Here is a 57,671-nt window from a genome sequence, read left to right on the forward strand (position 1 = left end):
CTGTTCTTGAGAAATTATCGGAGTTTTACGGATCTAGCCCCGCAAAGGCATATGGCTGTAAGGTTTAAGTGCCCTGTTACTGATTAGAAAATGGGCAAAAAACGGGATGAAAGGGTCTGGTGTACGGGAAAAAGTACAATATTTAAGGGGCTAAGAAAAGGCTGTAATGGCTGATATGTGAGGATTTTGCCCAAAAGGTCTGTTTAAGAGCAAGTTCCATTAAAACAAGGATTGAAACTAAGCACCTGCCGGCTATAGATATTATTGATTGTCTTATGTTTAAGAGCAAGTTCCATTAAAACAAGGATTGAAACAGCTTGTGGTTTTTGACCCTCCGCACTTAACGTGGGCAGGTTTAAGAGCAAGTTCCATTAAAACAAGGATTGAAACTTACAATTGCTGCGAAGCCGAGAAACACCCATGCTTTGTTTAAGAGCAAGTTCCATTAAAACAAGGATTGAAACCCTGCACTCAATAGCTTTGTATTGTTAACTGCCCATCGTTTAAGAGCAAGTTCCATTAAAACAAGGATTGAAACACGGGTTTAGGGAGGGAAACAACCCCTCCCCCCGTTTGTTTAAGAGCAAGTTCCATTAAAACAAGGATTGAAACTTAGGATAGGATTAGTTTCTTTTTGCAGCATAAGTTTGTTTAAGAGCAAGTTCCATTAAAACAAGGATTGAAACAAGTTACTTATATTTACACCGAATCTACTGTTAAAGGGTTTAAGAGCAAGTTCCATTAAAACAAGGATTGAAACAGATAACAACAAATGGGCATGTGCGGGACGGAGTACTAGTTTAAGAGCAAGTTCCATTAAAACAAGGATTGAAACCAGCCTCCTCTATCATCTTAACAACATCATTCCGGGAGTTTAAGAGCAAGTTCCATTAAAACAAGGATTGAAACACCATTTAGGAATAATATTATCACCTGTATATTTTAAGTTTAAGAGCAAGTTCCATTAAAACAAGGATTGAAACCCAGATATAGTAATGCTAATAAAAATAGCAGACGTATTGTTTAAGAGCAAGTTCCATTAAAACAAGGATTGAAACAGCAGATCCCCAAACCCCAATAAGCCTTAACGGGCTTGTTTAAGAGCAAGTTCCATTAAAACAAGGATTGAAACAAGTTGTGTCATAAACTGACACTCCTACATCATATGAGTTTAAGAGCAAGTTCCATTAAAACAAGGATTGAAACTATTTTTTCTTTGATAATCTATATTTCATTCTCAAGTTTAAGAGCAAGTTCCATTAAAACAAGGATTGAAACATATTTGTAAATCGTTTTCATCCTCAATCAAATGTTGTTTAAGAGCAAGTTCCATTAAAACAAGGATTGAAACAAGAAGAAGGACAGGAATAAATCCGTTAAATCTGTGTTTAAGAGCAAGTTCCATTAAAACAAGGATTGAAACAGTATATCCGTGAGGCTCATCCATTGCTTAGTGCTAGTTTAAGAGCAAGTTCCATTAAAACAAGGATTGAAACATAAGTCTGTATTTTCGTATGAGGCGGCTACAACAAAGTTTAAGAGCAAGTTCCATTAAAACAAGGATTAAAACAAAATAATTTTCTTCTATACTCTGGTGTTATATCTCTAGTTTAAGAGCAAGTTCCATTAAAACAAGGATTGAAACTATCGTTTTCAGTTATTTCATGCATAGGCTTATAGCCTCGTTTAAGAGCAAGTTCCATTAAAACAAGGATTGAAACTTTATAGCCGATAACTGGCTTATCATTTTCCGCATTGGTTTAAGAGCAAGTTCCATTAAAACAAGGATTGAAACTAAAATTCATGTCGAATATATCTTTGGCCTCTACTATGTTTAAGAGCAAGTTCCATTAAAACAAGGATTGAAACAAAGGACCATAGTCACAGTATACCAGTGTCGATCCAAGTTTAAGAGCAAGTTCCATTAAAACAAGGATTGAAACATTATGACCGGCGCATAATGTCCGCATACTTTCGGGGTTTAAGAGTAAGTTCCATTAAAACAAGGATTGAAACGCAATAACATCCGCTACGCTGGACGGGTAAGCTCTTCGTTTAAATGCAAGTTCCATTAAAACAAGTGATAAAAACAGAAAAATTAACAATAAATTTTCCTGTAAATGGAGGAAAACATGAAATAATGTAGAATAGATCTGTTATAAACCTTAAAGCACGGGAGGTATCGCTTTTGAAGCTAATTCTTAATACTCCGGGTCTGTATCTGTGCAAAAGGGGAGAGTGCTTTCAGATACAGACGGATGGGGAGAAACAGGATATTTCTGCAAGAAAGGTCGATCAGATACTTATAACAACAAGGGCCGCTCTTTCTACTGATGCCATAGAGCTGGCTCTGGAAAATAACATAGACATTGTCTTTCTTAAAAATACTGGCAAGCCTTTGGGCCGAATCTGGCACTCCAAGCTGGGAAGCATAACAACAATAAGAAGAAAGCAGCTTTTTCTGCAGGATGAGCCTCTTGGCCTTTGTCTGGTTAAGGAGTGGATCGGGGAAAAGCTGGATAATCAGATGGAGCTTTTAAGTAAGCTGTCCTCAAACAGGAGGGACGAGCGCAGGAGCATGGCGAAAGAGTCTGCGGAGAGAATCAGGAACTGCAAGGACAGCATTATGGCAGTTTCTACCGATAAAAGCATAGATGATGTAAGAGAGTCTATTCAGGGCTACGAGGGCACTGCAAGCAGAATGTATTTTGAGGCACTTTCAATTCTTATACCTCCTAAGTATGAATTTAACGGACGGAGCAGGAGTCCGGCACTTGACCAATTTAATTGTGTGCTGAACTACTCTTATGGAATTCTGTATTCCAGCGTCGAAAAGGCCTGTATTATTGCAGGCCTAGATCCGTATATAGGCATTATGCATACCGACAATTACAATAAAAAGGCTCTGGTTTTTGATCTTGTTGAAATTTACAGGGGATATATGGACGAGATTGTATTCCGGCTTTTCAGCACGAAAAAGGTGGAGGACAGCTTCTTTGATGTTATTGAGTCAGGCTACTATTTAAATAAGGATGGTAAAAGGGCTGTAATAGGAGAGTATAACAAGGAATTGGAAAAAAAGATAAAGTACAGGGGAAGAAATATAGAATTTGCAAATATAATTCAATATGATTGCCATCAGCTTGCAAACAGGATATTAAAGGAGGCAGTGTCTTGCTGATATGGGTAATTTATGATATAGTATCAACCCGCACACGCAATAATATTATAAAAAAATGTAAAAATGCAGGGCTTTACAGGGTTCAGAAAAGTGTTTTTCTGGGGGAGCTGGAAGATAACCAGCTTGATGAACTGAAGCTTGTTTTGGGGGATATGATTAATAATGACAAGGATTCTGTATATATCTTCCCTATGAGCAGGGCTGAGTTAAACAAGGCCGGCTTACTTGGTCAGGCATTTGACAAGGAGCTGATCACCGATGAAATTATCTCAAGGTTTTTTTGATGAATACAGGAACTTTATAACGCCTTCTGAAATTATAGAATTTTCCTACTGCAAAAGGTTTATATACTTTATGAAGTGCCTTGGGATTGAGCAGCATGAGGAAAACAGATATAAGGTTCAGGTGGGCAGGGAAATTCATGAGAGGCGTCAGGATGAGAACAGCAGCTATTTGAGGAAGAAAATAGGAACTGTTGAAAGGATGAACGATGTAAGCCTTGTATCCCGAATATGGGGTATAAGAGGAAAGGTGGATGAGGTTCATACTCTGAATGACGGGACAATGGCTCCTCTGGATTATAAGTTTTCAAAGTTTGATGAAAAAATATATCAAACATATAAAAATCAGTTGATTCTGTATGCGCTTATGATTGAGGAGGTATTCAACAAAGCTGTTGAAAGGGGATTTCTTGTGTACTGCAGGGATGGAAGCAGGCTTGTAGAGGTGGGCATTTCTCAAAAGGACAAGCGTGAGATTTCGGAATGCGTTGCAGAGTATAAGGATGTATTAAACGGCTACTTTCCCAAAGGCACGCGCTATAAGGCAAGATGTACGGACTGCTGCTATAAAAACATTTGCATTGGGTAAATCAAACGAAGTACAGGTGTGGAGGTGAAAAATGCTTACGGGGGTATATCAGCTCGGAGAGTATCTAGGAGAGAATGCGGGAATACAGGGAGGGGAACTGGAGGGTGTGGTCGAAAACCCCAATGAGAAGGGAAGCTTAAAGCACGTAATTAAAATAATATTTGACGAGGACGGAAGGTTTCTTGAGGAAATAGCCTATGAGGAGTTTTCCGAAAGTCGCATAGAGAGATATGCATATAAAAAGGGGGTCGGAGCAAGGGGTGGAGACGTGACCCCCGTCTCAAAGCTTACTGAGCCGTCAAAAACAGTGACAAAAATAAAGGCGGCTTTAAAGGATCTGGTTGCCGGGGCTTCTAAGGGGAAGGAACGGGACATGTTCGCGGCAATATTAAGCTGCTTTGATGAAAATGCCCCACAGCTTGTAAAGCATGTTGAGGAGAAACTGGCAGGTATGGCCTTCGGGAAAAGGGATTCCTCGCTGCTGACAGTTGCCGTAAGGCAGAGGGACAGTGAAAAGTACATGGGTGACTATTCGGTTGTGAAAGAGCGTCTGCTTAAGATGTATGACGAGCAGTATTTTGACAGGTACGGCAAGGTATCCAGAGGACAGGGGATATGCTATTATTGCGGGCGGAGTACGGAGGTTTACGGGTTTGTAAATACCTACAATTCATATACTGTAGATAAAATAGGCTTTGTAAGCGGAGGCTTCAGACAGGAGCTGGCATGGAAGAATTATCCTGTTTGCTCGGGATGCTCACATACTCTTGAGCGGGGCAAAAGATATATTTCAGCCAATCTCACATCAAGGTTTTCAGGCTTCAATTATTCCGTTATACCCAAAATAACCTTTAAGGATAATGAGCAGCAGAATATTATAAGTGAAATAATTGAGGATTTTGAAAGGCATAAATTCTCTCTCTCCCAGAAGGAAAATCTTCTGGCCAGCGAGGATGAGTTTATTGAGGTCATGGCAAACAGCGGAAACAGCATGAATTATAACCTGCTAATCTTTAAGGAGGAACAGTCGGGAAAGGTTTTCAGGATATTGCTTTATATAGAGGATATAGTTCCCAGCAGGCTGAAAAGGATACTAAGGATAAAGGACAGGGTAGAAGAGATAGCATTGTTTAGAAATCTTCCGGGAAAGGATAAGACTGTCTATAACATGCCCTTCAGCTTTGAAAGAATAAGGAGGTTTCTGCCCAACACAAGGATTGAGGGCAGCTTTGACAAGAGCTTTTTGGAGGTGCTGGACAACATCTTCAGCCATAAAAAAATAAGCTATAAGTTTCTTTTAAGAAGGATGACGGAGAAAATACGGTCTGCATTTTTAAGCGGGCAGTATATTGATGTGCTGGTGCTTGAAGCACTTATAAGCATATTGTTTATACAAATGCTGGGGCTTTTCAGCGACAGGGAGGATGGGAGGAGCTGTGTAATGGCAGAAAAAAATGAAAAAAATGCAGAGTATCTGAATTTTTTTGAAACACATTCCGTGGTTTTCGACTCAGATTACAGGAAAGCGGTTTTCCTTACAGGAGTGCTGGCTGACAAGCTTATGTCAATTCAATATAAGGAAAGGAGCAGCAAGCCCTTTTACAGCAGGCTAAACGGTTTAAAGCTTAACACCGGGCTTGTAAAAAGAATTTACAGGGAGGCAGTAAACAAGCTGGAAGAGTATAAAAAGAACTATTACAGGGAGCTTGAGCTGCTTATATGCGAATTTATGCTGGAGCCTCAGTCAATATCTGATGATGATATAAGCTTTTATTTTACGATGGGAATGACGATGTCGAAAAAATTCCAAAAGGAAAAGAAGGAGGAAGGTAAGGATGATTAACAGCAGACAGGAAATTCTTTTTATATATGATGTGACGGACGCAAATCCTAACGGAGATCCTTTAGATGAAAATAAGCCAAGGATAGACGAGGAGACTGGCATTAATATTGTTACCGACGTAAGGCTGAAAAGGACAATAAGAGATTACCTTTATTCATACAAGGGTTTTGACGGAAAGAACGGAAAGGATATTTTTGTAAGAGAGGTGGAATCCGATAAGGGTGGGATTAAGGATGGAAAAGCAAGGGCCAGAGATTTTGGTGAAAAAGCAGGTGCTATTCTTGAAAATGCCATAGATATAAGACTGTTTGGAGGAGTAATACCTCTTCCCGAGGATTCAATAACCTTTACAGGCCCGGTTCAGTTTAATATGGGAAGGTCATTAAATAGAGTTACGCTTACCCATATGAAGGGAACCGGGGCATTTGCCTCTAAAGAAGGAGCCGGTAATAAAACCTTTAGGGATGAATACATTCTGCCGTATTCGTTAATAGCCTTCCACGGCATTGTAAACGAAAATGCCGCCAGAGAAACCCAACTGCAGGAGTCGGATGTGGAGCTTATGCAAGAGGCCCTGTGGATGGGGACCAAAAATCTAATAACGCGGTCTAAGATGGGACATATGCCCAGGATGATGATAAGGGTTGTGTATAAGAAGGATAACTTTTTTATAGGAGAGCTGCAGAAAAAGATAAAAATAAGCTCGTTAATAGAGGATGAGAAGATAAGAGGGCCCGAGGATTTTGTTCTGGATGTTGGAAAGCTTTTAGAGGAGCTGTCTCTACATTCTGAAAAGATAGAGAAGGTAATTTTTATTGCGGATAAAGCACTTAAGCTTGTGAGCAAAGGGGAAGAGGTGGATTTGAATAAAATAGAGAGTATCAGGCTTGAAGAGGCTGTCTATTAAATTAGGAGATGTTGAAAGTGAAAAATAATATTCTGGTATTTGATATATGGGCAGACTACGGACATTTTAAAAAGCCATATACCACAACCTCTCCCCTCACATACTCCATGCCTTCATGTACGGCTCTGGCTGGTATGGTATCTGCGATAATCGGTCTGGACAAAAGGGAGTATAGCAGTTTCTTCGGGAACGGAATGGCGGGCTTTGGAATTTCTCTGCTCAGGCCTGTAAAGAAGGTAAGAATAAGTGAAAACCTTATAAATACAAAAAAGTCTATGAACAGGATTTATGAGAGAACGCAGATAAAATTTGAATTCTTGAAGGATCCATGCTACAGGGTTTATTTCCGTCACTCGGATGAAGGTATATATTCTGCCCTAAAGGCAATGCTTGAAAAGCATAAATCCGTGTATACGCTCAGCATGGGCCTTAGCCAGCTTCTTGCAAACTATGGGTTTGTGGGAGAATATGAGTCTGTGGATATAGAAGGAGGTCATGAGTTCAAGGAGTTTGCATGTGCTTTGCCTGCAGGGCTTTTAGGCAAGGGTGATGTGAATTTTACAAATGATGGTGAGTATTTTACCGAAAGACTTCCTTTGGAGATGAATAATGACAGGATGGTAAAAAGCTATGGCGATGTGCTGTTTGAGAGGGGCTGCGGGAGAATTGCGGCAAGGCTTGAGAAATACATAGACATAAAAGGGCTTGAAGAAAGTATAAGCCTTATTCTGGACGGAGGGAAATAACTTTGCTTTCACATCCTAAAAAGAGGCTATGCAGCCATCTTAAAGACTCCATGCTTATAGGAATTAATGTTCTAAAGCAAATGAAGCTTGATTTTGAACTGTGTTCAAAAGCTGAAATTGAGCGAATTTGCGGTTTAAGCCTGCTTACACATGATATTGGCAAGGGTACGCTGTTTTTTCAGGAGTATATTAAGGATATTGAGGCGGGAATAGAGCCGCCGAGGCATAAAGGAAAAGAAGAAAAGGAGCACGGGCTTTTGTCGGGAGTGCTGTCCTTTGCAATATGCAGAAGGATAACAGGCAGTGATACAATGGCTTTTTTTGCTTATATGACTGTATCAAGGCATCACGGTGCCTTAATAAATTATTCGGATTATTTTAAAAAGCTTAAGCCGACAGCAAGCAGAGAGCTTCTTTTAAGGCAATTTGAAAGCATTGACAGAGCGAGCCTGCAGCAGGAGCTTGATATGGCTGGGATAGAATTTGACATAAAGGGCTATGATGCCTCTGCTTTCCGGCAGGAGCTGGATTTTATGTCCTCGCGTGCTTTTAATTCAAAGGTAAGAGGGATAATAAGAAATAAGGAAACCTTTATTTTAATAAATCTGTTGTTTTCAATATTGATTTTTTCAGACAAAATGGAGGCAATTTCACACAACGCGCATTACGACCTGAAAGAATATATTGAAGGAATTGTCCAATGGAGAGAGCTGCCCGCTTCACTGGTGGATGAATATATAAGGGGTCTGGATATAAAAAATGCGGATATGGCAGGGTGGAGAAATAGGATTTGCGATGATGCGACAGAAAGCGTGTCGGGTATTGATCTTAAAAAGCATAAGATATTGTCGCTGAATGTTCCCACAGGAGCGGGGAAAACACTAACCGCACTCAAGGCCGCATTGAAAATAAGGGAAAGGCTGAATAATGAGGAAAGCATAAAGGCAAGAATAGTATACATACTACCATATACCTCCATTATAGAGCAGAATTATGAGGTGCTTCAAAAGGTACTGGGGGCGCATGACAGCAGAGTATTGCTGAAGCACCACCATCTGGCGGAAAAATGCTACAATGTGGGAAGCACCGAGAGCTATGAAGGAGAGCTGGGCGAGCATCTGGTTGAGGCATGGGATTCACAGGTTGTTGTCAGCACCTTTGTACAGCTACTCCATTCCATATTTACTAATAGAAACAGGCAGCTTATAAAATTTCACAGCCTTTCAAATTCCATAATCATACTTGACGAGGTTCAGAGCATACCGTTTAAGTATTGGAGGCTTATTAAGGAGATATTTTCGGATATGGCCAAAACCTTGAATTGCTTTTTTTTGCTTATGACGGCAACAATGCCTCTTATATTTTCTGAGAAAAATGGGGAAATATATGAGCTGGCATCGGGCAAAGAGATCTACTTTAATGCATTTAACAGGATAGACATTGACGTCAGGCTTTTGGATAGGTTGATGTCTTTGCCGGAGTTCAAGTGCCGGCTGTGCATGGATATAAATAAGTATACTAAAGACAGCTTTCTAATAGTAATGAATACAATAAAAAGCTCAATAAAGGTGTTTCGGTTTCTTAAGGAGAAATTCGGACAGGAGGCTGAGGTTTGCTATCTTTCTACCAATATAATCCCTAAGCACAGAATAGAAAGGATTAACGAGATAAAAAGCAGCAGTGGGAGGAAGATAATTGTTTCAACTCAGCTCATAGAGGCGGGAGTTGACATTGATGTTGAGAGAGTGTACAGGGATTTTGCTCCTATGGATTGCATAACGCAGACAGCGGGAAGGTGCAATCGTGAGTGGGGGGGCAGCAGGGGAATTGTCACTGTGGTAAGGCTTGCAGAGGAGGATACCACCTGCTCAAAGGAGTATTGTGCATATATATACGATGAAGTTTTACGGGAAGCCACACACAAGGCTTTGGGGGGAAAAGATATTATAGAGGAAAGGGATATTTCCCAGCTTTCCCAGCTTTACTTCCGGCAGCTTAAGGACACTGGGAGCGATGATGCAAGCACTTTTTTGATAGAAAAAATTTCGGGGCTTGATTATGATGAGGCTTTTGAGCTTAAGGGCAGAAAGGAAAGCGGTTATGAGAAGGATGCTTTTCAGCTTATTGAGAATGAGTTTAAAACTATTGACATGTTTATAGAGACAGATCAAAGGGCAAAGGAATTATGGAGAGAATACCAAAAGATAAGGCACAGCAGTTGTGACGGCCTGCAGAGGAAAAGAGAATTCAATAAAATAAAAAAGGACTTCTATTCTTATGTTGTAAGCATACCTGAAAAGGCGGTAAAGCTGCATTACAGGGGAGTGACGGAAATGGATATGCTTTTAAGGGTTTCCTTTGAGGAGTTGAGAAACACGTATGATATGGATACAGGATTTTTAAGAGACGGAATTACGGACTATTTTATGTGAAGCGGGTGGGGAAATGAAAGTAAGGATGCTTTTGATAGAGCTTGGTGAGGACAGGATAAGCCCGAGGGATGTGCCAAAATTGAGGGGGTATATTGCGGGTAAATTCCCGGAATTTACCGAGCTTCATAACCATACTGAGAGCAATGGCTTCAAATACGGCTATCCCATGATTCAATACAAGACACTGCAGGGCGTGCCTGTGGTTATAGGCATAAACGAATATGCGGAAAGGCTTGTGGAAGCACTTTACAATATAGACGAGGTTGACGTAGGCGGGAGGCTTATAAAGGTTTTTGAAAAGGCATATAAAATTAAAAGCTATGACTTGGGAAGCAGAGAGGGCTTAGGTCTGTACCGTTTTATATCGCCGTGGATGGCGCTGAATCAGGAAAACCACCGCAGATATGCCGGAATGAGTGAGCAGGACAGGCAGGAGCTTCTTAAAAGGATTTTGACAGGCAATATTCTTTCTATGTCAAAATCCTTGTCTTACAGGGTAGACACGCCCATAAATGTATTGATTAAGCTTGAGCCTGTGAATGTAAATTTCAAAAGCAGGCAGATGCTGGCCTTCAAGGGTGAGTTCATGACTAATTTTCTGATACCCGACTATCTGGGCATAGGCAAATCGGTATCGAGAGGCTTTGGTACAGTGCTGAGAGCGGGAGAGCAGGAGTTTAAATGAAAAGGAAGCGGCAGCTTATATAAAATAAGCTTCAAAAAGCATAGAAGACTCGCATCACCGCCGTACTCCTACCCCTTAAAGAGATCGGAACACAAAGCACTGGTAAATGTCGTTGCTTTTTATTATAATGGGATTATAATAATGCTATTGCAAAATTAAAAAGGCTCGGGGAAAATTATTAAGGCTGGAGGCTATAGGGAAATGCTGACTGCATATGATGTCAAAAGTGAAATAAATTCCATCAAAGAGCAGATACTTTCCGATTATGCTCCTTCAAAAATACTGCTTTTTGGTTCATACGCAAAAGGGACAGCCACGTCAAAAAGCGATATAGATATCTGCGTGATAAAAAATACAGATAACAAAAGAGCATTGCTGAATGAAATGTATCTTAACATTGAAAGCAGCAGGCCGTTTGACCTTCTTTTATATACTGAGGAGGAATGGAATCGGTGTGTCATGGATAGCACAAGCTTTGCCTATCTTATAAATAGAAAGGGAATAGTGATTTATGGTTGACAGTATCAGGCATAATGAGTGGCTTGAAAAGGCACACAGGGACTTAAAGTCTGCAAAAGTACTCAAACAAAATGATTGTGGAAATGATATGGTGGCCTTTCATTGCCAGCAGGCCATTGAAAAATCATTTAAAGGATTTCTGCTCAAGCAAACGGGACAAATAACAGAGGGTCACAGCCTTGTTTATCTTTGCAAAGAAGCTTCACACTATAATATAGAATTTAAAAAAAATCTTAAGGATTGTGCATTTGTAAATCAGTATTACATTGAAACCCGTTATCCTGCTGATGTTCCGCTTGAAGTGTCTGACGAAGAGGCAGACGAATGCATTTTCATAACTGAAAGGCTTTATAATATGGTGCTTGAAAGCATAAGGAAGTGAATGTCCGGGAGATTTCTTACTAAAAACGGAATGCTTACTCTAAATAGCAAGGTTTTCATGCGTTTTCCTGCCGCTTCACAGCAAAAGCCTGCAGCATTTCTTATCAGGTATGCAGAAAGGCATAGAAGTGAGAAATATTCAGATAGTTAAAAATATGCGTGTTCTGGGAATGGCAGCTTCGGATATTGCAAAGGCCACAGGTCTTACAGTGGAAGAGATACAGAATATGAAATAAAGCAAAATGCCTCTGCAATGGGCTTGCAGAGGCATTTTTTAAAAGCTTAAGGCATATTTCGCCTAGAGAATTTGCTTTGCGGCAAGTCCGGCGGCTTAGCGTATAAAATTTGTACGAACACGCGTCTGGGGCTTGGGAAGATCAATGCTGCTTTTGCCGGCATCCACTATTTTTAAAAGCCATGCCATACTGCGTCCCAGATTCTGCATGATCTGCACGCCCTCCAAGTCCTGCATAACCTCCCCGGCATTTGAGCCGTGTATTACATTCCAATAATGTGACGGTGTTATAATAATGTTTGCCAGATTGAGATAATTGTTGAGCTGGTGAAAGGTATCCATCCCTCCCGAGCGTCTTAGGGCGGCTACCGCTGCTCCCGGCTTGTAGTGCAGGTACTGGCTGCCTGCATAGAAAAGCCTGTCAAGGAAGGACTTCATAGAGCCCGCTATACCCGAATAATATACCGGCGAACCTATAATAATGCCGTCGGCTGCTTTAGCCTTATTAATACATTCATTAACCGCATCATCACCAAAGACACATTTTTTATCCTCTAGCTTTTTACATGCCCCACATGCTATGCAGCCATGGATAGCACCCTTTCCTATATGTACAATCTCCGTCTCTATTCCCTCGCTTTCAAGCTCTGCCGTTACAAGGCTTATGGCAGTATAGGTGCTGCCGTTTTTATTGGGGCTCCCGTTTATGGCAAGTACCTTCATTACTAAACACTCCCTCCGAAATAAATTGTATCTGCTAAAAAATTACATCCTTATATAAGACGATATTATGGTTATGGACACCGATAAATAATTATATACCATATTTATATTCAATGTTTAAGGCGCGACGGCTTATTTAAAGGGAATACTCCGTCCTTTGCCGTTCTGGCATCCTCAATTGAGTAAAAGGCCTTTGAATTGCAGTGCCTGATAATGGAGATCACATTGTCGATATCCTTTCTGCGCACAACTGTATATATAAGCTTAACCTCGCCGGTTATTCCCTTTGCGTCCACCACTGTGACACCATAGCCCGAAGCGGCAAGCCTTTCCTTTAAATGGCATTCGTCCTTTACAAGAATTATTCTTACAACCAGAATCCCTATAGCAAGCTTTTCTTCTATAAGAATTCCTACAAAGGTGCCCATTGCAAAGCCTCCGGCATATGCTATATAGCAGAATATATTGCTTAGGTTTTGCATGGTCTGGCCTATTGCAATTAACCATATTAATACCTCGAAAAAGCCCAGAAGAGGTGCAATAAGCTTTTTACCTCTCGATACGAAAATAATACGCATTGTGCCTAGAGAAACATCAAAAATTCTTGAAATAAATATAAGCAAAGGCAAAATAAACCATAAAAATAAGTTTGAATCAAGAGAAGAAAAAAAACTCATAAAACCCTCCATTTGAATTTTGTTGTTTCAGCAGAAATCAAATATTGGCATATATTATTATAATAATTCTTTTTTTATATGAGATCAATCATGCTTTTATTACGGTATTTTGAGAATAACGGAATATAATGGAGCATATGCACCAAGCTTCTAAATACCCAGTGGCACAAAATTTTTTAAGTGTTTTATATTATATTAAAGAGATATCCCTAAAACTACTAATATTTTATATAATATATCTAAAATTAGGTTTATATTTTGAATAATGGTGGTAAAACCTGCTTAAAGAGTATAGAGGCATAAAATAAAGGGAGCTGTGAAAATATTCATGAAGAGTCTTAAAACTAAAATTATAATGCTCATGAGCTGTATATTAATTATAGTGTGTGCAGGGCTGGGCTCCGTATCATATTACAATGCGTCTGCCGTAGTTAAGAAAAATACTCAGGATATGCTTCAGAGGCTGGCTGTAGAAGCGTCAAGGACTGTTGAAGCAAGGATATCAAGCCAGTTTAATTCGTTGGAAATTCTTGCCGAATCCAATATATTGGATTCTATTATAAAGGATGATGCCGATAGAATACAGTCAAATTTAGTGCTGGCAGAGGAAGTAAAGAGGATGGGGCATATAAAAATGGGAGTTGCCGATACAGCAGGGAATGCAGTGTACAGTGACGGAAGCAGGGCTGATATCGGAGAGCAGGATTATTTCAAAAAGGCTGCCGGAGGAGAGCACGCCATGTCAAGCCCTTTTATAGATGCAGAAAGCAATGCTGTTGTTATGATGTATGCCGTTCCAATAACGGTAAACGGTGAGACTGTCGGAGTGCTTGCCGCAGTAAGAGATGGGTATGAGCTCAGTAATTTTGCTAAGGAAATAGTCATAGGCAAAACGGGGAAAACCTTTATAGTGGATAGCGCTGCGCGTACCATAGGCCATGCAGACATAGAGCTTCAGAAGCAGCTAATACAGTCGGGGAGCAAAAAGGCGGACGCTGTGTCCTCGGCATCGGTGGAAGCGGGAGAGGCGCAGAGCAACGCCGGCTTTAAAAATTATGATACGCTTCAAAAGCGCATGATAAGCGGTGAAACCGGCTTCGGAGAATATGAATACAGAGGTGCGGGTATGTATCTTGGCTTTGCTCCGGTGAAGGATCTGAATTGGTCGGTAGCCATTCAGGCAAATAAGGAAGAAATGCTTTCAAGCCTTTCGGGACTTAGAATAACATACCTGTGGATATCGCTCATTTTCCTTATTGCAGGCATCGTGGCTGTATATCTGTTTTCAACGCGCCTTACAAGGCACCTTTCAAGCATGAAGAAATATGCGTCATTGCTGCAGGGCTTCGATCTCAGTCAGGATATTGCCGACAATCTGATAAAACAGAAAGATGAGGTGGGACAGCTTGCCGGGGCTTTTTCAATCTTTGTTATTAAAATCCGTGCGCTTGTCCATGGTATAAAGGCAACCGCGGCAAAAACAACCGAGAGTGCAGGGCAGATATCTGCGGCTGCCAAGGCAACGGGAGAGTCAGCCGAGCAAATAGCCGTTTCCAGCGGGGAGGTTGCAAAGGGCACATCGAAGCAAAGTGAATTTGTAGACACTGTTATGGAGCTTATAAACAAAAACAAGGATGAGGTGGGAAAGGGCTTTGAAATGGTAGATCAGGCTCTTAATAACGCCCAAATATCCACAAAAATAGCCGAGGAGGGAAGAAACTCCATTTTTGCTTCCATGGAGCAGCTTTCCGATATCAGCAAAACGGTTGAGCTTGCTGCCGGATCCATGCAAAACTTAAGTGTACGCTCAAAGGAGATAGGAAAGATTGTCGGGGTTATTACGGGAATTGCTTCACAGACCGATTTGCTGGCATTAAATGCTTCTATTGAGGCGGCGCGTGCGGGTGAGGCGGGAAGAGGCTTCTCTGTTGTAGCCGATGAAATCCGCAATCTTGCGGAGGGATCCGGAGAAGCGGCCAGAAGCATTAAGCAGCTAATCAATGATATCAGGAGGGAAACCGAGCTTACCGTTAAAACAATGGAAGGCAGTATGGATAAGGTGAATACTCAGGTGGATCAAATCAAGCTTGGAGGAGAAGCACTTGAGAAAATTGTTGACATGGTTGTACGAACAGAAAACGGAGTAACGCAAATACATACCTCCTTTAAGACTATCCAAACCTTGTCCGATGATATAGTAAATGCTGTTTTTGAAATATCTGCAATTATACAGGAGGCATCGGCTCATTCCCAGCAGGTAGCGGCGGCGACAGAGGAGCAGACGGCAGCTTCGGAGGAGATGTCGGCAAGGGCTGAGGAGCTTTTGCTTATGGCCACGCGTTTAAAAGAGGAGCTTTATGTGTTTAAAACGGAGTAACAGGTCTTCTTTAAAAGAGACGGCATTTTAAAGTCATTTAAACGGGTTTTATTTTTAGCGGCCAAGCCTTTATTAAAATAGGTGCGGCGCAAATAATATATATTATAACAGGGGGATTTTATGAAAAAGATTATAAGCCTGACAATAGCCGGATTCCTTGCATTGAGCCTTGGGGCCTGTGGCACGGGGGGCAATGACGGACAGCAGGAAGGGGGCTTGCCTCAAACGTACAAGGACGGTATATATGAAGGTGCATCAGAGCCATGGGATCATGGTGCTGAGAGTGCTACCGTAGAAATCGCAGACGGTAAAATTAAAAGCATTGTTTTAAAAAGACTTGGCACCGATGGGGTTGAAGTGGATTATGAAGACTGGAAGGGACAGGAGGTAGACGGAAGGCTGTATCCCGATTTGAACAAGTATAGGACGGACATGGCAAATGATATGATTAAAAAGCAGAGCTATGATGTGGATACCATTTCAGGTGCCACAACAACAACGAAAAACTGGAAAATATCAGTTCAGAAGGCTTTGGAAAAGGCCAAGTAATTTGGAAAGCTATTTTTCTTTACAAATGTCGCGATTTAACGTATAATAAGACACGGTGTAGGTTTATAAGTCTCTGCACAATATGATTAACAGGTTCGTTATGATGTAATTTGAGCCACGAAGGTCGGTATGACGGCAGAAGCTGTTACCGCTTTGTGGCTTTAGTTTTATGTCAATTATTTAACAAAGTATATGGGTCAACGCATGAAATTAAAAAGCGCCTGCTTTTGGCGGGTGCCTGTAAAAAATCCTTTTAAGCTTCCATAGGGGTTTTTATGCGACACAGAGAAATACAAAAGGAGTGAGGTGTCTTTAAATGATTAACACGCTAAAAAGGTTCAAGGGTGGTATAACAGCTTCACACCACAAAAAAACATCTGAATTTGAAACGGTGAAAATTCCCTTGCCATCCAGAGTTGTTATTCCCATGCTTCAGCACATAGGAGCTCCATGTACGCCACTGGTTAAAAAAGGCGATAGTGTTCTGGTGGGACAGAAAATAGGAGATTCCGATTCTATGATTTCAGCGCCTGTTCATTCAAGTGTTTCAGGTGTTGTAACGGATGTAAGGCCCATGCTGTATCCCGGAGGATTTGAAGTGGTTTCGGCAGAAATTGAACCGGACGGGCAGCAGAAGCCGGATGACAGTGTAGTACCTGTAAAGGCTGCCGACAGGGAAGGTATAATCAAGAAGATAAGAGAGTCAGGGATTGTAGGGCTTGGGGGAGCAGGCTTTCCTACGTCTGTAAAGCTGTCTCCTCCTCCCGGCAAAAAGCTGGACACGCTTATAATAAACGGCGCAGAATGTGAGCCGTATATTACCTCCGATTACAGGGAAATGATGGAGAATTCCCGAAGAGTGCTTGAGGGAGCGCGGATATTGATGGAGCTGACTCAAATACCCGAGGCATATATAGGCATAGAATCAAACAAGCCGAAGGCAATACAAAGACTCTCAGAGCTTGCAAGGGAGTTTAATGGAATAAAGGTGGTGTCTCTGCCCTCAAGGTATCCGCAAGGAGGAGAAAAGCAGCTTATTTATGCCGTTACAGGGAGAAAGGTTCCCGCGGGAGGACTGCCCTCGCATATAGGAGTGCTTGTTCACAATGTTAATACAGTGTCAAATATTGCTGAATATATAAGCACAGGTATGCCTCTTATAAAGAAAAGGGTTACGGTGGAGGGCTCTGCGGTTGCAAAGCCGATGAATTTAGAGGTGCTTATAGGCACCAGTCTTAAGGATGTATTTGAGTTTTGCGGAGGCTTTAAGGAAAAGCCCGCAAAAATAATAATGGGAGGCCCCATGATGGGGGTCGCACAGTTTTCTCTGGATAATCCAGTGGTTAAGCATACCAATGCCCTTCTGGCGCTTACAGACAAAGAGGCAAATACCGCCCGGGAGGGTGTGTGCATACGCTGCGGGAAATGTGTATCGGCCTGTCCTATGGGACTGATGCCCCTTTATATAAGTGCAAACGTGGAGCTTGGAAGGGTAGAGGAGACGTTGAAATACCATTTGAATGACTGCATAGAATGCGGGTGCTGCTCATATGTATGTCCCGCCTCGAGATACCTTGTGCAGTCTATAAGATATGCAAAGGCAGAGCTTAAGAGAAGGCAGACTTTAAAAGCAGGAGGGGGCAATTAAAAATGGAGTATAATCTTTTGGCGGGCTCTTCACCTCATATACGGAGCAGTGAAAGCACGAGAAAACTCATGCTGGATGTTATTATTGCGCTGACGCCCGCAGCGGCGGCCGCTGTGTTCTTTTTCGGGCTTAACGCACTGCTTATTATCATTGTTACCGTTGCTTCCTGCATGGTATCGGAATATATATCGACACGGCTGATGAAAAAGCCCAGCACAATAAGTGATTTAAGTGCGGTGGTCACGGGGATGCTTCTGGCGTTTAACCTTTCTCCATCCGTTCCTTTGTGGGTGGCGGCTATCGGGGGCGCCTTTGCCGTTGTCATAGTTAAACAGCTTTTTGGGGGGCTTGGGCACAACTTTGTTAACCCTGCACTTGCCGCCAGAGCCTTCCTTATGGCGTCATGGCCTGTGTATATGACAACATGGCAAAATCCTGCGGCGGATCCTATAAGCTCTGCAACATATGCAGGAGCCGATGCCGTAAGCTCGGCTACTCCTTTAGCAATGCTTAAAATGGGAGCAGCGGCGGATGCACTTCCTTCACTCACGGATCTTTTTACAGGAAATGTGGCGGGCTGCATAGGAGAGACTTCTGTGCTTGCCCTGCTTATAGGGGCTGCATATTTACTCATAAAAAGAGTTATTTCAATAGAGATACCTGCTGCGTTTATAGGCACTGTGGGTGTTATGACATGGATATTCGGGGGAGACAGGCTTTTTACAGGCAGCTTCCTGTACCACATTATGGCGGGAGGGCTTATAATCGGGGCGTTTTTCATGGCTACCGACTACAGCACTTCTCCTGTAACTGCAAGGGGAAGAATTATTATGGGTGTGGGCTGCGGACTGCTTACCTCTGTAATACGCCTGTATGGAGGGTACCCAGAGGGTGTGTCCTATTCTATTTTGCTGATGAATCTGGTGGTGCCGCTTATAGACAGATACATGGTACCTAAGAGCTTTGGGGGTGTGAAGGTAAATGCGTGATATGGTAAAGCCTGCGTTAAAATTGTTTGTCATATGCTTTGTTGTGGCTCTGTGCCTTGCCCTTGTAAACAGCGCGACAAAGGAGGTTATCGCCGGAAGGATAAAAGCTGCCGATGAAGAGCAAAGACGGCAGGTTATAAAGACGGCCGAGAGCTTCGAAGAGCTGGAGGGGTGGAAGGAAAACGGGCAGGAGGGTATGATCGGGGATGTGTATTCCGCGTATAAGGGAGATGAACTGCTGGGATATGTTTTTACTGCCGCCCCTAAAGGCTACGGCGGGGAATTTAAGGTAATTGTCGGGATTTCAAAATATAAAGAGGTATTGGGCGTGGCTATAGGAGATAACAAAGAGACTCCTGGGCTGGGCTCAAAGGTTGCTGAGGAAAAGTTCAAGGGTCAGTATGAGGGCAAAAGCATTGAGAAGCCCTTTGAGGTGGTTAAGGGCAAGGCTTCGGCAGAAAATGAAATTGAAGCGGTAAGCGGAGCGACTATTACGTCGAAGGCGGTTACAGATGCAATCCAGGCGTCGGCAGAGCTGGCTGAAAGACTTTTAAAGGACGGAGGGGAGTAAGATGAGTCTTTTTAAAATATTGAAAAACGGAATAATTGATGAGAATCCCAGCCTCCGGCTGGTACTGGGGATGTGTCCCGCACTGGCCGTGACTACCTCTGCGGCAAATGGGCTTGGTATGGGTGCTTCCACAGCGGCTGTCCTTATAGGATCAAATTTAGCTGTTTCACTTCTTAGGAAGTTCATACCTCAAAAAGTAAGAATTCCTGCGTATGTAACTATTATCGCAGGCTTTGTTACTATTGTGCAGATGCTCTTAAAGGCTTATCTGCCTGCCATAGACAAGGCACTGGGAATATTTATTCCCCTTATTGTGGTTAATTGCATAATACTTGCCAGAGCGGAAGCCTTTGCCGCAAAAAATAAGCCTGTTGCCGCAATTGCCGACGGTCTGGGTATGGGAATAGGCTTTACCGCTGCTCTTGTGGTTATGGGCGGCGTCAGGGAGATATTGGGGAACGGAAGCTTTTTCGGGGTACAGTTGTTTGGGGCTGAAGCAAGCCCTGCCCTTGCAATGATTCTTCCGCCGGGAGGATTTCTGACGTTTGGAATAATAATAGGTCTGGTAAACAGGCTTACTTCTGTGAAAATAAAGGCTTCAGGCTGCATAGGCTGCGGGGGGAACTGCAAAAAGCTTGAGGCGGGACAGGGAGGAGAAATGGCATGATACAGAGTATTGTAACAGCTTTTTTATCGGCTGTGCTTATTGAAAATTTTGTGCTGGTAAGGTTTCTTGGAATATGTCCGTTTTTGGGAGTGTCCAAAAAAATAAACACCGCCCTTGGAATGGGTGCCGCGGTAATTTTTGTAATGGGCGTTGCTTCAGGGGCGACATGGCTTTTGCAGGAGTATGTTCTCAAAAGCTTTAAAATAGAATATCTTCAGACAATAGGCTTTATAGTGGTCATTGCAGCCCTTGTTCAGTTTGTGGAAATGGTTATACAAAAGACCAGCAGGCAGCTCTATCAGGCATTGGGAGTATATCTTCCTCTAATTACAACTAATTGTGCTGTTTTGGGAGTATGCCTGATAAATGTTCAGAAGGGATCCGACCTTTTAAATTCATTCCTTTACGGAATATTTGCCGGAGTGGGCTTTACGCTGGCAATAGTGCTGTTTGCCGGCATAAGGGAACGTCTGGAGTATGCCGATGTGCCGCAATCCTTAAAAGGCATTCCTATCTCGCTGATATCGGCGTCTTTGGTTTCTCTCGCGTTTTTTGGATTTCAGGGTCTGATTAAATAATAACCGGAGGGGGGTTCTGAGTATGTATGAGGTTGTAGTTGCCGCTTCTGTTCTGGGAGGTATGGGAGCGTTGCTTGGAATAGGACTTTCATATGCTTCGAAGGTTTTTGCCGTGGAAATAGATGAAAGAGTTGTACAGATAAGAGATGTGCTTCCGGGGGCTAACTGCGGAGCCTGTGGGCTTGCAGGCTGTGACTCCTTTGCTGATGCGGTGGTTCAGGGCAAGGCACAGGTGAACGGATGTCCTGTTGGAGGAGATGCGGCGGCACAAAAGATTGCGGCTGTAATGGGAGTTGAAGCCGCCGGGGTAAAGAGAGTGGCTGCAAGGGTTTTATGCAACGGACGCTGCAGTGTCAGCACAGAAAAGTATATCTATCGCGGGCTGAATGACTGCTTTGCGGCGGCTCAGCTCTTTGGAGGGCATAAATCCTGTGCCTATGGGTGCTTAGGTCATGGAAGCTGTATGGCGGCATGTCCCTTTAATGCCATAGTAATAACGGGTGGAGTTGCAAGGGTTATAGAGGACAGGTGCCGCGCCTGCGGTAAATGCGTTGCTGCATGTCCTAAAAAGCTTATTGAGATTGTGCCCAAGGAGAAAAAGTATTCGGTGCTGTGCAGATCCCGCGACAAGGGTGCTGTAACAAAAAAGAACTGTGAGGTTGGGTGCATAGGCTGTACACGCTGTGTGAAGGCTTGCCGCTATGGAGCCATAAGCATGGAGGGCTCTCTGGCTAAAATAGACGTTGAGAAATGCACCGGGTGCGGGGAGTGTACCTCTGTTTGTCCCACAATGGCAATAAGAAAAATGGATTATGATGATTAAGACTATAATGGCATGTGAAAAGAGGGGAGAAGTAAATCCCCTCTTTTACAGCCTTACCTTAAGTCCTCTGAACCGGTTTATAGCGGCGCACAGCTCATGCTTTCTGGGCATTGCCAGATTTCCCGGGTAGCTGTTATGTGACGATATTGCATCCAGCCCCGACCTTTCTGCCAGCTCAAGCAGCTTATCTGCCGCAGCCGACAGTGTAAGGCTGTCATCTAATATATGCGCCGCCATAAATTCCAGCATCAGCGCTATGCTATTTGTCTGGCTGCTGTCTGTAAGCTGCTCAACATATGACAGATCAATTTGAAAATCCCCGTATAATAGGGTGTGAAGTCCTTTGGGCTTTATTCTTGAATCTCTGGAGCGGGTATTAAACCCCGACTTAAGCGGTATTCTCGGAGTTATGTCTCCAAAACGGGCTTTCCCAGCAGGCTTTTTCCTGCCCGGGCCTTCCGACGCAATACTTTTTGCGGCTTCTGTAACATCCCTTGGTATGTATTCATCCATCATAATAACAACATCGGATATATCGAAATAGTCTCCCGAGCCCCCTACCACAAGGATGGACGAAACACTATGCTGCTCGTACAGCTCTCTGGCCTTGTCAATGAAGGGAGTGATGGGCTCCTTGCCGCTTGAGACCAGCCTTTGCATACGCGAATCGCGGATCATGAAATTTGTGGCGGAGGTGTCCTCATCTATAAGCATAAGCTTTGCGCCGGCTTCCAGAGCCTCCATAATATTTGATGCCTGAGAGGTGCTTCCGCTGGCGTTGTCGGTTGAAAAGCGGACGGTGTCCTTTTTATTGGGAAGGTTGTTGATAAAGGGGCTTATATTAACCCCTTCAACGCTTCGCCTGTCCTCTGCACGGATTTTTACAGCATCATCTCTTGTTATAACAAGCTCCCTTCCGTCACCGGGAATATGGTTGTATACCCCAAGCTCCAGAGCTTTAAGAAGGGTTGACTTCCCGTGATACCCTCCTCCTACAATAAGGCTTATGCCCTCGGGGATTCCCATTCCCCTTACGCTTCCCATATTCGGAAGGACAAACTCCACCTCAAGACCGGGGGGGCTTTTAAAGGGCACTGCGCATTCCGGCATCGGCCTGTCCGATATTCCGCTTTCCCTTGGAAGTATTGAGCCGTTGGCTATAAATGCCGACAGACCTCTTTTTGGCAGCTCGCTTCTTATATGCTGCTGATCGGTAAAGAGATCGATTTGTCTTTTAAGCTTTATCGCGTCAATACTTTTATAGAACAGGGAATTCTCTGTAATTTTGGGAAGGGCGGACGAGAAAATGTAGTCCGCCGCCCTGCCGAGAACCCTTCTTCCTGCGGCGGGAAGCCCTACCTCAAACCTTGCTTCGATTATATCGTCCTTTATGACTACCGAGGTTCTGGGGAGCATTTCCTGACCGCAGAAGTCAATATTTAAAACACCGCTTTTGCCCGAGCCGTCCACACCGTTGTAAAACCGTCTTATATTGCTTCTAAATACTCTGGTTAAAAAATCCGCGGCTGCAATGAGCTTATGCTTTGAATCCAAAAGCTCCGGGGGAAAGCCCGCCTCCCTCCTCGATACCGCTACATGGGCTCTTGTGGGAGAGGCAAATGGGTCACCCTGGACGTGGTCTATAAAAAGAACGTGCTTTTCAAAGCGGTACTGGCCTTTTATATCCTTATACGAAGGGTACCCTCTTCCATCTATCGCGTACAGCAATTGCTGCAAATCTCTGGAATTTTTCAAACAATAATACCTCCTTTAAACGGTATATACACAGTATATCACTTATAGAATAATATTTTTCATTTAAATCAAATCAAGTGCTCAACTCACCCCTAGCCCCTCTCTCTTCAAAAGAGGGGAACTGGTTTTCTTTCTCCCCCCTCTTTTGAAAAGAGAGGGGGCCGGGGGGTGAGTATATCACTTATTCCGCAATTCGGCACAAAAAAAGGCACGGAGCCAAGTAATAAGCCTCCATGCCCTTTGTCTGCTCTAACAAGCAGTTATTTTGACATCGCTTCTTCAACCGCTACCGCAACGGCAACCGTTGCGCCAACCATGGGATTGTTTCCGATCCCTAAGAAGCCCATCATTTCAACGTGGGCGGGTACTGAGGAGGAGCCTGCGAACTGTGCGTCGGAGTGCATTCTTCCCATGGTATCCGTCATGCCGTATGAAGCAGGACCTGCCGCCATGTTGTCGGGATGCAGAGTTCTTCCCGTTCCTCCTCCTGAAGCAACGGAGAAGTATTTTTTACCCAGCTCGTAGCATTCCTTCTTGTATGTGCCTGCCACAGGGTGCTGGAATCTGGTGGGGTTTGTGGAGTTACCGGTTATGGAAACATCTACTCCCTCATGATGCATTATTGCAACGCCCTCTCTTACGTCATCGGCGCCATAGCAATTTACCTTTGCCCTTTCACCCTTTGAATAAGGTATCTGGCGCACTATTTCCAGCTTGCCGGTGTAGTAATCAAACTTTGTCTGAACATATGTAAATCCGTTAATTCTGGAAATTATCTGAGCTGCGTCTTTTCCAAGGCCGTTTAAAATAACCCTTAAGGCTTCATTCCTGACCTTATTTGCCGATCTTGCTATTCCTATCGCACCCTCGGCCGCTGCAAAGGACTCATGTCCGGCAAGGAATGCAAAGCACTTTGTTTCCTCCTTCAAAAGCATGGCTCCAAGATTTCCGTGGCCTATGCCCACCTTTCTGTCTTCTGCGACGGAGCCGGGTATGCAAAAGGCCTGAAGGCCCTCGCCTATAACCTCGGCTGCTTCATACGCCTTTTTGCAGCCTCTTTTTATGGCTATTGCCGCGCCTACAACATATGCCCAGCACGCGTTTTCAAAGCAAATGGGCTGTATGGCCTTTGTAATATTATAGGGATCGATGCCCGCGTCCTGACAGACTTTACCAGCTTCCTCAATGGAAGCTATACCGTTTTCATTCAACACGGCTGTAATTTTGCCGATTCTTCTCTCATAACTTTCAAATAATGCCATTTTAACTAACCCTCCTTTAAATTATTCATGTCTGGGATCTATTACCTTTGCGGCCTCTGTAAACCTTCCGTAGGTCGAGGTTGCTTTTTTCAAAGCCTCGTTTGCATCTGTGCCCTTTTTAACCATGTCCATCATTTTGCCGAGGTGTACAAACTCATAGCCTATTATTTCGCCGCCTTCATCCAGAGCGATATGTGTTACATAGCCCTCTGCCATTTCAAGATACCTCGGGCCCTTGTCAAGAGTTCCGTACATTGTTCCTACCTGGCTTCTAAGGCCCTTTCCAAGATCCTCAAGGCCCGCTCCTATCGGCAGTCCGCCCTCAGAGAATGCCGTTTGGGTTCTGCCGTAGGCTATCTGAAGGAAAAGCTCCCTCATGGCAGTGTTTATTGCATCGCATACAAGGTCTGTATTCAGTGCCTCCAAAACAGTTTTGCCGGGAAGTATCTCAGCGGCCATAGCGGCTGAGTGAGTCATGCCGGAGCATCCTACAGTTTCTACCAGAGCCTCCTGTATTATACCGTCCTTGACATTCAAGGTTAATTTACAGGTGCCCTGTTGGGGAGCGCACCAGCCTATTCCGTGAGTTAACCCCGATATATCTTTAATTTCCTTAGCCTGCGTCCACTTGCCTTCCTGTGGGATGGGTGCAGGTCCATGATTGGCACCTTTGGCAACGCAGCACATCTTCTCAACTTCTGAAGTGTAAATCATTTTTTATGACCCCTTTCGTAATAATTTTGATCCTTGTTTTGTGTTTATAAAATATATTTAAATTTTATAAAGACCATATTTATGGCAAAAAAGTATAAATTACGCACAGCTTTATGCAAACAAAAAGACACCTACCTTGAATGAACCTCCATTGTTCAAAGCAGGAGCCTCCAACATAACGTGGTCAGTGTGAGCCCCATTGCCACAGAATATTCTACCATAAAGCTTATAAAAAGTATATCACAATTGCATAAATTGTAGCTATATAGGATGCAATAAAGATTTTACAAACATAGAGGATATAATTGCTTACATCAAGTTATATCCTCCATGTAAAATCTTTATTGCTAAATATATAATTATGCTGTCATAAATTACAAGAGAACAAATTTAAGGCATTTGTATTGTTGTTTGCGATAACCTGTATTATTATAGTAATAGCGTAATATAAATTATATTAAATTATAAATTCTGGAGGCGCTTCATCATGATAAACCAGACAAACTTTATTATAAGGACATCCGGCAGGAGGGAGGGCAGCTTCTATATAGACTACATAGGGATGTACAGGGTAGATGACATATCGAAGCAGACAGGCATAAAGCCTTCCGGCATAAAGGAGATATACATAAAGAACGGTGCCGTGTATGACGATGCTTTGGATGTTTACTACTTTCCCGGTATACAGGATGCAAAGAATAGCATTTCGGAAATACTGGACGGAATGAAGCCGGATAAAAAGGGCAGGGTGCTTGTGCTTACCGAGGCCGAGGTGGAGTACATACGTCAGGCGCTGATTAATGAGGGCTCAAACACAATCCGTGTAAGCAATAAAATTAAGGATGCAATATTTAAAAAGCTTAATGATTGATTAAATACTCAGACTTATGCCTCTAGGGTAAAAATAAGCAAGTGCATGCTTTATGTTAACTAATTTATATTTGCTGTATATTTATAAATTTTTATGTATAATATTAAATGTTGTAAAATACGGGCTTTTGATATAATATATTTATAACATTTTAATACACTCCCTGCGTGCTTTATGCTTTGTGGAGAATTGGCAGTAATAAGCTTGATATAGATTGTTTACAACGGTGTAGAAGATCTTTTTTGTGTTGATAAACGATCTATATTGCTTTAACATGGTAAAGTCATAAACTGTTTATGGCTTAAGCCCAAATAAAAAGTTCAAAAACAGGAGGAATTTGTATGATGAGGTCTGGAAAGAAAATTTTTGCTGCTGTAATGGCATTGATGCTGGTTATGGCATTTGCCGTAAGCGGCTGCGGAACTACAGGCGGCAAGAGCGATATTTTACGCGTAGGGGTTGACGACAGTTACCCTCCTATGGAGTACAAGGATGCCGACGGCAAAACCACAATAGGCTTTGATGCTGATGTTGCAAAGGAGTTGGCAAAGAGGCTGGGCAAAAAGGATGTAGAGTTTGTTTCAAACGACTGGACGGGTATATTCCAGGCTCTTGAGGCCGACAAGTTCGATGTTATCATTTCTTCCGTAAGCATAAATGAAAGCAGGCTCGCGGAGCATTCTCTTACAAAGCCCTATATAGCAAACAAGCAGGTTATAGTTACTTTAAAGGACAATACCTCTATAAAGTCCCCGGATGATTTAAAGGGCAAAAAGGTGGGCTTTCAGGCGGGTACCACCTCCGAGGAATTTTGCAAGGACACCCTCAAGCTTGACGAGGCAAATCTCAGTGCGTATCCTCTGGTAACGCAGCCATTTATGGATCTGGACGCGGGAAGAATAGAAGCCATTATGGTTGACATAGTAGTGGCAAAATACTACCTTTCAAACAACGAGGGCAAGTATCTACTTGCGTGGGAGAGTGAGGAGGCTGAGCCTATAGCCATATGCTTTCCTAAAAAGGACACTGAGCTTAGAGACAAGGTAAATAAGATAATTGACGAAATGCAGGCCGACGGAACAATGAAGACCATTTCCGAAAAGTGGTTCGGCGAGGATGTTACAAAGAATTTGGAATAGAATTATTTAAAGGCAAGGTGCCGTACTGCCGGAGCTTACAGAGTCACAGCGCGGCACCTTGCTATGTAAAAGCATAAATATGGGGAGTGTTAAATTTGGATTTGCTTACTAAAATGATGGGGTACATGCCTGCTCTTCTTGAGGGAGCCTTAAACACTGTTTTATTGACAATAATCTCGGTTTGCTTCGGTGCAGTACTGGGGCTTTTTCTGGCACTTGGGAGGCTGTCTAAAAATAAAATGGTTGACAAGGTTTGCTGGACTTATATATGGCTGTTCAGAGGAACACCGCTTTTGATGCAGTTGTTTTTTATTTACTACGCATTACCTCTTATTCATAAAAGTTTGACGCTTCCCGGACAGTGGATACCCGCTCTCCTGGCGTTAAGCCTTAATTCTGCGGCTTACCTTGCCGAGATCATCAGAGCGGCAATACAGTCCATAGACAAGGGACAGATGGAGGCTGCCAAGGCGCTTGGAATGAGTTATGGACAGGCTATGAAAAGGATAATTGTGCCTCAGTCGTACAGGAGGCTGATACCTCCTGTTGGAAATGAGCTGATTGCTCTTTTGAAGGACTCGTCACTGGTGTCCATCATAGGTATGACGGAGCTCATGAAGGTGACTACGCAAGTTTCTGCAAGAGAGTCTAACGCTATAATATATATTCCCGCAATGGTATTGTATTTAATAATGACAACAGTTTTTACCTATGTGTTTGAAAAGTTTGAGAAAAAATATTCTGTGTATGAATAGGGGGACGCAAGGATGATGGTAAAAATGGAGAATGTGGCAAAATCCTTCGGAACTCTGGAGGTACTTAAGAATATAAACTTTCAGGTCACCAAGGGCGAGGTGGTGTGTATAATCGGGCCGAGCGGCTCGGGCAAAAGCACCATTTTAAGGTGCTTAAACCACCTTGAAAGGATAACCGCGGGAAGGGTGTATATTGAAGGCGAGCTGGTGGACGAGAGGGTTGGCGGCAGGGATCAGCTTAAGATATCCCACAAGAGGGTTTCGGAGATATGTACAGAGCTTGGAATGGTATTTCAAAGGTTTAACCTTTTTCCGCATATGACTGTGCTTGAAAACATTATAGAGGCACCTGTTACCGTAAAGAAGCTTGCTAAGGAAGAGGCTGTAAAATACGCCTTAGAGCTTTTAAAAAAAGTTGGACTTGAGGATAAGCGCGACGAATATCCCTCCAGACTGTCGGGCGGGCAGCAGCAAAGAGTGGCTATAGCGAGAGCTCTTGCAATGAAGCCTAAAATAATGCTGTTTGACGAGCCAACCTCAGCGCTTGATCCTGAGCTGGTGGGAGAGGTGCTTGAGGTTATGAAGGACCTTGCAAGGGAAGGGATGACAATGATTGTTGTCACTCATGAAATGGGCTTTGCAAAAGAGGTTGCAAACAGGGTGTTATTCATGGACAGGGGAGAAATACTGGAGGAGGACACACCACATAACATATTCTCAAATCCCCGCAATGAAAGAACAAAATCATTTTTGCAGAAGGTGCTGTAAGGGAGAGGCTTCTAATCGTACGGAACGGCAGACTGTGTGAAAATTATTTTGAGTGAAATTTCAAGCTATAATTCTTGCAAAAATGTAGCGGAGGAATCTTGGGGACGGATTCGTCCGCTTCCGCAGCGTAGCGAAGGACCGAAGGGAAAGCGGAGGAACCGTACCCCATGATGCCGCAGCGGTGGCGGGCTGCAATTTTTCTCGCAGGTTCAGCGTTTTCACACAGTCTGACGCCCCCCGTGGCGTTCCGCATAGGTTTTGCATCAATTTTCTAAATCGCCAGATCTATGTGCTGGATCGTTCCCACAGACCCGCTTTCATTAACGTAAATTCCCGTTTTTCTTATTTGCCCCTGCAGCTCGTTGCTTGAGGCGCTTTTTATGCTGAAATCGGTGTCGATATTTCCAAGGTATATCGCCCCTATACCCTTTTCACCCAGAGCAAAAAGAATATCATTCCCGTTTTCATCCTTTGTCCATATGCGCAGCCTGTCATAAATATCATCATTTTCGTCGATCCAGTTGTTATTGTCGCTGTCATATTTGGACAGCTCGGAGAAGCCGTTTCCTGAGCTGGGCCCAAAAAGCTCGCTGCCGTCATTTATAATACCGTCATTGTTTATATCCAATGCAAGAAACCCGCTGCCGGAGGACAAAAAGGAAATTTGGTCCGGCTTGCCGTTACAGTCCAGATCGAAGCTGAATTTTGTATCGGTCAGGGAGGGTGCGTTGTTGTTTAAGTTAATTATAAGAGGGTCAACTCTCGCCGCATCTCCTGCCCGTATGCTTATGCTTTTCTGTGACATAAACTCTCTGCTCATGCTTAGCTGTACTGAGAAATTTATTTCCCTTCCATCGGCGGTTTTTATAGCTCCCTGGGCAGAGAAATCCATTTTCTCCTTTTCATAGTTAAATTCATTATAGCTGTACTCAAGTCCCCACCCCTGCAGGGGAGACAGCCGCACACCCCCGCCCCTCAAATCCGGTGGCAACTCATTGCCGGAAGGAGCTTTAATTTTCACAGGCAGATAAAATTTCAGCCTTTTGCCGGTAAGCAGCTTAACCATATCGTGAATTAACCGGAGCTTTTGCATATCCTTGTCCGAAATGGCAAACAGAATGTCTTTACCGGTGTCGGCCTCTGTGATTGAAGCCTTATGCTCCTCCATAAAGGCCTTGCCAGCCTGTGAAAGCTCCAAAGTGTCTGTTTGGGGCTGTTGTGGCGGCGGAGCGGCGGATTTTTGGCCTTCAAAATCGGGCCTTTCATTCCCTATCCACGCTCTTAGAGTCTCTTCCTTTGAGTTTACTTCGACCAGAGCCGATTGCCCTGTCATGGAAATTCCCGAGCTTGCAATTTTCATAAAAATGCCTCCTTGCATATATTACTGTTCATCCTTGTAAAACACTGCTGCTTATCTTTATATCGGAAAAATTTACAGAATTATTTATTTTAAATTCATGCAATAGCGATTTGGCTCCATTGATCGCTATATAAATTAGGATACAGACTATCTAAAAAGGACGTAAAATAATTTCCGGAATAATAATTTCCCCGGAATGCGTGACCGAGATATAATTTAAGCTAACTAAAATCACAAGCGCCTTCTACAGGTATACATGCTTTTATAGTTAGAGTAGAAATTATTATGGAGGATATTATTTTACATCCTCCGTTATCCGATATGTAAAAACCTAAACTATATAGATATAAATGGCTGCCATGGAGCTTTATTTTGTAAATCCCCAATTATAGCCTGAATAAAGCCATAAATTGCATTTGAACCTTTGCGGATATATGTAGTATAATGTAGAAAAAGGGACGGCTATAGAAGAAAAGCCTTACGGATTGGGACGGATTGCACGCTGCAATGTATATCCTCCCGGAGTGAAATAAAGGACTTTTTATTATTTAACGTAATGAGGCTTGAATAATATAATCTTCAAAAGCTGAGGCTATCAGCTCTTTGAGCTTGTAAAGAGAGGTATACGCAGACCTTTTCAGATACAAGCTTGTCCTGATTTAACTGTCACGAAAGCGGTTTTTAAAGTGATCACTTCTAAAAATAGTGTGCAGGGCATTATAGATATTATACCCTGTGCATCAAATAATAAAATTAGAGGTTTTTTCTTCTTTAAGCTGTCCCCTACATAGAGCTATGTAGTTTTTTTTTATTTTACTTTTTTTTAATATGTAATAATGTAGAATTTTGCTATAATTAAAATATGTCTTGGGGGGAAGAATATATTTCTGCCAAAAGACTTACTGATTGCTTACATAAAAACGGAAGAGCCGAGCAATAGGGGAATCAATAATATTTAAGACGGGGTGTTTAAATGAAAAAGGCAGCAGCGGGGGTTATCTTAGCTTTTTCCATGGCTTTTTTGCTTTCGGGATGTGCGGGAAATACTAAATTTCAAGATAGCAACACTAAAACAGAAGTGGAAAATCAAGCATCTACAGCTCCTTCTGTGACTCAGGGTGTTCAGCAAGGCAGCAGTGGTGACGAGGCCTCTACAGGCGGCGATGCTAAGGGAGGGGAGGAGCCAATTGACCTTTCCAAGGTAAAGCCAAATGAGTCGGGAAAGATTATGGTTGTTATGTTTCATAACTTTGTGGAGGAATACAAATCCGGGGATAAGGAATACACCACAACCTTTGCATTGTTTGAGAAGCTTTTAGAGGATTTGTACGGCAGGGGCTACCGTCTGATAAGCATGAAGGACTATATTGAAAACAACATTGATGTTCCTGCGGGCTGTATTCCCATGGTATTTACCTTTGATGACGGCAGTGCGGGGCAGTTCAATCTGATTGAGGAGAATGGAAGGCTTGTGGCGAACAGAAAATCTGCGGTGGGAGTAATGGAGGAATTTAATAAAAAGCATCCTGATTTTGGATTTAAGGCTACGTTTTACGTCAATCTGGGCGGTAGCACATTTTCAGGAAAGGGAACAATTTCCGAAAGACTGAGCTATCTCATTGACAAAGGCTTTGAAATAGGAAATCATACATTAAACCACAGTAATTTGAGATCCATAGACAGCTCCCGGGGAATAATGGAAGAGGTGGGAGGAAATCAGAAGGCTTTGCTAGAATCTGTTCCGGGCTACAAAATGGAAAGTCTTGCACTTCCTTTAGGGCGCAGTGCAAAGAAGGAGCTTAAGCAATATGTTATAAAGGGAGAGTATGACGGAGTGGCCTATGAAAACAAGTGTATATTGCTGGTCGGTGCAAATCCCGCGCCGTCTCCTGTCAGTAAAAAGCTTGATTTAATGAGCCTTCCAAGGGTACGAGCGGCAGGAATTAAAACTGTGGACGCGGATTTGGAATGGTGGCTGGAAAATATTTCGGAGGGCGAGCAGTATATAAGTGATGGAAATCCTGACACGGTAACGCTTCCAAGCGGTAAGGAGGACAGTATAGATAAGGATAAGCTAAAAGGCAAGCAACTGGTTGTTTATTGAAGCTTATTGTGATTCTATTATCAATTGAAGCCTCTTCCGATGAAAGCCGGGAGAGGTTTTTTGATGCTTATACCTTATGGATATTTCATTAATACTATGCTATAATATGTTGTAATTAGAAAATATTATAGATTGTGTATATATATTTCATAGCAAAGCAGAGCTTTCCAAATTCTGGGATATTTTATAGTTTGTTATATTTATATTCTTCGGTATATTTAAATATTTTGCTGTAAGGAGTGATTAGGATGCCAAAGGGAACTGTGAAGAGAATACAAACAGATATGGACGTAAAAAAGAAAGCTGTAAAACTTGTTATTTCGCATTTAAAGAAGAAAGTGCCGGAAGAATTTATAGGTGCAGAGCATTTAAAGGAATGGGTTGAGCAGATGGAAAAGATGCTTGAAAGCTCGGAGTTCAATATTAAAGAGCTTCATGAAATGCGTAAGAATTTTAATGATGTAATAGAAAGAACCGTGGATGAGGACATACGCTTTAAGCTGAGAGACTCATGGTACAGTCTTGGCAAGGCCCTCGATAAAAAGGTGAAAATAGGGTGATGATTTTGTATAATAAAAAGGCTCCGGAAAACTTGGAGCCTTTTTATTATACAAAAATATTATACATTCACAGGGAAATGATGTAAAATTATTAATATAATGACATGGCTTAATTAGTGCTAAATCTATATATGTAGCGATAAAGATTTTACATGGAGGATATAATTTGATGGAAGAAATTTTTTTGACCTGTAAGGAATACATCTAAGAAAAGCGCCTGATGACATACCCGTGAGACATTTCCCCGCAAGGCGTCTTTTTGTTGCTATTAAAAATTTCTGTAAGCAATTATATCCTCTATGTTTGTAAAATCTTTATCGCATCCTATATATATCGGTTTTGCTGCAAATAATTTCAGACGGGGGGAAGGAGCATGTTTTTCAGACAAAAGCCCAAAATACATAGCAGCTTACATTATGTACCTGCTGATAGAATAAAAAAAGACCTTGCCGCAGCACTTATGGAAAAGGGTGTGGATATAGGAAGCATACATGTTAAAACTACCGAAACAGTCCTTGTAGTCTGCTTTAAAGACATAATGGAAGGCAGGGGCAGCCGTACCTGCTCTATAATTTCCAAAGCTCATTAGCATTTCATGCTCATCTTCTCTTAAGAGAAGGACTCCCAGCCTAAGCTGAGAGTTCTTCCTTTGAATTTTTATGCAGAAGGGGAGAAAGCTTTTTGTATACTAAAGCGACGATTATTGAAACCATGATACCCTTTATGAGATTAAACGGCGCTATTCCGAAGGCGATAAAGGTTTTTACATCCACAATATAGCCATTTACGCTTCTGCCTAAGCCTACGACGGCATCAATAGGGAAATTGAGGACTGCGGCATATAGGGGGAGCAGGACAAAATAGTTAAAAACAGATGCAAAAAGCACCATGGAAAGGCTTCCTACCGAAAGGGCAATGCCCGCTCCCTTCCTGTTCATGAAACGCTTGTAAATTATACCGGCAGGTACTGCAAAGGCAATGCCTACCAGAAAATTTGCCAGCTCGCCTATGCCTGCTGTCTGAGTTGTAAGTACGTGTATAAGATTTTTTATCAATTCAATTATAACGGCACTTGCAGGGCCTAATGAAAAAGCTGCCAGAAGTACGGGTATTTCACTTAAATCCATCTTTAAAAACGGGGGCATAAATGGAATGGGAAACTCCAAAAACATAAGCACGGCAGCCATTGCGGACAATATGGCAATTTTGGTTATATATGCTGTTGCATACCTTTTTTTATACATCACGACTCTCCTTTACAAAATAAAAATACCCTGAGATATTACTTCAGGGCATCTAAAAGACACATAGTCGTCACCATCTTCTTTCATCCAGACTGATTAAATGCATATAAACAATGCACAAATTACTGTCGGCTTCGGAATTTCACCGAATCTGCTTAAAAAAACCTAAAATGATATTCTTTAAGCTCGCGGGCTTTACCGCCGGTTGGGAATTACACCCTACCCTGAAGATTGTATTCAGTTTTAACAGTACTGCATTAATGCGGCCTAAATATATAATGGCACAAACCCGGCAATGTGTCAATACAATTATCAGAGGCTTTCTGTATAAAAAATACAATAGGGCTTGCGGCACAAGCTTTTTAATGAATTTTGTGGTATAATCTAGTATCATGGATAGTAATTTTTCAGAAAGAGAAAATATTTAGCTTTGGAGTTTATTTTCTGTAATTGTGGTATATATTATAAAATATTTTAAGGAGGTCGGGAGATGAATTCAATAACTACCGAATATGGAGTTTTGGAAGGGATAACATATTTAAAGGAATATGCTCACGGGGGCGTCCGGGAGTGCATGGTTAACAGGGAAAACAGGCTTGTTACAAAGTACGGGGTGCTTATACCCTACTATAAGGACGATGAGCATAGAAGAAAACCTATTACTCCGATAGATTTTTATGATAATGGCATTATAAAAAGTATTTCGCTCCAGCAGCAAACTGTTGTAAAAACTCCTATAGGAGATTTTACAGTTGAGTTTATCAGCTTTTACGAGGATGGGAGCATAAAGAGAATACTCCACTTGAATGGACGGATAACGGGATACTGGTCGGAAGAAAATGAATACGGTATGGCGCAGGAGTTTGATTTCAGCTTTGATTTCGGTAAATTTACAAAGAAGATGATAGGGATTTGTTTTTACAAAAGCGGCACGGTAAAGAGCCTTACCCTCTGGCCTCAGGATTCCCTTGAGGTGCGGCTGCCCTTTGGGAATATATCGGTACGTACCGGAATAGCCCTTTACCCGGAGGGAAGCATTAAGTCGGTAGAGCCGTTCAAGTCTGTACCCGTGCCCACGCCCATAGGTAGCATAGCTGCATTTGACATAAATTCCGTTGGAGTACACGGCGATACAAATTCTTTGGGCTTATATGAGGATGGAAGAATTAAGAATTTGGTGACCTCGTTTGATGAGATAACGGTGGAGGGTGAGAATGGGTATTCCGCTGTTTATAGCCCGGCATTAAGAGACGATGCGGGAAAAACCGTCAGAAGCCCCTTGCATATACAGTTTTTTGACGGAAAGATAATGATTGGTAATACGCATTCCGGGGTATATGAAATAAATAGATATACTTTTAAAATAAGCAAGTTTAAGGGGTGGGCCTCGTAAGGATAACATTTATTTAAGCATAGCGATTCCTTGCGTTCTAATTGTGCCTTCTATTCTGCCGGTACGGTACAGAGCATTCTTTGCATATGCGTTTCAAGATAAGAGTTGTTGCTTTTTGCGTAAAAATTATCATATAATTATTTTTATAGGAGGACGAATATGTCAGTTTTCGCAGAGAGGTTAAGAAACTTAAGAGAGAAGCAGGGGCAAACGCAGGTTCAGGTAGGCAAGGCTGTGGGAAAAAGCAGAGAGGCTGTAACTAAGTATGAAATGGGCCAGAGAGAGCCGGATTTACATGCAATCACATCTATAGCAAGGTATTTTAATGTTTCAGCAGACTACATATTGGGAATAACCGATCAGCTAGACAGCAATCATAAGCAGGAGGGTTTGGATGAGGTTTCTCTTTCAGGCAAGGAATGTAAGGACAATGAGGAATTTGTCCCATACTTTAAGCTTGCGTTAAAGATAAAAAATAGCGGCGTGGGGCTTAAGGAAGTGGAGGAGTTTGTTGACAAGCTCATAAAGCAAAAGAGGTAGGCTTGGAATGTATCCTTTGCGGCTTGCCTGAAACCAGTTGAAAAGAAAGAAGCCCCGCCATAAATGGTGAAGCCCCTCTTTTATTTTAATATCAGGTGTTCTTCAGGAATTTATTAACGAATCTCTCCTTTGCAAGTATGATGATAAAGAAGGCTATGCTTATTATAAGCAAAACAACCGAAGGCCTTAAAATGGCTTCAAATCCAAGGTCGTTGTCTATAATGCTTCTCATTCCCTTCATAACCCAGTATTGAGGCAAGATTACAGCAATTTTCTGCATAAATTCCGGCTGAAGCTCCAGAGGCCACAAACAGCCCGAAACCATGGAGGTGCATAAAACAGCCAGTGAAGCTATGGAGGTAAGCTGTGCATTGGTATTTACTATTGTGGATAAAAATATACCCATTGCCGCGGCGCTTAATATAAATACTGTCATAACACACATCAGGGCAGGTATTGAGCTTCCCCAGTCCACACCTAAAACAAACCGGCTGAAGAGTATGGTTAGTGCAATTTGTATCCAGCCCTTGACAAATGTGCTTAAAATATTGCCCAGATAGATTATAGAGCTATTGGTGGGGGTTACAATCAATCTATACCAGGTATAGTCTTTTTTCTCGTCGAGAATAACCCCGCCGCTGGAGAACATCATAGTCATCATTAAAAAAATTACTATAAGCCCGATGGTAGTTGTCAGCTTATTCCCATTCTTTTTGCTTTTAATATTTTCTGTAAACTTTATATGCTCAACGGTAACGATATTAGGAATGCTTAAGGCCTTGTCAACGTTTTTTGTTAATGCTTCGAGAGTGGCTTTGTCATCGCCCATGTTTAAGTCGGTTAAAACCTCTTTAAAAAAGTTAATGATTATTTCATTGGTTCTCATTCTTACCAATGCTTTTCTTAAGGAATATTCCAGAGCCTTGGAATTTGGAGATTCGGTAAGCTTGATTAAGGTTATTTGAGGAACTTTCCCATTTATTATATCGTCTGTAAACCCTTTGGGCAATATAAAGCCCAATTCAAGCTGAGACTTCTGAACCTGGCCTACAACCTCCTCTTCACTCATTTCAGTAAATGAGGCTATATCGTCGTTGTTTAATTCCTTGATAAACTCCTTGGAAAATTCCTTATTATCAAAGTCAACTATACCGCAGGGGATTTTTGTTTCATTTGTATAATTAATATTAGTAAAAATCACTATCATTACAAATGGAATTAATATCATAAATAACAGGGTCTTTTTATCCCGTATTAATTTTTTTAAATCAAACATTAATATATTAAGTACTTTCATCAAATCTATCACCTCACACCGTTTCAAATTTTGAAATTCCTATTATGAGAAATAACAGGCCTGCTGCAAAAAGTATAATGCAATTTGGAGCTATTGCATAAAAATCCGTACCTTGCATAAGCTTGTAGTATGCATCCATGGCATGTCTGTTAGGGGTAATACTTGATATTGTTTTCATAAAGTCCGGGAATAAGTAGAACGGCATCATACCCCCGCCTAAAGCTGTAAATATCATGATTAAAACTTCACCTAAATTATTTGCCGCTTTAACATTTTTGCCTATAGCGGCTATAAACATACCGAATCCTGAGCTGAAAAACACAAGGCAAAGGCTGAGAATTATAAGTGCATATAGTGGGCCGCCCCAATCCACCCTGTAAAATACCGTGGTGAAAATCACCAGTATTATTGATTGAAGAGCGCCGATGGTTGCAAGACCGATACATTTGCCTAAAATCAATTCAAATTTTGATACCCCTGCTCCAATTATCCTACCCAGAGTTCTGTTTTCTTTTTCTTGAAGCATCAGGGTCACGCCGGTGACAGAGCTGAAAAGAATATACATTACCAGCATAGCAACAGAATAATATTGCAGTGAGGATATGGGCTTTGTCTCCTTTTGAGTTGATTCCTTAAATTCAATCAACTCCTCACTGAGTCTTGTGGCTATTTTCATCATAATATTTCCATTCAAGCCTCTTTCAATAAAATCCTTATTTCCTGAGGCCGTTGCTGTTTCCATAAAGGCATGATATCCCTTTCTGCTAATAGAGAGTATATTCATATAGCCATTTGCCGTACCAAATGTAAAGGTTCCCTTTAATGCCTCTTCATTATTAGAGAGCACGTCTACCTTCACTTCTCTGTTATTACTGAGGTTAACAGTATAATTCTCATGAATTAAAATTATGGCTGCTACTTTATTGGATCTCAATTTTTTCATTGCAGCTTCCTCGGTGTCCTCCTCCAGCTCAAATATGCTGCCATAATAATCTCTGATGATTCCGACGAAAAGCTGAGAGTCGAAGCCCTTATCCTTGTCAACAACAGAAATAGGGAATTTGCTGATGCCATTGTCTTCTTCAAATATTGCCCCCAGTGCAGTTCCTAAAATAAGCATTATAAATACCGGCATTAATAGGAGACTTATAAGAGCTTTTATATCCTTGGCTATTATTTTTAAATCTTTTAATGCAATATGTAAAACCATAACTATCCTCCCGCCTAATAAGTTTAATAACTACACAAAAATTTTTAAAGGAGCCCTTAAGCAGATATATCAAGCTGTTAATCTCTCAAGGCTCTTCCCGTCAAATGGAGAAATACGCTTTCAAGGTTTGATTCCTGTATGCCGATATTATGGATTTTACAATTTGATTCATCAAGGATTGATATTAGGGGCGCCAGCATTGCGCCGGATTCTTTTCCGTATACGCTGAGCTTGCTGCCGTCTAAAATTACTTTTGTTATGCCCTTAAGGGGCTGCACCAGCTCTTCCAGACCGGAAGGAGGGTTAGCAATATCCACATTGATAACGTCAAATTCACCCACCAGCTTTCTTAGCTCCTCCTTGGAGCCGGATGCAATAATTTTGCCGTGATCCATTATTGCTATTCTTGAGCATAAATACTCAACTTCCTCCATATAATGGCTTGTATATATTATTGTCATGCCTTCCTTATTAAGATTCAGAACTGACTCTAATATGTGATTTCTTGACTGGGGATCGATGCCCACCGTAGGCTCATCCATTACCAATATTTTAGGCTTGTGCAGCAGAGCGGCGGCAATATTTATTCTTCTTTTCATACCTCCTGAATATGTCTCAATCCTGTCATTTTGCCTGTCCTTTAATCCCGCTATTTCCAAAGCCATATCAACTCTTTCATCAAGAAGCTTACCGCCAAGCCCATACATCCTTCCCCAAAAAACCAAATTATCTCTGGCCGACAAGGTAGGATAAAGAGCTATTTCCTGAGGAACCAGCCCTATAGCCTTTCGTGCTTCCTTGGATTTTTGCATAACATCGTTTCCGTCAATGGTTATCCGGCCGCTATCCGGCCTGACCAGTGTTGTGACCATTGATATAAGAGTGGATTTTCCGGCACCATTTGGTCCTAATAATCCAAAAACCTCTCCGCTTTTAACTTCAAAGCTTACTCCGTTTACCGCTATCAAGCTGCCAAACCTTTTTGATACATCCTTTACTTCAATTAAATTCATATTAACGCCTCCCTAAATAATCTTTAATTTTTCTGGTGCTTAACGGTTAAACATTAACAACAGGCAAAAAGCAATTGGTTAAAAATTATAGTATCAGTAATAGAAAACATTTGATAAGGACTTATGAAGCCTTCTTTTATATTCATATTTGGGATATCCTATAAGAAGTGCGATTCCATGCCTGTTGTTTTTTCCGATATTATACTTTCTTTTCAGCTTTCCATTGTGCCGCAGGAAGTTTGAGGATGTGCCTGCAAAAGAAGTTGCAAGACCTAAGGCTTCCGCCGTAAGCATTGCATATGTTGCGGCAATGAAAGCGTCCGCCGGGTCTGCATACTTGGAGGCATGAAAATATAAAACCAACGGGGCGTTAAATAAAAGCCCATCCTTACCAGCCTTAAGATCCCGGATATAAAATAGTGCTGTAGGGTAAAGGTATGTTTCGAACAGATCTGCTGTTTCTTTTGAAAACAGACCTATAAAGGATCTTATAACAGGCCCGAAAATCCACTTTCTATGGTCAATAGCATTTATAATATCTGTTACGAATTCTCTGACCTTGCTATGCCCCTTTAAAACCAGAATTTCCACATCTGATGGCGGCAGCCCAACAGGCGCTTGCTTAACTCCCTCAATTATCTTATCAATCTTTTCCTGCTCCACGTCCCTTTCCAAATAGTTTCTTACCGCTCTCCTTGAGGACAGGAGACTGAAAAACTCCTCATAGGAAGGCTTGCGTTCCTTAACAAAATCTATGGTGTCATTTTTAGATATGGTTCTTCCTTCAACAGATATGCAATTTTCCGGGCAAATTGCCATACATTGACCGCAGCCGATACAGCCGAAATGCCTTTGCTGATCCACTACCATTTTTCCATTTTCCTTAAATATCGCCCCGACAAGACCTCCCCCGCATATATCCGCACATAATCCGCAGGCGGTACATTTTGAATAATCAATTTCAACATTTGCCACACCGGATGCTCTTGCTGTTTTTACTGACATAAATTTTCCCCTTTCATGTAACGGCTTCCAAACAATATTATATATGGAATATTAATATTATTCAGCACTTGTTTAAATAATTTAACAATTAAAGCTGATTTTTGAAATATTCATAAGTTTGTTTACCTTTTTTATTGAATATGCGCTATCAATATGTGACTTTATATCACTGATAAGGATATTGTTATCGGATAAAACCAAATCGACAATTTTTTCAAAGCATTTAATAAATGCTGATACCGTTTCCTTCTTAAATAAGCCTGTATTATAGTTAAAATATACATCTATACGGCCTTCCTTTTCCATTGACTCAAAATTAATATCAAATGTTACATGCTTTAAGTCGTACTGGTAATTGGTAAAGGTCAAATCCCTGATTTTTAAAATTTGATCGTTTGCGTTTTCAAAGCTGAACATTACGTCGAAAACGGGGTTGCGTCCCGGAATTCTTTTAATTTTAAGCTCCTCTACCATATGGCTGAAGGGATAGCCGCCATAAGCAAACATATTGAGCATTTCGCTTTTTACTTCAGTTAAAAGGTCTGTAAATCTTTTTTCAGAGGACGGATATGTCCTGAAGGCCACCGAGTTTGTAAGAAGTCCGAAGCAATTCTCAAAGCCTTGCTCAAGGCGTACCGACATCGGTATACCTATAATAATGTCATCACAGTCTGAAATGCTGTTTAGTAAAACGTCAAACAATGAAAACATTATCATAAACAGGCTGGTGCCGGTGGATTTGCCAAAAGCCTTCATATTTTCGGTTTTTTCTTCAGGTATTGAGAAGCATATCCTGTTGCCGCTAAAGCTTTGCTTTTCGGGGCGTGGGAAATCGGTGGGAAGCATAAGAGTCGGAAGCTCACCTGAAAGCTTTTCCTTCCAAAACTTTTTATGAGAGCTGAATTCTCCCTCCATAAAATACCTTTCTTCAAGCTCAATATAATCCCTGTAGCATTTGGCGGGCATTTGCAAGTATCTGTCCTCATACAGGCTTATAAATTCCTGAATGAATATACCCATTGATATGCCGTCGGAAATTATATGATGAAAATCTACGGCAAACAAAAACCTTACGGGGCTTATTTCAACAATTAAAACCCTTGCCAAGGGAGGTTTAGCCAAATCAAATGCCGTGATAAACTCTTCAATATGCTTTTTAAGGTCCTCCTCATTTCCTTTTTTATATATTGGCTCAAAGCAGACATTTTCATGAACCTTCTGAACCGGCTTTCCGTCCTTAAGCTCAAAGCCTGTGCTGAGCAGCTTATGCCGTTTTGCCAATTGCCCAAGCACTAGGGAGACCTTTTCAAGGCTTAAAGGCCCCTCAACCATCATAGCGCCGGATATATGATAGGCAAGGTTGTCCTTCACCATTTTGTCAAGTATAAATTGGCCCTTCTGAAGTGCCGACATGCTAAAGTAATTGTCCCCAAGCCTGCTTTGGATCAGCCTTGATTCGGTTGATTTTTTTTTTGAAGTGAACTCAAATCCTCCTGAACGAAGCTCTGAGACACTTTCCTTTATTGCGTCTATGAATTTGTTTGCGTCTTCCTGCGTATGGGCTGTGCTGAAATAGCATATGCGTTTTTCCCAGACATAAATTCCCTTGTGAATCATCAGGTAGAAGAAAAGCTCTATTTCAATAGGGAGCTTTCTTAAATCCAAGCCTCCATAGCCGTCGAATCTGAATTGGGAGGCAAAGTATTTTATCCTTAAGGGAACGTCATTGTCCTCAAAATAGTTATTCAGAGTATTTACCGTGTCGGAAGTGAGCTTATTGACCCTTTCCTGAAGCGCGTTGCCTTCCTCCTTCATCTTAAGAAGAACCGCCCTGCACGCCGCAAGTGAGACAGGATGCTTGCAGAAGGTGCCTGCAAAGGAGGTTACCTCTTTTGCAGGATATGAGCCATCTCCGAATTGCCACCAGCCTCCGTCAACGGCATCAAGATATTTTGCCTTTCCGGCTATTACGCCGATAGGGAAGCCGCCTCCTATAACCTTTCCATAAGTCACGATATCGGCCTTTACGCCAAAATGCGCCTGAGCCCCGCCCTGACAAATTCTAAAGCCGTTAATAATTTCATCAAAAATTAATGCCGATCCCATTTGCTGTGTAATGGCTCTGACATTATGCAGGAATTCCTTGGGCTGCAGCTCGGGGTTTCTGCTCTGCACCGGCTCTACAAGGACAGCCGCAAGCTCATGCCCGATTTCACGGATTTTTTCAAGGGTTTCAGGCGCGCCATACTCCAGAACAACCACATCCTCTACCGCACCCTGCATGATTCCGGGGGAGGTAGGGACTGTTTTATTTCCCATGGAGATACCCAATATAATATCGCTGTTGCCATGAAAGGCACCCTTAAAAAGAACCACCTTGCTTCTTTGAGTAACAGTTCTTGCGATCCTCACTGCCGTCATAACAGCTTCAGACCCGGTATTTGCGAAGGCCACTCTTTCACAGCCCGTCATTTCACATATAAGCGCGGCTGTTTCACCTGCGAGGTCTGTTTGGGGGCCGAGCTCCCATCCCTCCTTAAGCTGATTTTGAACAGCGTCTATAATAAACTGGGGGCTGTTTCCAAAAAAGTTTACACCATAGCCTATTGCCATATCAATATATTCATTTTCGTCGACATCCCAGAAACGGGAGCCCTTGGATTTTAATGCCTGAAGTGGGTATATCATTTCTTTAAAGCTCATTCTGAAGTTTAATGAGCTTATCCAGTCTGACAAAACCGCACGGCTTTTCTGAGAATACTCTTTTGATTTTTTGGTGCGCTCATTATACCTTTTAACAAGGCTGTCAACAAATAGCTTCTGCTCCTCGGTAAAGGGATCGTCGTCAAATTTCATAGCACGCAGGGTAAAGGATGCAGACTGTGCTTTGTCCACCGGTTTTGCATGATTATCCAAGGAGCTTTGATAAGCGGGTGCGGGTGTAAGTGAGGTGCCGCTGTTTGCCACCGTGTCAACGCCGTTTAGCCTGTTTAATGTATCAAGCTGCTTATGCATAATTTCAAGCTGCTGATTTATAATGCCTTGTAAGCCGCTGCTCTGTAAATTGCTGTCGACGGCTGCGGGAATTGTATTGCTTAAGGGAATGCATTCACAGGCCTCCTCCGACATTGATTTTACCGGCATCTTTTCTTTAAGGTACTCGGCGATCATCTTTACAGAGCGTAAGTCAACCATAAATTTATTCAACGTCACATCAACACTGTATTCCTTTTCAATTTTATTTCTTAAATGAACCAGCATTAATGAATCAAATCCAAGAGTGAATAAATCCGTATCTGATTTTATCTCATTTATTTCAAGGCCGGTTATCTCATTTATCAATAGCTTTAGCTGTTCCTCAAGGGCTGTGATATCCATATGAACGTCCTCCGTTTCTCGTGCCGTTAAGTTGTTGAAGCCTTTTACATTTTTATCTGCCGTAGGCTCAGATGCTGTTTGGGTATTTGATTTAAACCAGAAGCTCTTTTTCTGGAAGGGGTAGTTGGGCAGAGCTGTTTTTCTTGCGTTTTTATAAATTTCCGAAAGGGAATTCCAGTTAATGTCTATATTGTTTTTATATAATGAAGAAATACTGGTCAGCATTTGTTCCCAGGAGGATTTTGCTTCTCTTAAGGAGGGCAGGCACAAAATATCCTTTTTATTGACGCTTTCCTGTATGAAGCCGCAAAGCAATGCCTTTGCGCCAACCTCAATAAAAATGGAGGCCCCTTTGGCTTCTATTGTACGTATGGCGTCATAAAACCTGACAGGCATTGAAATATGACGCAACCAGTATTGGGGTGTTGTTATTTCATCGGGCTGCGCCGGTTTTCCCGTCAGATCGGATATTATAGTGATTTTGGGCTTGGAGAATGTAACAACATCCAGCGCTTCTTTAAATTTTCCAAGTACGGCATTAATCATTGGCGAATGGAAGGCATGAGATATAGAAAGCCGTTCGGTGAAGATTTTGTTTTCCCGCGCTTTATTCAGAATAAGCTCAACACTGTCCTTTGCACCTGATATTGTGACTATGTCCCTGTTATTTACGGCAGCGATTGAAACATCACAAAGTCCCGATTCCTTTATCAGCGAGGCTACCGTTTCCTCATTGGAAAGTATTGTACCCATCATTCCATTGCCTGGAAGGGATTGTACAATACTGCCTCTGGAAGCGACCAGATAAACAGCGTCGGAAAGTGTAAATACTCCCGCTATGCAGGCGGCGGCAAAGGATCCTATGCTGTGTCCCATTACGTAGTCCGGCTTAACTCCGAAGGATTCCCACAGCTTAGAGAGTGAGTATTCAAGTGAAAAAATAACGGGCTGGGTGTAAACGGTCTTTTCAAGGGTTTCCTTATTTGAAGCCTCAGAGTATAATAAATCTATAACGGATTTATCTATATGCCGGCTAAATAGCCTGTCACACTCATCCATGGAATCCTTAAAAACCTTAAAAAGCCGGTACAATTCTCCTCCCATGCCGGGATACTGGGAGCCCTGGCCGGTAAAAAGAAATACAATGGATTTATTATCCAAGCCTATCGGGGCGGTATTTTTTGACCTGCTTATATATGCCTCCAGTTTCCTTGCTAACGCCTCTCTGGTAGAGCCGACAAAAGAAGCTCTTACAGGGAAATAGCATCTGCTGATGTTAGAGGAGTAGCAGATATCGGCAATGTTGTCGGATGTGCTTTGAATATACCGAAGGTATTTCCTCGCCATATCCATGATTGCATTATCTGTTTTTGCCGACAGGGTAAGGATCATCTCAAGCCCCGGAGCTTGAGGCAAAGCATCTACTTGGGGCGGCTCCCTGACAATAACATGTGTTATCGTACCTCCTAAGCCTAATGAGCTTAAGCCTGCGATACGGGTTCTAGTTCCACGCTTCCATGGCGTAGGAGATTTTACTATTTCAACGGGTATGTTACTCCATGGGATTTCGGCATTTAATTGCCCGCAGTTTATGCTGGGAGGGAGCATTTCGTTCTGTATGCTGAGTATTAGCTTTATAAGGCCTGCCATGCCCGCACTTGCTTCAAGATGCCCTATGTTGGATTTTACAGAGCCGACAAGAAGCGGCTTAATCCTTTCGCCGCCGTAAACTGTGTTAAGTGAATTTATTTCTATGGGATCACCTAAGGGAGTAGCCGAGGCATGTGCTTCAATATAGTCGACATCCTTTGGCGATACACCTGCCTTTGTCAATGCGGATTTTATAAGCCTTTCCTGTGCCAGCCCGTTAGGAGCCGTAAGGCCGTTGCTTTTACCGTCGTGAAGAACCTCTGTGCCTTCTATGACAGCTAGAATATTATCCCCGTCACGAAGGGCGTCGGATAATCTCTTAACTATTACGAAGCCACAGCCCTCACCTCTTCCATAGCCATCGGCATCCGCACTGAAGCTCCGGCTTTTGCCATCTGCGGAAATTGCTTTCAGCCTGGAAAGCGCCATGTAATACTGAGGTATCAGAATAAGGCTGACTCCTCCAACCATTGCCATATCACAGCCTTTATTTCTCAGACTCTCGCAGGCATAGTGCAGTGCCACAAGAGATGAGGAGCAGGCTGTGTCAACGGACATGCTGGGGCCGTTAAAATCATAAAAGTATGACAGCCTTCCGCAGGCGGCAAACGGAGATACGCCTGTCGCACAATAAGGGGTTATTTCCTTGCTTGTCCCAAGCAACAGGTTCTGGAACTCATTACCCATGCTTCCGATAAAAACACCCGTCTTGCTGCCCCTTATGTTTGCCGGAAAAATTCCCGCATTCTCAAGGGCTTCCCAGCTAACCTCCAATAACAGCCTCTGCTGCGGATCCATGCTTTCCGCTTCTATTGGGGCTATTTCAAAAAAAGAGGCGTCAAACTCGTCCACAGCAACATTCAGGAAGTTGCCGTACCTTGTATAAATTTTGCCGGGGGCATCCATATCGGGGCTGTAATACTTATTTATATCAAATCTGCTCTTTGGTATTTCCGATACCGTATCCCTGCCCTGGGAAAGAAGCTGCCAGAATTCTTCTGGGGAATTCGCCCCTCCGGGGAACCTGCACGCCATTCCAACAACAGCGATAGAATGCTGCTTTTTTAACGACCTTATTTCCTCATCCAGCTTAACTATTGTTTCGGTTGCCTTTTTTAAGGCCTTTTCATATTTTTCCTCAATACCAGCCATATCAAAAAACCTGCCTCCTCAATCCATACAACAAATGTTTATAATGATGCAAGCAATTTTTATTCATAAAAAGCCTAATCGCTTATGCGGCTAAGTAGGCTTTCCAAGTCCTTCAAGGCATCTGATCCCGATGCTTCCTCCTCGCCCTCGCTGCTGCTTAATATCCCCTCAAAGCTGATAACATTTTTTATAAAATATTCGGCCATTTTTTCAACTGTAGGATAATTGAAAAACAGTGCCGCAGACAATGGAGCAGCAAACAATTCACACAGCCTGTTTCTTAGCTCCACTGTCATTAACGAGTCCACTCCCTGCTCCATGACGGGCCTTTTCTTATTTATTTTATCCGCCGGGAGTCTTAATACCGCTGCAAGCTCCTTAACAAGAAGATTTTCAATATAGCCTATTCTCGCGTCATTATCCAATTCAAGCATTGCTTCCAAATGAACTCTGAGATGCCCGGGGATATCGCTTCCCGAATCCTGTGTTACAAGCCTGCTAAATCTCGCAGACCTGGCAGTCCCGGGGTTTTTTTGCGACCACAGCTTCCAATCCACTTTAAATAAGCCTGTCTGTACCGGTTTCCTGTCAACAATGGTTTCAAGGGAATACATTACCTGCTCTATACTCATGCCGCCGATACCGGCTTGCTCCAATAAAGTCATAACCTCGCTGTTTCTTGAGGTAACACCCACCTCTGCCAGCACCCCAAGGTTTATTGTTGTCGCCGGAAGCCTCAGAGACTTTCTGTAATACGCAAAGGCTTCCAGAAAGGAGTTTGCGGCAACATAATTAACCTGCCCTGTATTGCCTATTAGAGAGGCTATGGAAGAAAATGAAACAAAGAAGTCCAACGGCTGTGTTAAGGTGGCATTGTGCAGATTCATGGCCCCCGCCGCCTTTGGCAGCATAACCTTCGTGAGCCTGGCTTGGGTCATATCCTCAATAAAGCCGTCATCCAACACCATTGCTCCATGAAATATTCCTCTTATGGGGGGCATTTTTTGAGCCGTTTCGTTAATCAACTTCCAAACCTCGTTATAATCCGCAATATCAATTGCCGCTGCCATAACATTTACTCCCGATTTCTCCATAGCTGCAACGGCTTCCCTTGCTTCATCGGTCGAAGCTCCTGTACGGCTTATCAGCACAAGGCTGTCTGCACCTTTGGAAGCCAGCCATTTGCCGATTTCCAGACCAAGCCCCCTTGTGCCTCCGGTTATTATGTATGTGGAATCCTTTTTAACAATTTCTTTTGACACCTCTGAGGGCAAATGAATTTTACAGTCTGAAATTTTAAGACTGACCGCGCCTATGCTTTCCGACTGATAGGCCGCAGTAAAGCAATCGGCGGCGTTCTGTGCGTCAAAGACGGTTTGAGGAAGCGGGGCATACGCTCCGCTTAAAAAGCCTTCGCGAACCTGATTCCAGACTTTAAGACCCGTCCTGCTGTTATTGCAGATGTTTTCTAAATCTATTGATGAAATTGATATGTTTTTATTCAGTAAATTACCTGTTAAGCGTATTTCTTCAGAGGAATCATTTTTACCCACCTGTATAAAGCAGCCGTATTGAGCCAAAAGTCTTAAGCTCTGAGTTCTTTTTTCTCCGGAAATTTCCCCGAACACTATGTCAACTCCGGCTTTGTCGGTTGCCGTATATATTTCATTTATAAAATCCAGAGAGTTAATATCCATTACATGGCCTATTCCCAACGCCTTAAGGTATTCAATCTGCTTACTGTTTTTTGCGGTTGCGTATATTTCCGCTTCATTTTTCCGGGCTACCTCAACCGCTGCCAATCCAACTGCTCCGGCGGCATCGTGAATAAGCACCTTTGAGCCCTTCTGGATACCGGCAATATTGATAAGCCCATGGACGGCAAGTATAAATGGAGCTATACTGACTATATCTCCGGATGCCATATACGGAGGCTTTTTCATAACATAGCCATTTTGATTTACATTCACGCGGGATTTTATGCTGCCGCCTTCAACACAGGCGATTACTTCGTCTCCGGGAGAAAAGAGGCTTACATTCCGGCCGACTCTGCTTACCGTGCCGCAGCATTCTGTGCCCAATACCTGCTTTGCTTCCTTTGCGCCCGCCATTTTAGGAGGAATTCTGCCCATAAGCTCATAAGCATCCTGAGCGGCTATACCACAGCCCGTTACCATGATCTCTATTTCATCAGGTTCCGGGTGCCTGTCGGAAAATTCCCTGAAGTATAAGCTGTCGGGTTTTCCGACATTACCTATTTCAAGGCTGATATTAGCATCATTTGTAAAAACCTCTTTTTGGGGAACCGAACCGTCGTTTTCAGCAAGCCTTGTATGAATTATATGCCGCACATATCTTGTATGGTCTCTGTATGCCACATCTTCGTCATTATTGTCGGACAGCATTTCATCTATTGCCGATGACAGCACTGGCTCATCGGGATTCACATCAAGATCTATGTTTTTACAGACAATGTTCAGGTGTTCATTGCTTATAAGCCTGTTTAAAGCTGTAAGGCCGCCTGCCTGCAAATTAAGCCGTGTCTCATTGCCTGTCACTTCATATGCGTTATATGTAATAATCCCCACTTTTAAATCTTCATCACCATGGGACTTGGACCAGGCCTGTATAATATATACCGCTTGCAGGCTGTAATCCATAGCCCGCCTTGCCGTGTCGGTATCTTCTGTATCATTGGCGGAAGGGGAGGGGATGTAAAGAATATTTACTTTTTTATCTGTTTTTATATCGGAAAAAACAGATAGGATTTTTTCATAGCCGTCTGTGGATAAATCGCCTGCGTTTACCAGCCTGTACTCATGCCCATGCTTTGAGATTGTGCCGGCTATTGCGTCGGTTTCAGCGTTATCATGGGCAAATATCAGCCAATATGGGTCACAGGAGCTTGTTTTGGGCTTTTGCGATTCTTCCCATACAATATCATATATCCATGAATCCATAACGTGGTCTTTCCAAGCTTCATCCTTGGGAACACGCTGGCACTCCAAATCCAGAAGCTCGGCAAATACATTTCCGTCTCCGTCGAGGAGGTATAGATCCCCCGTGATTGAAGCCTGTGTTGTATTAACTATGTTAAGATAGCTCCAGCAGCAGCCTCCCGGTGAGTTGTAGTAATTTACCCTGCCTATTTTAGCCGGAATGACCAATTTATCAAATAAAGCCGCCAGAGTTTGTATTGCTCCATCGAGCACGGTGGGGTGCAGGAAATATTTATCAACATCGGTAAGTGAAGCGGAGGCCTCAATTCTTGCCACTATAGCTTTGTCACCGCGATAGATTTCCTTAACGGTTCTGAAGTAGGGATAGTATTGCAGTCCTAAGGAAGCCAGATCCTTATAGAACTGTTCTACACTGAGTACCTCGGGACATTGATTTTTTAACCGGGATATTTCAGCCAGAGGCTTTGCGTTTTTTGATACCGGCTCATGAAGAATACGCCCGCTTGCGTGCTGCATCCAACCGTTGTTGCTGTTTGAGCGGCTGTAAATGCCATAATCCCTGTTCTTGGTATCAAGATATGAATGTAATAGCTGAACCTCCTTGCCGTTAATGGACAGCATATTGTGAAATCTTAAATTTTCAAGGCAGCAGCCGGTGCTGTCAGGTCTTTCAGCGTTAAACAGCGCCAATGCCCCTTCAACATATGCCGCTCCGGGGAAAACAATATTGCTTTCCACCCTGTGGTCGTTAAGGAACGGTAGCAGGTGTTGATTGAGCTCAACCTCATATGATAAATGAGGAGAGGATACAATTTTATTGCAGAATAAATGTCCCTCCGAGCCTAAACGGTCATTTCTGGATGCTTCAGTTTCGTTAAACGGACATTTTTCCTTCTGCCAAGGGTATCTTGGCAAATCTACCATTTTACCGCCTGAGATAAAAGGACTCCAATCAATATTAACTCCCAAAGTATAGAATTGTGCGACTGCTTCATAGAAAGAAACAAGCTCAGGCTCTTTGCGGTTAAGGGTTTGAAGACATATGCCCTTGCTGCCGGCATTTTGCAGACATTCCTTTATAGAGGTCTTTAATACCGGGTGCGGCCCCACTTCCAAGAACAGAGTGTACCCGTCTTCAACCATTTTGCTGCATGTCTTTGCAAAACGTACTGTTTGGCGGACATTATTCCACCAATACTCAGCATTTATTGAGCCGCCGTTAATAACATCCCCTGTGACGGTTGAATACAGGGGATAGATTTCCTTTGATGGCTTGAGGAATTCCAACGACTCAAGCAGCTCATCCTTTATTTGATCCATAACAGCACTGTGATACGGAACCTCAACATTCATGAGCTTGTTGAAGACATGCCTTTCATCAAGGGCTTTGGATATTTCAAGCAGATGATCCTCTTCCCCTGCAAGCGTGACAGAGTTTGCACTGTTTATTGCGGCAATGGATATATCCGGGTAGGAGACAAGCACAGCTAAAGCCTCCTCCTCTGAAAGGCCTATTGCAAGCATTTTTCCCTGACCCGCTGTTGTCTGCTGCAAACGGCTTCTGGTGTAGCTGACCAATATGGCGTCCTCAAGCGACAGGGCACCTGAGCAATACGCCGAGGCAACCTCTCCCACGCTGTGTCCTGCAATTGCGTGAGGCGTAATACCGAACCTTTTTAAAAGCTCTGTCAATGCCACCTGCATAAGAAAGTTCGCAGGCTGGGCAACCTTTGTCTCTGCCATTTTTGAGGTGTGCTCATCCTTAAGCATTTCCTCAAGAATAGACCACCCGGAGAAGCCCTTGAATATTTCATCACATTTTTCAAGCATTTGGCGGAATACCGGCTCATTTTCATACAGCTCGCGTCCCATTTTCCACCATTGCGGCCCCATGCCGGTATATATAAAGGCAATTTTAGGCTGGGTTTTAATATCGGCATTATTTGATACAATCCCTTTAACACATTGGCCGTTTACATATGCTTCAAGAAGCCTTGCCATATCCTCCCGGGACTGCGCGGCTATACCAAGCCTTAGCTGATGATGGGAACGGCGCTTGGCGCAGGTATATATTATGTCGTTTGTTGCAAATTCATCATCTTTTATGATGTCAATATAGTCCTTTGCCAACTGAATAAGCGCGTCCTCACTTCTTGCGGTAACAGGAAGAATGGATAAGGAGGGTCTTTGCCCCGACTCTGCCGGAGCATTGAGGGCTATGGCGGGAGCCTCTTGCAATACTGCATGTGCATTTGTTCCGCCAAAACCGAAGCTGTTTACAGAGGCTGTTAACAGCTTGTTTTTGGGAAGCTCTTCAACCTCCACAGGCACTTTTAAGAATAGGCTGTCGTATTCCAGCTTTGGGTTGGGCACTTTGAAGTGGATATTTGGAGGAACCATTTTTTTCTTAAGGCACAGCGCAGCCTTTACAAGCCCGCTTACTCCCGCGACGGCTTCCATATGCCCCATATTTGACTTCAGCGAACCCACCAAAACCTTTTCATCAGCATTTCTATTTTCAGCTATGACAGCATTGATAGCTTTTAATTCCACAGGATCGCCTGCCTGAGTTCCCGTTCCATGTGCCTCGATATAATAAATATCCGACGGGCTGACACCGCATTCTTTATAAACTCGTCTTATGAGAGCTTCCTGAGCTTCGGCATTGGGTATTGTAATTGCAGGAGTTTGGCCATCCTGATTGACGCCCGTCCCTTTTATCAGCGCATATATAGCATCTCCATCCGCCAACGCCTGACTGTATGGCTTTAAAATAATACTGGCAGCCCCCTCGCTGCGCGTATAGCCTCCCGCTTCAATGTCAAAGGTTTTACATCTGCCATGCTGAGACAGAAAGCCGCCTTTAGACACACTTATAAAGGACTCCGGCCTGAGCATAATATGAACCCCTCCGGCTATTGCCAGAGAGCTTTCATTATTCCATATGCTTTGACATGCATGGTGTATTGCTACGAGAGATGAGGAGCAGGCAGTATCTATGGTAAGGCTTGGGCCTCTGAAATCAAAGGTGTAGGAAATTCTGTTGGAGAGGTTTCCCAGAGAAAATCCGGCTGCCGTATGCATATTAATAGCATCACGGTTAATCGGATTGAACTGCATTAAAAAAAAGTCTGCAAAAAATCCTCCTATAAATACCCCCACATTCCTGCCTCTGAGTGATTCAAGCTGCAGCCCCGCATCTTCTATGGCCTCATATGTTACCTCCAGCAGCATTCTCTGCTGGGGATCGATATTTGGGGCTTCTCTTGGGGAAATTCCAAAAAACATGGAATCAAACAGCGTTATGTCTTCCTTAAGAAAGCCTCCCTGAACGACATATGTTTTACCGGGCTTTTCCTTGTCAGCATCAAAGAATAACCTTTTATCCCAGCGATCTTTAGGGACTTCAGTAATTGCGTCGGACTTATTAATTAAGAGGCTCCATAATTCCTCGGGTGATTGTACACCCCCCGGCAGGTGGCAGCCTATTCCGATTATTGCGATTTGGTCTTTCTCTTGATTTGAGTGTCTCATAAGCTTTCTCTTTCCATAAGTTATTTTAAATAAAAATTTGAAACCTTATATTCTGAAGCTTTGGGTGTGGAAGATGACGTACAGCATTTAAAAGTACAAAAACTAACAATTATAGACTATAAAGTACAATGCACGGCAAAACTTGAGCCTTTGACAGTTAAAACTTTTTAAACACTACTTAAAGCTTTGCCATCACTGGATTTATTATGTCAAATTTTACTTTTAAAAACTGCGTACTTTTTTGTGATTTACGTTTAAATTTAAATTCTATTTACAAACGTAACTAAAATGAAATAAACTATGAATAAATACAGTATTCTCAGGGCCTATAACATATGCCTCAAAAAAAGTACACACTTTTTTAAAATACTAAACACTTTAAAACCGCCATTTACAATACTTGCAAGGATTTTTATCCTCTTCAGTTACCAAAGATGGGATTATAGACTATAAAGTACCATATCAGACAAAACTTTGTCAAGTTAATTCAGCATTAATTTAATTTTAAATCTCATCAAAGTATTTAAAATTACAGGAGAATAAAAATTAAGAGTTATTTTTGCAATAATTTTAAGAATTATGTAATGAAATAATATAAATTTAAGAATTTACTTTTTATAAACAATAAGAGGAATAATAAAACATAATTATACAAAAAGATAGAAAAAAAGACAATATAAATAACAAAAAGCTCAAAAAATCGTCAAAAACTTACTATATTTTACATGTAAAAATGTAAAATATAGTAAGTTTTACTCTAAAATTCAAAGAATAGCTTAATATTAACTTTACAATTGATATAATTTTTGGCTTTATTGAGAATACATTGTAAAAAAGTGCTTGATTTTGTATATAACTTTTTGGTAGAATGATGTCAAATATAAATTATTAAGTATTTATGGTGATTATTCATAAAAATGCTACAATTTTATACAAATACAATACATAAAACATGATATCTATTTTTTAGATTGGGGGGAGTCAATTGAATAGTGCTGTTAGTAATTACGCAGAGCTGATTGAAATGCTGGGTCCTTGCAAACATCCTTTGGCAGCATATTATACCGATACAAGGCCGGAAAAAGCTATCGGACCTAAGGGCGGCTTTTGTATAGAATGCGACGATATAAGTGAAATCACCAGCGGGAAAGTAAAGGTGGTTGATGCCGACAAGCACAAATGTGCCTTCAGCTTTTTGGTAAGAACACTTAAAAATGGCATGCCTTCGGCATTTGATGCCGAAAATTTCGGATGCGCCGGGTGTAAATTTGCTTTTGGTTTTTCTGAAAGATTATGCGGCTTTAACCATCATTACCTTTCCACCGGTGTTCCCGGCTTTAATAAAGGTGAAAGGTATATTAAAAGGCCGGAGGATGCCGTCCGTTTTTTTAGCAAGCCTTTGGAGGGGCGAGTTCCCAAGGGCAAATATCTTGTTTTTGATCGAATGGATAATGTTATAGACAAAAATATAGAGCCTGATGTCGTTGTGTTTTTTGTCAACCCGGAGGTGCTGGCGGGATTGGTTACACTTGCGCGTTTTTCAAGTGATAGTGAAAATTTACTGGAAACTCATTTTGCGGCGGGATGTGCAAGCATATTTGCATGGCCCATGATGAATATTCAAAAGGGCAGGGAAAGTGCCGAGATAGGCTTTTACGATTTGACGGGAAGACCGTTCCTCGAGCCCAAAGAAATGACCTTCACTGCGCCTTACCCCTTATTTTTAAAAATGCTTGCTTCCTTTAAGGAAAGCTTTATGACGGTGGAACCTGAGAAGAATGGACCGCCGAATTGGTGGAGTATAGCTAAAAAGAGAAGCAAGGGAGCAAAGACCTCTTTGATGATGCAGGTCATGACGTTTATAAAAGGCAAGTTTGGTAATAAAAAATAAGTACAGGTTTTAGATACCGTATATCAGTTCATCTGGAATAGCCCTTGTTTGGCATAATATAAAAATTATTATTAATAACTCTTTAATATATCAAATATGCTTAATATATTACATTACTAAATTTATATTAAGCATATCACAGGCATTTTTTATCGTTACAGTTAATGATACTAGCGATCAAAATTCATTTCATGATAAAGCCTTAAGTAATAAATAAAAAAACACTTAAACAATAAACATTTAATAAATGTATAAAGGAGTCAATATGAATAAAATAGCTGTATTGTTTCCTGGGCAGGGGGCTCAGTATATAGGAATGGGAAAGACAATTTGCCGGGATTTCAAGGCTGCCGATTACATGTTCAATGAGGCAAATGAGATACTGGGCTTTGATATTAAAGCATTGTGCTTTGAAGGTGATTTGGACGAGCTTACAAAAACGGAAAATGCCCAGCCTGCATTGTTGACAGCCAGCGTTGCGGCCTTCAAGGTATTAAGGAAAATATCGGAGGTAACTCCGTTCTATTTGGCGGGACACAGCCTGGGAGAATTTTCGGCTCTGGTCTGTTCTAAGGCCATAAGCTTTTCGGATGCCTTGAAGCTGGTGAGAAAAAGGGGAGAGCTCATGGCCAAGGCCTCGCAAGGCGGTATGGCCGCTGTTATGGGAGCCGGTGAAGCCGAAATAAGGGCGGTATGTGAGCAAGTATCGACGCGTGATTGCTTTGCGGTTGTTTCAAATAACAATTCTCCCGATCAGATTGTCATATCGGGACATAAGCAGGCAATTGCAAAGGCCGGGGAGGTACTGTCAAATATGGGAGTCAAGGTTAAGGCTCTTAACGTAAGCGCCGCCTTCCACAGTCCGCTGATGACGGACGCGGCTGATGAATTTAAAGAACTGCTTGAAAATACAGTCTTTAGAATTCCAAGCTGGCCTGTAATATCAAATGTCACGGCAAAACCCATAACAGCTTCCTCGACATTGGCTGAGGAGCTGTACCGGCAGCTAATCAGTCCCGTTCAATGGCAAAAAACCATGTCGTTTATGCAAAATCACAATGTAAATACCTTTATAGATATTGGGCCGGGACAGGTTGTTAAAAATCTTGCCTCTAAAAACATCCCCGATGCACAGGCATATGCCTTTGATAAGCCTAAGGAGCTTGAAAGCATAATTAATGAGTATCCTGTAAACCCCTTCAAGCCTAAAATATCCTTCCTGCCCAAGGCAATGGCAATTGCCGTTTGTACAAAAAACAACAATTGGGATAATTCCGAATATGAAGCAGGCGTGATAAAGCCATATAATGAGGTTCAAAGCATAAACAGCAGGCTGGAGGAAACAGGAGCCGAGGCAACGGAGGAGCAAATGAAAATTGCGGTGGATATGCTGAGTTCGGTGTTTACGTGTAAAAGGACGCCTATAGACGAGCAGGCGGAAAGGTTTACACAGTTGTTTGACGACACTGACACATGGGGAGCGGTACCGGGCTTTAAATTGCCGGTATAGAAGATGATAAGCAAATGGGAGAAAGGATTTTGTTCATATATAAGGATTGAAAAAGCCGAATAAATGCGGAGAGAGAATGTGAATGTTATGAGCTTACACACTGCGGTAGAGGATATTAAAAAGGGAATAAACAATAAGGATATAAAATGCGTTGTTTGGGATTTGGACAATACTATATGGGACGGAGTTTTAACTGAGTCCTGTAATGTCACTTTAAAGCCCGGGATGAAGGAGATAATTGCCCAGCTTGATTCAAGAGGCATCTTGAATTCTGTTGCAAGCAAGAATAACCATGACGATGCGGTAAGGAAATTAAACGAGCTGGGGCTTTTAGAGTATTTTCTGTATCCAGAAATCAACTGGAATGCCAAATCATCTTCAATATCAAAAATTCAAAAAAATCTGAATATTGCAATTGATACATTTATGTTTATTGACGATCAGCCGTTTGAGCTGGACGAGGTAAAGGCTGTCCACCATGATATTGAGTGCTTTGACGCGTCGGAATATCAAAAGCTTTTGTCGCTTGATAGGTTAAACCCAAGGTTTGTTACCGTTGACTCAAAAATGAGGCGTAAGATGTATAGCGACGATATCAAAAGGAAGGAAGTCGAGGAGTCCTTCGAGGGAACACCCGAGGCGTTTCTTGCTTCCTTAAGTATGCATTTCATTATTGAAAATGCCGCGGAAGAGGATTTGAAAAGGGCGGAAGAGCTGACATACAGGACACATCAGCTTAATTCCACCGGCGTTACGTATGATTATGATGACCTTAAGGGCTTTTTAAGCTCACACTCCCACAGGCTGTATATTTGTGAATTGAATGACTGCTATGGCTCATATGGAAAAATCGGTTTGGCTTTAGTGGAAATAAAGGAAGCTCACTGGCACTTAAAGCTTATTCTTATGTCGTGCAGGGTCATATCAAGAGGTGTGGGCACCGTTCTGCTGTCATATATAATGAGGGAGGCCAAAAAGGACGGTAAAAGGCTTGTGGCCGATTTTAAGAAAAACGACAGAAACAAGCAAATGTATGTTGCATATAAGTTTGCCAACTTTAACGTTAAGGAGGATGACGGCAACGGAAACCTTGTTTTAGAGAATGATTTGTCATTTATTCAGGAATTTCCGCCATATATAAAATTAGAGATAAAATAACGGCCTGTATTTTCATTAATATTAATGTTAGGAGTGGATGCAATGAA

The 57,671-nt window shown here is 42.3% G+C and carries 45 protein-coding genes, 1 CRISPR repeat array and 1 riboswitch (1 of these 47 running past the window's edge); of the genes, 32 read left to right on the plus strand and 13 right to left on the minus strand.

All coding sequences use genetic code 11. The features are described 5' to 3' along the window. Nucleotides 1–201: 201 nt before the first annotated feature. A CRISPR array of direct repeats spans nt 202–2,090; the repeat unit is 37 nt; unit sequence GTTTAAGAGCAAGTTCCATTAAAACAAGGATTGAAAC. A gap of 98 nt (nt 2,091–2,188) precedes the next feature. The 11 genes from cas1 (at nt 2,189) to DFR58_RS22500 (ending at nt 11,800) form a co-directional block, all read left to right on the plus strand. Beyond that, nucleotides 2,189–3,181 carry a CRISPR-associated endonuclease Cas1 gene (gene cas1, locus DFR58_RS10550; RefSeq protein ID WP_114297816.1) on the plus strand — a complete coding sequence of 331 codons (993 nt, stop codon included), beginning with the start codon at nt 2,189–2,191 and terminating at the stop codon, nt 3,179–3,181. Beyond that, nucleotides 3,175–3,465, plus strand: a complete 291-nt coding sequence (cas2, locus tag DFR58_RS10555) for a CRISPR-associated endonuclease Cas2 (RefSeq protein WP_114297817.1) — start codon at nt 3,175–3,177, stop codon at nt 3,463–3,465. Before cas1 ends, cas2 begins: the two co-directional genes overlap by 7 nt. Next, nucleotides 3,440–4,051, plus strand: coding sequence for a CRISPR-associated protein Cas4 (gene cas4 / locus DFR58_RS10560; RefSeq protein ID WP_114297818.1), 612 nt, complete (start codon nt 3,440–3,442; stop codon nt 4,049–4,051). The genes cas2 and cas4 overlap by 26 nt, the downstream gene beginning before the upstream one ends. 31 nt (nt 4,052–4,082) lie before the next feature. Beyond that, nucleotides 4,083–5,894: a TIGR02556 family CRISPR-associated protein gene (locus DFR58_RS10565; protein WP_114297819.1), complete on the plus strand. Its 1,812-nt coding sequence runs from the start codon at nt 4,083–4,085 to the stop codon at nt 5,892–5,894. Continuing rightward, the gene (gene cas7b / locus DFR58_RS10570; protein WP_114297820.1) at nt 5,887–6,801 is read left to right on the plus strand and encodes a type I-B CRISPR-associated protein Cas7/Csh2; all 915 of its coding nucleotides are present in this window, start codon (nt 5,887–5,889) and stop codon (nt 6,799–6,801) included. Before DFR58_RS10565 ends, cas7b begins: the two co-directional genes overlap by 8 nt. A 17-nt stretch (nt 6,802–6,818) precedes the next feature. Beyond that, nucleotides 6,819–7,547, plus strand: coding sequence for a type I-B CRISPR-associated protein Cas5b (gene cas5b / locus DFR58_RS10575; protein ID WP_242987549.1), 729 nt, complete (start codon nt 6,819–6,821; stop codon nt 7,545–7,547). A 2-nt stretch (nt 7,548–7,549) separates the two neighbouring features. Further along, nucleotides 7,550–9,979: a CRISPR-associated helicase Cas3' gene (cas3, locus tag DFR58_RS10580; protein ID WP_242987552.1), complete on the plus strand. Its 2,430-nt coding sequence runs from the start codon at nt 7,550–7,552 to the stop codon at nt 9,977–9,979. A 13-nt stretch (nt 9,980–9,992) separates the two neighbouring features. Then, nucleotides 9,993–10,664, plus strand: a complete 672-nt coding sequence (locus DFR58_RS10585) for a CRISPR-associated endonuclease Cas6 (RefSeq protein WP_114297822.1) — start codon at nt 9,993–9,995, stop codon at nt 10,662–10,664. Between the two features lie 201 nt (nt 10,665–10,865). Next, nucleotides 10,866–11,183 carry a nucleotidyltransferase domain-containing protein gene (locus tag DFR58_RS10590; protein WP_114297823.1) on the plus strand — a complete coding sequence of 106 codons (318 nt, stop codon included), beginning with the start codon at nt 10,866–10,868 and terminating at the stop codon, nt 11,181–11,183. After that, nucleotides 11,176–11,565, plus strand: coding sequence for a HEPN domain-containing protein (locus tag DFR58_RS10595; RefSeq protein ID WP_114297824.1), 390 nt, complete (start codon nt 11,176–11,178; stop codon nt 11,563–11,565). Before DFR58_RS10590 ends, DFR58_RS10595 begins: the two co-directional genes overlap by 8 nt. A 109-nt stretch (nt 11,566–11,674) precedes the next feature. Beyond that, the gene (locus tag DFR58_RS22500) at nt 11,675–11,800 is read left to right on the plus strand and encodes a hypothetical protein (RefSeq protein WP_278278809.1); all 126 of its coding nucleotides are present in this window, start codon (nt 11,675–11,677) and stop codon (nt 11,798–11,800) included. A gap of 95 nt (nt 11,801–11,895) precedes the next feature. Here DFR58_RS22500 and DFR58_RS10600 read toward each other — a convergent pair whose 3' ends face one another. Together DFR58_RS10600 and DFR58_RS10605 are read right to left on the minus strand one after the other, a co-directional pair. Continuing rightward, the gene (locus DFR58_RS10600) at nt 11,896–12,522 is read right to left on the minus strand and encodes a flavodoxin family protein (RefSeq protein WP_114297825.1); all 627 of its coding nucleotides are present in this window, start codon (nt 12,520–12,522) and stop codon (nt 11,896–11,898) included. A 110-nt stretch (nt 12,523–12,632) separates the two neighbouring features. Beyond that, the gene (locus tag DFR58_RS10605) at nt 12,633–13,199 is read right to left on the minus strand and encodes a DUF2179 domain-containing protein (protein WP_114297826.1); all 567 of its coding nucleotides are present in this window, start codon (nt 13,197–13,199) and stop codon (nt 12,633–12,635) included. Nucleotides 13,200–13,527: 328 nt separating this feature from the next. Between DFR58_RS10605 and DFR58_RS10610 the strand changes: the two genes are divergently transcribed. The 8 genes from DFR58_RS10610 (at nt 13,528) to DFR58_RS10645 (ending at nt 21,401) form a co-directional block, all read left to right on the plus strand. Further along, complete coding sequence (locus DFR58_RS10610) at nt 13,528–15,576, plus strand: methyl-accepting chemotaxis protein (RefSeq protein WP_114297827.1); 2,049 nt, start codon at nt 13,528–13,530, stop codon at nt 15,574–15,576. Between the two features lie 120 nt (nt 15,577–15,696). Then, on the plus strand, nt 15,697–16,125 hold the full coding sequence (locus DFR58_RS10615) for an FMN-binding protein (protein ID WP_114297828.1): 429 nt from the start codon (nt 15,697–15,699) through the stop codon (nt 16,123–16,125). 316 nt (nt 16,126–16,441) lie between these two features. Then, nucleotides 16,442–17,773, plus strand: a complete 1,332-nt coding sequence (gene rsxC, locus DFR58_RS10620) for an electron transport complex subunit RsxC (RefSeq protein ID WP_114297829.1) — start codon at nt 16,442–16,444, stop codon at nt 17,771–17,773. Nucleotides 17,774–17,775: 2 nt separating this feature from the next. Continuing rightward, nucleotides 17,776–18,762, plus strand: a complete 987-nt coding sequence (locus tag DFR58_RS10625; RefSeq protein ID WP_114297830.1) for an RnfABCDGE type electron transport complex subunit D — start codon at nt 17,776–17,778, stop codon at nt 18,760–18,762. After that, nucleotides 18,755–19,333 carry an RnfABCDGE type electron transport complex subunit G gene (locus tag DFR58_RS10630; RefSeq protein ID WP_114297831.1) on the plus strand — a complete coding sequence of 193 codons (579 nt, stop codon included), beginning with the start codon at nt 18,755–18,757 and terminating at the stop codon, nt 19,331–19,333. The genes DFR58_RS10625 and DFR58_RS10630 overlap by 8 nt, the downstream gene beginning before the upstream one ends. A gap of 1 nt (nt 19,334) precedes the next feature. Beyond that, nucleotides 19,335–20,000 carry an electron transport complex subunit RsxE gene (gene rsxE, locus DFR58_RS10635; RefSeq protein WP_114297832.1) on the plus strand — a complete coding sequence of 222 codons (666 nt, stop codon included), beginning with the start codon at nt 19,335–19,337 and terminating at the stop codon, nt 19,998–20,000. After that, nucleotides 19,997–20,578 carry an electron transport complex subunit RsxA gene (gene rsxA / locus DFR58_RS10640; protein WP_114297833.1) on the plus strand — a complete coding sequence of 194 codons (582 nt, stop codon included), beginning with the start codon at nt 19,997–19,999 and terminating at the stop codon, nt 20,576–20,578. The genes rsxE and rsxA overlap by 4 nt, the downstream gene beginning before the upstream one ends. 22 nt (nt 20,579–20,600) lie before the next feature. Continuing rightward, entirely contained in the window at nt 20,601–21,401 is an 801-nt protein-coding gene (locus DFR58_RS10645; protein WP_114297834.1) for an RnfABCDGE type electron transport complex subunit B, read from the plus strand. A gap of 45 nt (nt 21,402–21,446) precedes the next feature. Here DFR58_RS10645 and DFR58_RS10650 read toward each other — a convergent pair whose 3' ends face one another. The 3 genes from DFR58_RS10650 to DFR58_RS10660 all read right to left on the minus strand — a co-directional run bounded on the left by DFR58_RS10650 (nt 21,447) and on the right by DFR58_RS10660 (nt 25,132). Further along, nucleotides 21,447–23,156, minus strand: a complete 1,710-nt coding sequence (locus DFR58_RS10650) for an ABC-ATPase domain-containing protein (RefSeq protein WP_114297835.1) — start codon at nt 23,154–23,156, stop codon at nt 21,447–21,449. A gap of 260 nt (nt 23,157–23,416) precedes the next feature. Continuing rightward, entirely contained in the window at nt 23,417–24,418 is a 1,002-nt protein-coding gene (locus DFR58_RS10655) for a GGGtGRT protein (RefSeq protein WP_114297836.1), read from the minus strand. 21 nt (nt 24,419–24,439) lie between these two features. Then, nucleotides 24,440–25,132 carry an iron-sulfur cluster assembly scaffold protein gene (locus tag DFR58_RS10660; protein ID WP_114297837.1) on the minus strand — a complete coding sequence of 231 codons (693 nt, stop codon included), beginning with the start codon at nt 25,130–25,132 and terminating at the stop codon, nt 24,440–24,442. Between the two features lie 487 nt (nt 25,133–25,619). Between DFR58_RS10660 and DFR58_RS10665 the strand changes: the two genes are divergently transcribed. From DFR58_RS10665 to DFR58_RS10680, 4 genes are all read left to right on the plus strand, one after another. Next, the gene (locus tag DFR58_RS10665; RefSeq protein WP_114297838.1) at nt 25,620–26,003 is read left to right on the plus strand and encodes a hypothetical protein; all 384 of its coding nucleotides are present in this window, start codon (nt 25,620–25,622) and stop codon (nt 26,001–26,003) included. A 341-nt stretch (nt 26,004–26,344) separates the two neighbouring features. Beyond that, nucleotides 26,345–27,142, plus strand: coding sequence for a substrate-binding periplasmic protein (locus DFR58_RS10670; RefSeq protein ID WP_114297839.1), 798 nt, complete (start codon nt 26,345–26,347; stop codon nt 27,140–27,142). An 86-nt stretch (nt 27,143–27,228) separates the two neighbouring features. After that, entirely contained in the window at nt 27,229–27,897 is a 669-nt protein-coding gene (locus tag DFR58_RS10675) for an amino acid ABC transporter permease (protein ID WP_341457398.1), read from the plus strand. 15 nt (nt 27,898–27,912) lie between these two features. Then, a complete protein-coding gene (locus tag DFR58_RS10680; protein ID WP_147273172.1) occupies nt 27,913–28,665 on the plus strand; it encodes an amino acid ABC transporter ATP-binding protein in 753 nt (250 codons plus the stop codon). Nucleotides 28,666–28,936: 271 nt separating this feature from the next. Here DFR58_RS10680 and DFR58_RS10685 read toward each other — a convergent pair whose 3' ends face one another. Further along, a complete protein-coding gene (locus DFR58_RS10685) occupies nt 28,937–30,025 on the minus strand; it encodes a hypothetical protein (RefSeq protein WP_114297841.1) in 1,089 nt (362 codons plus the stop codon). Nucleotides 30,026–30,998: 973 nt separating this feature from the next. Here DFR58_RS10685 and DFR58_RS10690 point away from each other — a divergent pair. The 3 genes from DFR58_RS10690 (at nt 30,999) to DFR58_RS10700 (ending at nt 33,278) form a co-directional block, all read left to right on the plus strand. Then, entirely contained in the window at nt 30,999–32,129 is a 1,131-nt protein-coding gene (locus tag DFR58_RS10690; RefSeq protein ID WP_242987554.1) for a polysaccharide deacetylase family protein, read from the plus strand. A 248-nt stretch (nt 32,130–32,377) separates the two neighbouring features. Then, the gene (locus DFR58_RS10695) at nt 32,378–32,689 is read left to right on the plus strand and encodes a hypothetical protein (RefSeq protein WP_114297842.1); all 312 of its coding nucleotides are present in this window, start codon (nt 32,378–32,380) and stop codon (nt 32,687–32,689) included. 373 nt (nt 32,690–33,062) lie between these two features. Then, on the plus strand, nt 33,063–33,278 hold the full coding sequence (locus tag DFR58_RS10700; RefSeq protein ID WP_114297843.1) for a hypothetical protein: 216 nt from the start codon (nt 33,063–33,065) through the stop codon (nt 33,276–33,278). 40 nt (nt 33,279–33,318) lie between these two features. Here DFR58_RS10700 and DFR58_RS10705 read toward each other — a convergent pair whose 3' ends face one another. After that, nucleotides 33,319–33,933: an ECF transporter S component gene (locus DFR58_RS10705; protein ID WP_114297844.1), complete on the minus strand. Its 615-nt coding sequence runs from the start codon at nt 33,931–33,933 to the stop codon at nt 33,319–33,321. Between the two features lie 71 nt (nt 33,934–34,004). Next, nucleotides 34,005–34,169, minus strand: a riboswitch (FMN riboswitch). A 254-nt stretch (nt 34,170–34,423) separates the two neighbouring features. Between DFR58_RS10705 and DFR58_RS10710 the strand changes: the two genes are divergently transcribed. Both DFR58_RS10710 and DFR58_RS10715 read left to right on the plus strand, forming a co-directional pair. Next, nucleotides 34,424–35,326, plus strand: a complete 903-nt coding sequence (locus tag DFR58_RS10710) for a hypothetical protein (RefSeq protein WP_114297845.1) — start codon at nt 34,424–34,426, stop codon at nt 35,324–35,326. A 159-nt stretch (nt 35,327–35,485) separates the two neighbouring features. After that, nucleotides 35,486–35,866, plus strand: coding sequence for a helix-turn-helix domain-containing protein (locus DFR58_RS10715; protein WP_114297846.1), 381 nt, complete (start codon nt 35,486–35,488; stop codon nt 35,864–35,866). A 91-nt stretch (nt 35,867–35,957) separates the two neighbouring features. On the opposite strand, the gene DFR58_RS10720 is transcribed toward DFR58_RS10715, so the two are convergent. The 6 genes from DFR58_RS10720 to DFR58_RS10745 form a co-directional block, all read right to left on the minus strand. After that, entirely contained in the window at nt 35,958–37,163 is a 1,206-nt protein-coding gene (locus DFR58_RS10720; RefSeq protein ID WP_114297847.1) for an ABC transporter permease, read from the minus strand. A 13-nt stretch (nt 37,164–37,176) separates the two neighbouring features. Next, nucleotides 37,177–38,373 (minus strand): ABC transporter permease, encoded by a 1,197-nt coding sequence (locus tag DFR58_RS10725; RefSeq protein ID WP_114297848.1) that lies wholly within the window; start codon nt 38,371–38,373, stop codon nt 37,177–37,179. Between the two features lie 77 nt (nt 38,374–38,450). Next, nucleotides 38,451–39,386, minus strand: coding sequence for an ABC transporter ATP-binding protein (locus DFR58_RS10730; protein ID WP_114297849.1), 936 nt, complete (start codon nt 39,384–39,386; stop codon nt 38,451–38,453). Between the two features lie 93 nt (nt 39,387–39,479). Then, nucleotides 39,480–40,391: a nitroreductase family protein gene (locus DFR58_RS10735; RefSeq protein ID WP_114297850.1), complete on the minus strand. Its 912-nt coding sequence runs from the start codon at nt 40,389–40,391 to the stop codon at nt 39,480–39,482. An 81-nt stretch (nt 40,392–40,472) separates the two neighbouring features. Further along, nucleotides 40,473–46,571 carry a type I polyketide synthase gene (locus DFR58_RS10740; protein WP_114297851.1) on the minus strand — a complete coding sequence of 2,033 codons (6,099 nt, stop codon included), beginning with the start codon at nt 46,569–46,571 and terminating at the stop codon, nt 40,473–40,475. 74 nt (nt 46,572–46,645) lie between these two features. Continuing rightward, the gene (locus DFR58_RS10745; RefSeq protein WP_114297852.1) at nt 46,646–53,065 is read right to left on the minus strand and encodes a type I polyketide synthase; all 6,420 of its coding nucleotides are present in this window, start codon (nt 53,063–53,065) and stop codon (nt 46,646–46,648) included. Nucleotides 53,066–54,050: 985 nt separating this feature from the next. On the opposite strand from DFR58_RS10745, the gene DFR58_RS10750 reads away from it, so the two are divergent. The 4 genes from DFR58_RS10750 to DFR58_RS10765 all read left to right on the plus strand — a co-directional run. Continuing rightward, complete coding sequence (locus DFR58_RS10750; protein ID WP_114297853.1) at nt 54,051–54,956, plus strand: DUF169 domain-containing protein; 906 nt, start codon at nt 54,051–54,053, stop codon at nt 54,954–54,956. A 265-nt stretch (nt 54,957–55,221) separates the two neighbouring features. Continuing rightward, nucleotides 55,222–56,466, plus strand: coding sequence for an ACP S-malonyltransferase (fabD, locus tag DFR58_RS10755; RefSeq protein ID WP_170138121.1), 1,245 nt, complete (start codon nt 55,222–55,224; stop codon nt 56,464–56,466). A gap of 87 nt (nt 56,467–56,553) precedes the next feature. After that, nucleotides 56,554–57,624 carry an HAD-IIIC family phosphatase gene (locus DFR58_RS10760; protein WP_207659216.1) on the plus strand — a complete coding sequence of 357 codons (1,071 nt, stop codon included), beginning with the start codon at nt 56,554–56,556 and terminating at the stop codon, nt 57,622–57,624. Nucleotides 57,625–57,666: 42 nt separating this feature from the next. Next, nucleotides 57,667–57,671, plus strand: the beginning of a protein-coding gene (locus tag DFR58_RS10765; RefSeq protein ID WP_114297856.1) for an acyl carrier protein. 247 nt of this gene lie beyond the right edge of the window; only the first 5 of its 252 coding nucleotides appear in the window; its start codon is at nt 57,667–57,669; its stop codon lies off the right edge, out of view.

The organism is Anaerobacterium chartisolvens (genome assembly GCF_003337415.1).
Lineage (GTDB): Bacteria > Bacillota > Clostridia > Acetivibrionales > DSM-27016 > Anaerobacterium > Anaerobacterium chartisolvens.

What these genes read in the sequence shown, in the direction of transcription:
- cas4 (WP_114297818.1), top strand. Translation starts at nt 3,440, where the DNA reads ATGAAATTATCTCAAGGTTTTTTTGATGAATACAGGAACTTTATAACG.
- DFR58_RS10565 (WP_114297819.1), top strand. Translation starts at nt 4,083, where the DNA reads ATGCTTACGGGGGTATATCAGCTCGGAGAGTATCTAGGAGAGAATGCG.
- cas7b (WP_114297820.1), top strand. Translation starts at nt 5,887, where the DNA reads ATGATTAACAGCAGACAGGAAATTCTTTTTATATATGATGTGACGGAC.
- DFR58_RS10585 (WP_114297822.1), top strand. Translation starts at nt 9,993, where the DNA reads ATGAAAGTAAGGATGCTTTTGATAGAGCTTGGTGAGGACAGGATAAGC.
- DFR58_RS10590 (WP_114297823.1), top strand. Translation starts at nt 10,866, where the DNA reads ATGCTGACTGCATATGATGTCAAAAGTGAAATAAATTCCATCAAAGAG.
- DFR58_RS10595 (WP_114297824.1), top strand. Translation starts at nt 11,176, where the DNA reads ATGGTTGACAGTATCAGGCATAATGAGTGGCTTGAAAAGGCACACAGG.
- DFR58_RS22500 (WP_278278809.1), top strand. Translation starts at nt 11,675, where the DNA reads ATGCAGAAAGGCATAGAAGTGAGAAATATTCAGATAGTTAAAAATATG.
- DFR58_RS10600 (WP_114297825.1), bottom strand. Translation starts at nt 12,522, where the DNA reads ATGAAGGTACTTGCCATAAACGGGAGCCCCAATAAAAACGGCAGCACC.
- DFR58_RS10605 (WP_114297826.1), bottom strand. Translation starts at nt 13,199, where the DNA reads ATGAGTTTTTTTTCTTCTCTTGATTCAAACTTATTTTTATGGTTTATT.
- DFR58_RS10610 (WP_114297827.1), top strand. Translation starts at nt 13,528, where the DNA reads ATGAAGAGTCTTAAAACTAAAATTATAATGCTCATGAGCTGTATATTA.
- DFR58_RS10615 (WP_114297828.1), top strand. Translation starts at nt 15,697, where the DNA reads ATGAAAAAGATTATAAGCCTGACAATAGCCGGATTCCTTGCATTGAGC.
- rsxC (WP_114297829.1), top strand. Translation starts at nt 16,442, where the DNA reads ATGATTAACACGCTAAAAAGGTTCAAGGGTGGTATAACAGCTTCACAC.
- DFR58_RS10625 (WP_114297830.1), top strand. Translation starts at nt 17,776, where the DNA reads ATGGAGTATAATCTTTTGGCGGGCTCTTCACCTCATATACGGAGCAGT.
- DFR58_RS10630 (WP_114297831.1), top strand. Translation starts at nt 18,755, where the DNA reads ATGCGTGATATGGTAAAGCCTGCGTTAAAATTGTTTGTCATATGCTTT.
- rsxE (WP_114297832.1), top strand. Translation starts at nt 19,335, where the DNA reads ATGAGTCTTTTTAAAATATTGAAAAACGGAATAATTGATGAGAATCCC.
- rsxA (WP_114297833.1), top strand. Translation starts at nt 19,997, where the DNA reads ATGATACAGAGTATTGTAACAGCTTTTTTATCGGCTGTGCTTATTGAA.
- DFR58_RS10645 (WP_114297834.1), top strand. Translation starts at nt 20,601, where the DNA reads ATGTATGAGGTTGTAGTTGCCGCTTCTGTTCTGGGAGGTATGGGAGCG.
- DFR58_RS10655 (WP_114297836.1), bottom strand. Translation starts at nt 24,418, where the DNA reads ATGGCATTATTTGAAAGTTATGAGAGAAGAATCGGCAAAATTACAGCC.
- DFR58_RS10660 (WP_114297837.1), bottom strand. Translation starts at nt 25,132, where the DNA reads ATGATTTACACTTCAGAAGTTGAGAAGATGTGCTGCGTTGCCAAAGGT.
- DFR58_RS10665 (WP_114297838.1), top strand. Translation starts at nt 25,620, where the DNA reads ATGATAAACCAGACAAACTTTATTATAAGGACATCCGGCAGGAGGGAG.
- DFR58_RS10670 (WP_114297839.1), top strand. Translation starts at nt 26,345, where the DNA reads ATGATGAGGTCTGGAAAGAAAATTTTTGCTGCTGTAATGGCATTGATG.
- DFR58_RS10680 (WP_147273172.1), top strand. Translation starts at nt 27,913, where the DNA reads ATGGTAAAAATGGAGAATGTGGCAAAATCCTTCGGAACTCTGGAGGTA.
- DFR58_RS10685 (WP_114297841.1), bottom strand. Translation starts at nt 30,025, where the DNA reads ATGAAAATTGCAAGCTCGGGAATTTCCATGACAGGGCAATCGGCTCTG.
- DFR58_RS10690 (WP_242987554.1), top strand. Translation starts at nt 30,999, where the DNA reads ATGAAAAAGGCAGCAGCGGGGGTTATCTTAGCTTTTTCCATGGCTTTT.
- DFR58_RS10695 (WP_114297842.1), top strand. Translation starts at nt 32,378, where the DNA reads ATGCCAAAGGGAACTGTGAAGAGAATACAAACAGATATGGACGTAAAA.
- DFR58_RS10700 (WP_114297843.1), top strand. Translation starts at nt 33,063, where the DNA reads ATGTTTTTCAGACAAAAGCCCAAAATACATAGCAGCTTACATTATGTA.
- DFR58_RS10705 (WP_114297844.1), bottom strand. Translation starts at nt 33,933, where the DNA reads ATGTATAAAAAAAGGTATGCAACAGCATATATAACCAAAATTGCCATA.
- DFR58_RS10710 (WP_114297845.1), top strand. Translation starts at nt 34,424, where the DNA reads ATGAATTCAATAACTACCGAATATGGAGTTTTGGAAGGGATAACATAT.
- DFR58_RS10715 (WP_114297846.1), top strand. Translation starts at nt 35,486, where the DNA reads ATGTCAGTTTTCGCAGAGAGGTTAAGAAACTTAAGAGAGAAGCAGGGG.
- DFR58_RS10720 (WP_114297847.1), bottom strand. Translation starts at nt 37,163, where the DNA reads ATGAAAGTACTTAATATATTAATGTTTGATTTAAAAAAATTAATACGG.
- DFR58_RS10725 (WP_114297848.1), bottom strand. Translation starts at nt 38,373, where the DNA reads ATGGTTTTACATATTGCATTAAAAGATTTAAAAATAATAGCCAAGGAT.
- DFR58_RS10730 (WP_114297849.1), bottom strand. Translation starts at nt 39,386, where the DNA reads ATGAATTTAATTGAAGTAAAGGATGTATCAAAAAGGTTTGGCAGCTTG.
- DFR58_RS10735 (WP_114297850.1), bottom strand. Translation starts at nt 40,391, where the DNA reads ATGTCAGTAAAAACAGCAAGAGCATCCGGTGTGGCAAATGTTGAAATT.
- DFR58_RS10740 (WP_114297851.1), bottom strand. Translation starts at nt 46,571, where the DNA reads ATGGCTGGTATTGAGGAAAAATATGAAAAGGCCTTAAAAAAGGCAACC.
- DFR58_RS10745 (WP_114297852.1), bottom strand. Translation starts at nt 53,065, where the DNA reads ATGAGACACTCAAATCAAGAGAAAGACCAAATCGCAATAATCGGAATA.
- fabD (WP_170138121.1), top strand. Translation starts at nt 55,222, where the DNA reads ATGAATAAAATAGCTGTATTGTTTCCTGGGCAGGGGGCTCAGTATATA.
- DFR58_RS10760 (WP_207659216.1), top strand. Translation starts at nt 56,554, where the DNA reads ATGAGCTTACACACTGCGGTAGAGGATATTAAAAAGGGAATAAACAAT.